The 57,671-nt window shown below is 42.8% G+C and carries 43 protein-coding genes, 15 tRNA genes and 4 pseudogenes (2 of these 62 running past the window's edge); 17 read left to right on the top strand and 45 right to left on the bottom strand.

Annotated features, from left to right (window positions below; all coding sequences use genetic code 11):
- The 4 genes from B1L02_RS24930 to B1L02_RS13555 all read right to left on the bottom strand — a co-directional run.
- Positions 1 to 468, bottom strand: the 5' portion of a protein-coding gene (locus tag B1L02_RS24930) for a cobalamin biosynthesis protein (protein ID WP_250644905.1). Its footprint begins 141 nt before the window's first position; only the first 468 of its 609 coding nucleotides appear in the window; it begins with the start codon at positions 466 to 468; its stop codon lies beyond the left edge, outside the window.
- The gene (mtnN, locus tag B1L02_RS13565) at positions 468 to 1,175 is read right to left on the bottom strand and encodes a 5'-methylthioadenosine/S-adenosylhomocysteine nucleosidase (protein WP_017217969.1); all 708 of its coding nucleotides are present in this window, start codon (positions 1,173 to 1,175) and stop codon (positions 468 to 470) included. Before mtnN ends, B1L02_RS24930 begins: the two co-directional genes overlap by 1 nt.
- A 107-nt stretch (positions 1,176 to 1,282) precedes the next feature.
- A complete protein-coding gene (locus B1L02_RS13560) occupies positions 1,283 to 1,873 on the bottom strand; it encodes a DUF2726 domain-containing protein (RefSeq protein ID WP_017217968.1) in 591 nt (196 codons plus the stop codon).
- 211 nt (positions 1,874 to 2,084) lie between these two features.
- Positions 2,085 to 3,989, bottom strand: a complete 1,905-nt coding sequence (locus tag B1L02_RS13555) for an aminotransferase class V-fold PLP-dependent enzyme (protein ID WP_017217967.1) — start codon at positions 3,987 to 3,989, stop codon at positions 2,085 to 2,087.
- 631 nt (positions 3,990 to 4,620) lie between these two features.
- On the opposite strand from B1L02_RS13555, the gene B1L02_RS13550 reads away from it, so the two are divergent.
- Positions 4,621 to 5,616 (top strand): YncE family protein, encoded by a 996-nt coding sequence (locus B1L02_RS13550; RefSeq protein WP_088532286.1) that lies wholly within the window; start codon positions 4,621 to 4,623, stop codon positions 5,614 to 5,616.
- A gap of 149 nt (positions 5,617 to 5,765) precedes the next feature.
- On the opposite strand, the pseudogene B1L02_RS13545 reads toward B1L02_RS13550, so the two are convergent.
- Positions 5,766 to 6,020 (bottom strand): annotated as a pseudogene (locus tag B1L02_RS13545) (endonuclease III); the annotation flags it as partial.
- A gap of 143 nt (positions 6,021 to 6,163) precedes the next feature.
- Between B1L02_RS13545 and B1L02_RS13540 the strand changes: the two are divergent.
- The 4 genes and pseudogenes from B1L02_RS13540 to B1L02_RS13525 form a co-directional block, all read left to right on the top strand.
- Positions 6,164 to 8,368 (top strand): hypothetical protein, encoded by a 2,205-nt coding sequence (locus B1L02_RS13540; RefSeq protein WP_088531441.1) that lies wholly within the window; start codon positions 6,164 to 6,166, stop codon positions 8,366 to 8,368.
- Between the two features lie 179 nt (positions 8,369 to 8,547).
- A pseudogene (locus tag B1L02_RS13535) lies at positions 8,548 to 9,333 on the top strand (helix-turn-helix domain-containing protein); the annotation flags it as partial.
- A 63-nt stretch (positions 9,334 to 9,396) separates the two neighbouring features.
- Positions 9,397 to 10,475, top strand: a protein-coding gene (locus B1L02_RS13530) for an IS3 family transposase (RefSeq protein ID WP_088531440.1) whose coding sequence is annotated in 2 segments (ribosomal slippage) — positions 9,397 to 9,649 and positions 9,649 to 10,475 — 1,080 coding nt in all. Because the reading frame shifts where the segments join, the coding sequence is not laid out codon by codon here.
- A 39-nt stretch (positions 10,476 to 10,514) separates the two neighbouring features.
- Positions 10,515 to 10,779, top strand: a pseudogene (locus tag B1L02_RS13525) (integrase core domain-containing protein); the annotation flags it as partial.
- 58 nt (positions 10,780 to 10,837) lie between these two features.
- Here B1L02_RS13525 and B1L02_RS13520 read toward each other — a convergent pair.
- From B1L02_RS13520 to B1L02_RS13455, 14 genes are all read right to left on the bottom strand, one after another.
- On the bottom strand, positions 10,838 to 15,523 hold the full coding sequence (locus tag B1L02_RS13520; RefSeq protein WP_088531439.1) for a hypothetical protein: 4,686 nt from the start codon (positions 15,521 to 15,523) through the stop codon (positions 10,838 to 10,840).
- A gap of 52 nt (positions 15,524 to 15,575) precedes the next feature.
- Positions 15,576 to 16,082, bottom strand: coding sequence for a hypothetical protein (locus B1L02_RS13515; protein ID WP_088531438.1), 507 nt, complete (start codon positions 16,080 to 16,082; stop codon positions 15,576 to 15,578).
- A gap of 2 nt (positions 16,083 to 16,084) precedes the next feature.
- A complete protein-coding gene (gene nth / locus B1L02_RS13510) occupies positions 16,085 to 16,747 on the bottom strand; it encodes an endonuclease III (protein WP_088531437.1) in 663 nt (220 codons plus the stop codon).
- A 99-nt stretch (positions 16,748 to 16,846) separates the two neighbouring features.
- The gene (locus tag B1L02_RS13505) at positions 16,847 to 17,545 is read right to left on the bottom strand and encodes an electron transport complex subunit E (protein WP_010370368.1); all 699 of its coding nucleotides are present in this window, start codon (positions 17,543 to 17,545) and stop codon (positions 16,847 to 16,849) included.
- On the bottom strand, positions 17,542 to 18,177 hold the full coding sequence (rsxG, locus tag B1L02_RS13500; protein ID WP_088531436.1) for an electron transport complex subunit RsxG: 636 nt from the start codon (positions 18,175 to 18,177) through the stop codon (positions 17,542 to 17,544). The genes B1L02_RS13505 and rsxG overlap by 4 nt, the downstream gene beginning before the upstream one ends.
- Positions 18,174 to 19,235 (bottom strand): electron transport complex subunit RsxD, encoded by a 1,062-nt coding sequence (rsxD, locus tag B1L02_RS13495; protein WP_088531435.1) that lies wholly within the window; start codon positions 19,233 to 19,235, stop codon positions 18,174 to 18,176. Before rsxD ends, rsxG begins: the two co-directional genes overlap by 4 nt.
- On the bottom strand, positions 19,232 to 21,961 hold the full coding sequence (gene rsxC, locus B1L02_RS13490; RefSeq protein WP_088531434.1) for an electron transport complex subunit RsxC: 2,730 nt from the start codon (positions 21,959 to 21,961) through the stop codon (positions 19,232 to 19,234). Before rsxC ends, rsxD begins: the two co-directional genes overlap by 4 nt.
- Positions 21,962 to 21,970: 9 nt before the next feature.
- The gene (rsxB, locus tag B1L02_RS13485) at positions 21,971 to 22,525 is read right to left on the bottom strand and encodes an electron transport complex subunit RsxB (RefSeq protein ID WP_010370380.1); all 555 of its coding nucleotides are present in this window, start codon (positions 22,523 to 22,525) and stop codon (positions 21,971 to 21,973) included.
- A gap of 2 nt (positions 22,526 to 22,527) precedes the next feature.
- Complete coding sequence (gene rsxA, locus B1L02_RS13480; protein WP_010370383.1) at positions 22,528 to 23,109, bottom strand: electron transport complex subunit RsxA; 582 nt, start codon at positions 23,107 to 23,109, stop codon at positions 22,528 to 22,530.
- A 560-nt stretch (positions 23,110 to 23,669) separates the two neighbouring features.
- The gene (locus tag B1L02_RS13475; protein WP_088531433.1) at positions 23,670 to 25,613 is read right to left on the bottom strand and encodes an EAL domain-containing protein; all 1,944 of its coding nucleotides are present in this window, start codon (positions 25,611 to 25,613) and stop codon (positions 23,670 to 23,672) included.
- A gap of 187 nt (positions 25,614 to 25,800) precedes the next feature.
- Positions 25,801 to 25,877: transfer RNA gene (locus tag B1L02_RS13470), tRNA-Asn, on the bottom strand.
- 48 nt (positions 25,878 to 25,925) lie between these two features.
- A tRNA-Asn gene (locus tag B1L02_RS13465) sits at positions 25,926 to 26,002 on the bottom strand.
- A gap of 34 nt (positions 26,003 to 26,036) precedes the next feature.
- A tRNA-Asn gene (locus B1L02_RS13460) sits at positions 26,037 to 26,113 on the bottom strand.
- A 19-nt stretch (positions 26,114 to 26,132) separates the two neighbouring features.
- Positions 26,133 to 26,208, bottom strand: a tRNA-Asn gene (locus B1L02_RS13455).
- 1,181 nt (positions 26,209 to 27,389) lie between these two features.
- On the opposite strand from B1L02_RS13455, the gene B1L02_RS13450 reads away from it, so the two are divergent.
- A complete protein-coding gene (locus B1L02_RS13450) occupies positions 27,390 to 28,766 on the top strand; it encodes an MATE family efflux transporter (protein ID WP_088531432.1) in 1,377 nt (458 codons plus the stop codon).
- The gene (gene uvrB / locus B1L02_RS13445; RefSeq protein ID WP_088531431.1) at positions 28,766 to 30,769 is read left to right on the top strand and encodes an excinuclease ABC subunit UvrB; all 2,004 of its coding nucleotides are present in this window, start codon (positions 28,766 to 28,768) and stop codon (positions 30,767 to 30,769) included. The genes B1L02_RS13450 and uvrB overlap by 1 nt, the downstream gene beginning before the upstream one ends.
- A gap of 69 nt (positions 30,770 to 30,838) precedes the next feature.
- On the opposite strand, the gene B1L02_RS13440 is transcribed toward uvrB, so the two are convergent.
- The gene (locus tag B1L02_RS13440) at positions 30,839 to 31,432 is read right to left on the bottom strand and encodes a porin family protein (protein ID WP_088531430.1); all 594 of its coding nucleotides are present in this window, start codon (positions 31,430 to 31,432) and stop codon (positions 30,839 to 30,841) included.
- A gap of 137 nt (positions 31,433 to 31,569) precedes the next feature.
- Positions 31,570 to 31,941, bottom strand: coding sequence for a hypothetical protein (locus B1L02_RS13435; RefSeq protein WP_088531429.1), 372 nt, complete (start codon positions 31,939 to 31,941; stop codon positions 31,570 to 31,572).
- 262 nt (positions 31,942 to 32,203) lie between these two features.
- Here B1L02_RS13435 and B1L02_RS13430 point away from each other — a divergent pair, with 262 nt between their 5' ends.
- Positions 32,204 to 32,722 (top strand): winged helix-turn-helix domain-containing protein, encoded by a 519-nt coding sequence (locus B1L02_RS13430; protein WP_088531428.1) that lies wholly within the window; start codon positions 32,204 to 32,206, stop codon positions 32,720 to 32,722.
- A 32-nt stretch (positions 32,723 to 32,754) separates the two neighbouring features.
- Positions 32,755 to 33,480 carry an SIR2 family NAD-dependent protein deacylase gene (locus tag B1L02_RS13425; protein ID WP_174694577.1) on the top strand — a complete coding sequence of 242 codons (726 nt, stop codon included), beginning with the start codon at positions 32,755 to 32,757 and terminating at the stop codon, positions 33,478 to 33,480.
- 17 nt (positions 33,481 to 33,497) lie between these two features.
- Here B1L02_RS13425 and B1L02_RS13420 read toward each other — a convergent pair whose 3' ends face one another.
- Complete coding sequence (locus tag B1L02_RS13420; RefSeq protein WP_088531426.1) at positions 33,498 to 34,157, bottom strand: hypothetical protein; 660 nt, start codon at positions 34,155 to 34,157, stop codon at positions 33,498 to 33,500.
- Positions 34,158 to 34,258: 101 nt separating this feature from the next.
- On the opposite strand from B1L02_RS13420, the gene B1L02_RS13415 reads away from it, so the two are divergent.
- Complete coding sequence (locus B1L02_RS13415; protein ID WP_088531425.1) at positions 34,259 to 36,415, top strand: tetratricopeptide repeat protein; 2,157 nt, start codon at positions 34,259 to 34,261, stop codon at positions 36,413 to 36,415.
- A 545-nt stretch (positions 36,416 to 36,960) separates the two neighbouring features.
- Here B1L02_RS13415 and lnt read toward each other — a convergent pair.
- The 5 genes and pseudogenes from lnt to miaB form a co-directional block, all read right to left on the bottom strand.
- On the bottom strand, positions 36,961 to 38,538 hold the full coding sequence (gene lnt, locus B1L02_RS13410; protein ID WP_088531424.1) for an apolipoprotein N-acyltransferase: 1,578 nt from the start codon (positions 38,536 to 38,538) through the stop codon (positions 36,961 to 36,963).
- Positions 38,516 to 39,393, bottom strand: a pseudogene (corC, locus tag B1L02_RS13405) (CNNM family magnesium/cobalt transport protein CorC). The gene lnt and the pseudogene corC overlap by 23 nt, the downstream one beginning before the upstream one ends.
- Before the next feature lie 22 nt (positions 39,394 to 39,415).
- Positions 39,416 to 39,874 carry an rRNA maturation RNase YbeY gene (gene ybeY / locus B1L02_RS13400; protein ID WP_088531423.1) on the bottom strand — a complete coding sequence of 153 codons (459 nt, stop codon included), beginning with the start codon at positions 39,872 to 39,874 and terminating at the stop codon, positions 39,416 to 39,418.
- 3 nt (positions 39,875 to 39,877) lie between these two features.
- Complete coding sequence (locus B1L02_RS13395; RefSeq protein ID WP_088531422.1) at positions 39,878 to 40,912, bottom strand: PhoH family protein; 1,035 nt, start codon at positions 40,910 to 40,912, stop codon at positions 39,878 to 39,880.
- A gap of 54 nt (positions 40,913 to 40,966) precedes the next feature.
- A complete protein-coding gene (gene miaB, locus B1L02_RS13390) occupies positions 40,967 to 42,400 on the bottom strand; it encodes a tRNA (N6-isopentenyl adenosine(37)-C2)-methylthiotransferase MiaB (RefSeq protein ID WP_088531421.1) in 1,434 nt (477 codons plus the stop codon).
- 230 nt (positions 42,401 to 42,630) lie between these two features.
- On the opposite strand from miaB, the gene B1L02_RS13385 reads away from it, so the two are divergent.
- Positions 42,631 to 43,797, top strand: a complete 1,167-nt coding sequence (locus B1L02_RS13385; RefSeq protein ID WP_088531420.1) for an FAD-dependent oxidoreductase — start codon at positions 42,631 to 42,633, stop codon at positions 43,795 to 43,797.
- A 131-nt stretch (positions 43,798 to 43,928) separates the two neighbouring features.
- On the opposite strand, the gene B1L02_RS13380 is transcribed toward B1L02_RS13385, so the two are convergent.
- From B1L02_RS13380 to lolB, 18 genes are all read right to left on the bottom strand, one after another.
- Entirely contained in the window at positions 43,929 to 44,483 is a 555-nt protein-coding gene (locus tag B1L02_RS13380) for a hypothetical protein (protein ID WP_088531419.1), read from the bottom strand.
- A gap of 86 nt (positions 44,484 to 44,569) precedes the next feature.
- Positions 44,570 to 44,654 (bottom strand) — tRNA-Leu (locus B1L02_RS13375).
- 39 nt (positions 44,655 to 44,693) lie between these two features.
- A tRNA-Gln gene (locus tag B1L02_RS13370) sits at positions 44,694 to 44,768 on the bottom strand.
- A 217-nt stretch (positions 44,769 to 44,985) separates the two neighbouring features.
- A tRNA-Leu gene (locus tag B1L02_RS13365) sits at positions 44,986 to 45,070 on the bottom strand.
- Between the two features lie 232 nt (positions 45,071 to 45,302).
- A tRNA-Gln gene (locus B1L02_RS13360) sits at positions 45,303 to 45,377 on the bottom strand.
- Positions 45,378 to 45,416: 39 nt separating this feature from the next.
- Positions 45,417 to 45,501, bottom strand: a tRNA-Leu gene (locus tag B1L02_RS13355).
- 85 nt (positions 45,502 to 45,586) lie between these two features.
- Positions 45,587 to 45,663 (bottom strand) — tRNA-Met (locus B1L02_RS13350).
- A gap of 2 nt (positions 45,664 to 45,665) precedes the next feature.
- Positions 45,666 to 45,740: transfer RNA gene (locus B1L02_RS13345), tRNA-Gln, on the bottom strand.
- A 36-nt stretch (positions 45,741 to 45,776) separates the two neighbouring features.
- A tRNA-Leu gene (locus tag B1L02_RS13340) sits at positions 45,777 to 45,861 on the bottom strand.
- An 80-nt stretch (positions 45,862 to 45,941) separates the two neighbouring features.
- A tRNA-Gln gene (locus B1L02_RS13335) sits at positions 45,942 to 46,016 on the bottom strand.
- 36 nt (positions 46,017 to 46,052) lie between these two features.
- Positions 46,053 to 46,137 (bottom strand) — tRNA-Leu (locus tag B1L02_RS13330).
- A 118-nt stretch (positions 46,138 to 46,255) separates the two neighbouring features.
- Positions 46,256 to 46,332: transfer RNA gene (locus B1L02_RS13325), tRNA-Met, on the bottom strand.
- Positions 46,333 to 46,642: 310 nt separating this feature from the next.
- Entirely contained in the window at positions 46,643 to 47,734 is a 1,092-nt protein-coding gene (gene ychF, locus B1L02_RS13320) for a redox-regulated ATPase YchF (RefSeq protein WP_088531418.1), read from the bottom strand.
- A gap of 96 nt (positions 47,735 to 47,830) precedes the next feature.
- Positions 47,831 to 48,415 carry an aminoacyl-tRNA hydrolase gene (pth, locus tag B1L02_RS13315; RefSeq protein WP_088531417.1) on the bottom strand — a complete coding sequence of 195 codons (585 nt, stop codon included), beginning with the start codon at positions 48,413 to 48,415 and terminating at the stop codon, positions 47,831 to 47,833.
- 19 nt (positions 48,416 to 48,434) lie between these two features.
- On the bottom strand, positions 48,435 to 49,043 hold the full coding sequence (locus B1L02_RS13310; RefSeq protein ID WP_010607355.1) for a 50S ribosomal protein L25/general stress protein Ctc: 609 nt from the start codon (positions 49,041 to 49,043) through the stop codon (positions 48,435 to 48,437).
- A 161-nt stretch (positions 49,044 to 49,204) separates the two neighbouring features.
- Positions 49,205 to 50,152: a ribose-phosphate pyrophosphokinase gene (locus B1L02_RS13305; protein WP_010370444.1), complete on the bottom strand. Its 948-nt coding sequence runs from the start codon at positions 50,150 to 50,152 to the stop codon at positions 49,205 to 49,207.
- 92 nt (positions 50,153 to 50,244) lie between these two features.
- Positions 50,245 to 51,093, bottom strand: coding sequence for a 4-(cytidine 5'-diphospho)-2-C-methyl-D-erythritol kinase (gene ispE, locus B1L02_RS13300; RefSeq protein WP_088531416.1), 849 nt, complete (start codon positions 51,091 to 51,093; stop codon positions 50,245 to 50,247).
- On the bottom strand, positions 51,090 to 51,674 hold the full coding sequence (gene lolB, locus B1L02_RS13295) for a lipoprotein insertase outer membrane protein LolB (protein ID WP_157757244.1): 585 nt from the start codon (positions 51,672 to 51,674) through the stop codon (positions 51,090 to 51,092). Before lolB ends, ispE begins: the two co-directional genes overlap by 4 nt.
- A gap of 83 nt (positions 51,675 to 51,757) precedes the next feature.
- On the opposite strand from lolB, the gene hemA reads away from it, so the two are divergent.
- From hemA to B1L02_RS13265, 6 genes are all read left to right on the top strand, one after another.
- Complete coding sequence (gene hemA / locus B1L02_RS13290) at positions 51,758 to 53,014, top strand: glutamyl-tRNA reductase (RefSeq protein ID WP_088531414.1); 1,257 nt, start codon at positions 51,758 to 51,760, stop codon at positions 53,012 to 53,014.
- 7 nt (positions 53,015 to 53,021) lie between these two features.
- The gene (gene prfA / locus B1L02_RS13285; protein WP_010607352.1) at positions 53,022 to 54,110 is read left to right on the top strand and encodes a peptide chain release factor 1; all 1,089 of its coding nucleotides are present in this window, start codon (positions 53,022 to 53,024) and stop codon (positions 54,108 to 54,110) included.
- A complete protein-coding gene (prmC, locus tag B1L02_RS13280; protein ID WP_088531413.1) occupies positions 54,110 to 54,952 on the top strand; it encodes a peptide chain release factor N(5)-glutamine methyltransferase in 843 nt (280 codons plus the stop codon). The genes prfA and prmC overlap by 1 nt, the downstream gene beginning before the upstream one ends.
- A gap of 47 nt (positions 54,953 to 54,999) precedes the next feature.
- Positions 55,000 to 56,541 (top strand): response regulator, encoded by a 1,542-nt coding sequence (locus tag B1L02_RS13275; protein WP_088531412.1) that lies wholly within the window; start codon positions 55,000 to 55,002, stop codon positions 56,539 to 56,541.
- Between the two features lie 8 nt (positions 56,542 to 56,549).
- On the top strand, positions 56,550 to 56,924 hold the full coding sequence (locus B1L02_RS13270; RefSeq protein ID WP_029215915.1) for a SirB2 family protein: 375 nt from the start codon (positions 56,550 to 56,552) through the stop codon (positions 56,922 to 56,924).
- Between the two features lie 179 nt (positions 56,925 to 57,103).
- Positions 57,104 to 57,671: the 5' portion of a tetratricopeptide repeat protein gene (locus B1L02_RS13265; protein ID WP_223192005.1), read on the top strand. 263 nt of this gene lie beyond the right edge of the window; 568 of the gene's 831 nt are visible here — the first part of the coding sequence; the start codon lies at positions 57,104 to 57,106; the stop codon falls past the right edge of the window.

Raw genomic sequence — 57,671 nt, 5'->3', positions numbered from 1 at the left:
GCGCAGGGTATTTAGTGCGGCGCTATCTATGGCGGCTTTACAAATACCAAGCTCTGTTAGCTTTTCTACATCTCTTGCTACCATTCCCTGCAACACGGCTCTTGCCGTGACTTTTTGTTTTGATTTTATCAGCGTGGAAATACGTTTCGCGCGGCTTTCATGACTAATGTCCAAGCATAAAAACAATACCAGCCCGCCGAGCCAATTGGGATAAAAAGCAAAGCTAATGATTGCGTGAGTTAAAACAGTGATAGTCAATATTGGCAGGAGGAAGCCGAGTGTGCCGGATAAAAGCTGATAACTAGAAGCGGCTTTAGGGCGATAGACTCTTTCTGCAATCGCTTTAAAAATCAGGCTAAGAATAAGATTAGGGTGATAAAGCGTAGATAACCTTACCCCAAGGCTGGCAAAGACTGCCAGTAAGAAGATGATCAGGCCCTCATGGGCCTGAAGCAAGCTGTCGAGCACTAAAGCGTAACCTTATCCAGCTTATTAAGTAGTGCCATTACCATCTTAGAAGAGTTAACAGAAGCGACTTCTAGATACTCTTCGAATGATTGCGGTGATTCTTTGCCGGCGATATCAGATAGCGAGCGGATCACAACAAATGGCGTGTTTAAAGAATGACAAGCTTGCGCAATTGCCGCGCCTTCCATTTCTACTGCTAACATCGTAGGGAAGTCTGCGCGTGCCTTATCGATGCGTACCGGATCGCACATAAACGAGTCACCCGTACAGATCAAACCAACCATAGTTTGGATGCCCTCAAGCTCATGTACGCTTTGCTCTGCTGCTTCAACTAATTTTGCATGCGAAGTGAACGCAGCAGGCATTTGCGGAACTTGACCAATTTCATAGCCAAACGCAGTAACATCAACGTCATGATGACGTACTTCATTTGAAATAACCACATCGCCGACGTTTAGTGATGGTTCAAAACCACCAGCTGAACCCGTGTTGATCACGCAATCTGGCGCAAAGTTGTCGATAAGCAAAGTTGTCGCAACCGTCGCTGCTACTTTACCAATGCCAGACTGTACAAGCGTTACGTCAAGACCAGCCAGTTTACCGGTATAAAAAGTAAAGCCACCTTTGGTCAATGTTTGCGGGTTTTCCATGGTGTTACGCAAAATGGTAACTTCTTGCTCCATTGCGCCGATAATGCCTACTTTCATCAAAGATTCCTAATTTGTGGTGGGGAAAGCCCCAGTGTCAAAATTACTCTTATTATACGAAAGGGGTTTTGATAGGTAAAACAAAAAACGGGCTGGCGCCCGCTTTGCTAGATTTCTGCCAACTGAGTTGACTGTGCTTTTGCCTGTGAAGGAGACAGTACCGCAGGTTTGTAGGTGCGGTTTCTGGTTTTCTTTGGCATCTCCACTTTTTGGCCAAGCTTGAATAAGATTGCTGCGCGAACCTCGGCGCTTTGGTAGCCACTTTTGATTTTCATGCGAATATGTGGAATCCCCGCAGACTCCAGTGCGCCACTGACAAACCAATCTTTTTGCGCCTTATGGCCATTTTTGTTGGAGTTATTGACTAAATCAACAGCGGCAACAATTTTCAGTGTCTCTTTGTCTACCAAAACATAATCTAATTGCTTATTCTTAGCTTTAGTTACCGCTGCACGACGTGCTTTTGGAGATATACCCGGTTTGCACTCAATCACATCAATGAGCTTAATGCGACTTACGATTTTATATCTATCGCCAACGGCACGTTCTAGTAAATGTAGAAACGATGCTTCAACGGTGGTAAAAACAGACTCTTTACGATTAAATGGATAAGGATTGCCACCCACATCGGTGTACTTAGAAGCGACAATGGAAGCAACGACCACTAAAGCCAAAATAGCAAGTAACGCAAATTCCATACAAAACTCCAAATCAAAAAAATGACATCTGTGGTTTTATAAGCAATAGATGTGCCAGAAGAGAGCTTAAATAAGTAGGAGATAAAAATTAGAGCAGTGAGTTAGCCATTGGGGATATGGTAAGAAAAATAAAGCGCTTTAAGTTGTTTATACTAGGCTGCGATATCTTACAACATGGCTGCCTAGTACTGGACAATGATATTAGCTCGCGTTATTTGTCTTCTTTAAGCACGTAGATCTCACCATCGAAACTACCTTGAATGGTCAACCCTTGGCCTGCCAGTTCCTTGAGATATTCAATATGCTCTTGGGTAATATGTTGACCCGGCACCAAAAGCGGAATACCCGGAGGATACGGGGTGACTAAACCTGCACAAATACGGTTGTTGCTCTTGCTAATAGGTACAGATTCACGCTCGCCGTAGAAGGCATCGCTAGGGATACAAGCAAGGTCAATAGCGGGTAAATTCTCTGGTAAGCGCGAGCGTCGCGTTGACTTCGATAGTTTTACCTTGCCGCCATCAAGTTTCTTTAAGGCATTGTATAAACGAATGATCTTTGAGCGTGTACCACCCAACGTCAGTAAGACTAAGATGGTACTATGGGTGTATTTCTCAATCTCCAGCCCAATTTCGTCCAGCAGGAACTTATGAATATCCTTTAATGAGTATGGCAGCTCACTAATATCGATGAGGATTTTAAGCGGATCATGCCCCATATTATCGCCACTGAAATGTGGGAATATGTTCATAAAGTCTTGCTTATCAAGCACTTTAATATGTTTGAGCGAGGCCATCTGCTGTTTAAACTCTGCAACATGGTTCAGCAGCGCATTGAGTAACTTATAGCCTTCCATCTCTAACTGCTTTTGGCACACATCCAAAGACGCAATAAGCTGGTATTTGGGCGAGGTGCTGGCGTAGATACTGTAAATCTCACGGAAGAAATCAGCATCAAAATCAGGGTCATTAATATGGATATAAGACGCCTGCGAAAATGCCGATACGACTTTATGCGCCGAATGAGTGACATAATCGGCACCTGCATGAATGGCGGAGTAATGGCGCAAGCTAGGGTGAAATAGCGAGTAAGCAAACCAAGCTTCATCAATAAAGACTTTGATGCCATGCTGATGGGCAAATTCTACGACTTGTTTCAGGTCGCTCAGCAAACCATCATAGGTACAGCCTGTGAGCACCAGTAGTTTTGCATCGGTATTTTGTTCAATCGCTTGCTTAATATCGGCCAGTGAAGGCGGTGCGAATATGCCATATTTTGGATTTAAGATACTCGATAAATAGATAGGGAAACTGGCCGATTGCAAAATGCCATAGTGCACAGACTTATGACAGTTGCGGTCGATGATCACCTTATCGCCCTTGCGAAGGAGGGTTTGCAAAATGATTTTATTCGAGGTGGACGAACCGTTGGTCACGAAGTAGGTGCGTTTAACCTCAAACGTTGCCGCTGCGGATTCCTGAGCGCGGCCAATGGTATTGGTGCTGTCTGACAATGAACCTAACGAATCAACCGATACAGACAAGTCTCCGACAAATACATTACGGCCATAGAATTGATAAAAATCTTTGATATAAGGAGAGTTTCTAAAGCTCGAACCACCGCTGTGACCTGGAGTATGCCAAGAGTCGTTCGCTTCGCCGACATAGCTGCGATACGCCGTCCAAAATGGCGTCTCGGCTCTGTCATCAAAGTCGTTGATCATATATCCTAAAATGGCTTCAGGATCTGAGATAACTTCATCTTTAAAGAAGAAAGACTCGATTTCCTCAGATTCGTTGACTATCTCAAGCCCTTTAGTATCATCGCCAATAACGTAAACTGGTAATTCTAGACGAATACTTTTTAATTGCTCGATAAAGCGACTATAGGTTTGTTCGCCACTTTTGTTGTGCACATCCCAACTCAGCACGACAGCTTGAATATCACCATCTTCAGTGACATGCTCCAAGGCTTTTGAAAGTTCGAGGCATTCAATAATATCGATTTGAACATCCTCTCGCTCAAAATTAGGGATCGTTTTTGACAGATTGCTTGAGAGTGCTTGCAATACGGCTGGTTCTTGTTCTATTAACAAGATACGAAGGACAGGTAGCATAATGATATTCGCATTAAAATTTAAAGACTTTCATTAGCATAAAGAAAGCGCAGTGATTTGTGAAATCAATACTTTGAAAATGTTCCAGAAATTGTAAAACGGATGTGGGCGAGGAAGTTGTTGCGAGTGATGGAAAGTGTGCTATTCAACATAGGAAACAGGAAGGTTTCGAGTATCAGGCGTGTCTGAGTTAAATTTGGGATAGGGTGTTTTTGAAGGCTGTATTACGATTGCTTTTCAATGATAAATACAGTCGGTAGTTATAAAAACAACAGTACTAGGGCCTGTTGATCTTTCAAGTTTGTTTTTGCAGCAGTTTGATTGGTATTTATACAAGGCAGAGCCAGCGTAGCGTAGTCATTCTACGTAAGTCTGGCGATAAAGACTTTGTGCTCCTGCAAAGTCACCTTACCCCACATCCTTGTGGGGCAACACAGAAGAAATGCCAATCAAGCGCAGCCCTTTGGGTTCACCTGAGTGCGCTTTGTTCATTGTTGCTCAACTTTTGCCTAGATTACTAGGCGGCAAGTCGAGCGTCGCGACCAAAACACACTCAGAAGAACAAAAATCAAACAGCAAAGGTCAACAGGCCCTAGTAATCATTCAGGCTAACAGATCAATAGGAGTCAAAATGAGATTGGTTAATTATGTTGTGTATGTGTTCTTATTTGGGTGTTTAATCAGCTTCCCTTCATGGGCTGATACAAATAACTTGTCGGGAACATTGGTTGTTGTAAATAAAAAGGGGGACTCGGTTGATTTCATCGATCTTAGCAGCCGAAAAATTAAGCTGACGCTCGCAACCGGCAGAGGACCACATGAATTAGCAATGAGTGCCGACGGGCATACGGCTGTTGTCACTAATTATACACGTGGCAATAGTCTAAGTGTTTTTGACGTTCGGCAAGCAAAAAAAGTAAAAACCATTGATTTGTCTCGTTATCCAAGGCCACATGGCGTGTTGTTTTTAAAAGACCAAAAACGCGTTGCAGTATCGTCTGAAGGCTCCGACAGTGTGGTAATCGTTGATATAGAGTCGGGGAAAATTGATAAAGTAATAGCAACAGAGCAAAGAGGCTCTCATATGGTGGCGCTGCCGGCGTCTAGCGAGCGTGTTTACACCACAAATATGCGCGCAGATTCAGTGTCTGAATTAGATGTAAAGTCAGGTGCCTTACTTCGCAAAATTTCAATGCCAAAAGTACCAGAGGCTATCACCATAAATAAAAGTGGCTCAGAGCTCTGGGTTGGTAGCAACGATGATGGCTTAGTTACCGTGTTTGATGTAGCAAATGAGCGTATAATTAAGCAATGGAAAGGCTATAGCTTTCCATACCGTGTGTTACTTACCCGCGATGAGCAGTTTGCTGTGATTTCAGACTATAGGAATCACACCCTTGATGTGATCGATGCAATGCACAAAGAAAAGCTGCGTCAAATAAAGTTTGAGCCGGGAACAGGACCAAAAGGCGTGATCCTCCATCCAGACGATCGCACTTTATTTTTATCCGCTTACCAAAAAAATAAGGTCCTTGTTATAGATATTGTATCTGGCAAAACCTTATTTGAACTCCCTACTGGTAACGGACCAGATGGAATAGGGTATTCAGCAGTGGTATTGCCTTAGGCTAACCATCACGTCGATACGAATGTGGCGTGAAGTAGGAGCTGCTTTACGCAGCGATCTGTGTTTTCATATCGCTTGAACAATTTTACGAAACAACAAATTCACGGTAACCACCACAAATAAAAGTTGTGCTTATGCTAAAACAAAGATTAGCTATCAGTCTTCTCTTTAAACTCACATAAGTCTTCAATAACACAGCTGCCGCATTTGGGCTTTCTTGCTGTACACACATAGCGGCCATGGAGAATAAGCCAGTGGTGGACATCTACCTTGAACTCTTTTGGTACAACCTTTTCCAGCTTTTGCTCGACTGCCACTACATCTTTACCCATAGCAAATTTGGTGCGGTTGGAGACGCGGAATATATGGGTGTCTACAGTAATAGTCGGCCTGCCGAAGTATAAGGAAAGTAGATAACTAAGTTCGTAATCACCTACTTTAACTGTATGAATATTGTCAATTTTTTTAATAAAAATATACACTAAGCCGCCTTGAAGATATAAACCGGATTTGCACACTATTTACTTACTGTAATGGACTCTTAGATATGAAACTTTTCAAATATATTATATTAATCACCACATTCCTTTTAGTAGCTTGTGGAGGTGGCTCGTCTTCGGATGAACCTAAACTTACAACTAAAATAGAAAAAATTAGCTTAAACTCTGAACTGATCAGAGGCCAAAGTACCAGCGCAATAATAGAGTGTGTTGATTGTTTGAAAGATAAAGCCATTTATCGCTGGGAAATTGATAATGTTGTAGTGAGTCAATCTAGTTCATTTACTCCTGATTTTGAGCATTTGGATAAGGCGGTTGTGATCACGGTTCAAGTACCAAGTATTGATCAGGTGATGAGTGATGAAGTCTCCTTTCAGGCTGAGGTTATTTCACGTAAAACTAAAATAGAAAAAATCAGCTTAAACTCTGAACTGATAAGGGGCCAAAGTACCAGCGCAATAATTGAGTGTGTTGATTGTTTGAAAGATAAAGCCATTTATCGCTGGGAAGTTGATAATGTTATTGTGAGTCAATCGAGTTCATTAACTCCTGATTTTGAGCATTTGGATAAGACGGTTGTGATCACGGTTCAAGTACCAAGTATTGATCAGGTGATGAGTGATGAAATTTCCTATCAGGCTGAGATTATTTCACGCAAAACCAAAGTCGAATCGCTAGAACTTATAGGGAAGCATACTCCAAACACGACAACCCTTGCGGATTTTACCTGTGATAATTGCCTGTCAGAATCAATATCAATGCAATGGTTTATAGGCGAGCAGTTAGTTGCAACTGGAGCGTCGTTTACACCAGACTTAAATAACTTTGATAAGCCAATCACTATAAAAGCAAAGGTGACTAGTATTGATAACATTGTTAGTGAAACGACTTCATTTGACTTTATCAAGCCGACTCCAATAAGTGGAAATATATACCTATCAGATAAATATATTTTGATGTCTAACGGCGAGCTAATTTTTGATAGTAGCCATGGAATACAGCCGGAAGATGGAAAGAGTGACTTCGTTAATGCTTATTATGGAAAACATGTATGGGGGACGGTTTTAGCTCAAGATACTAAAGGGAAATTTTTTAAATATGGTGACGGCAGAGAATTTTATTCTCATGAAAAAGAAAGTAGCTTTGAAGATATAAAAGAAAAAATAAATAACGTGAAAAGCTACTGGCTAGATTTCTACGGTGAGCACGTTTTAACAAGTGATGGAAAAGTTATTACTTGGGATAACACTCTCGATGATTCAGGTAATTTTGAATACAGTAAAGCCCAATTATCCCAAACAGAGCTTAACGATGTAAAACAAGTTTTACATTCACTTTATGACTGTAGCAGCTCTGCAAATACTTCAGCAGTGCTTTACAACTCTGGACTTCTTGTTATCGACGGATTTTGGTGGGATAAAAAAGGCTCGCACCAACATAGTTATAAGCGAGTAGAAAAAACGGGTGTAAGTAAGATTCAAGCTGTTAGCTATGCTGGCGGTGGTGGGTACGATGCTGTCGCAATATTTGATGAACAAGATAATGTAGAAATTTGGACATGTAGTAATGAGCCGTTTTTATCTACACTAGAAAATGGAGAATATGCTACAGGTTTTGGAGATTTACAAAATGTAGCCCGTATTATCAGTCCGTTAGGTTCAAAAGCTATTCTTGCGATAAAAAAAGATGGTAGTTTTTCAATCAGAGGTTCTGGTTTAACCTACCATGTTTCGAGTCTAAACACTGAGATTAAGGTAAAAGACTTACTTAAAATTAGTTGGATGTATGTTCTGTTGGATGTTGAAGGTAATATTCATTATTTAGATAGCTATTGGAGCGAATACTTACCTGAACAGTTCCCAGAGTTTTCTTTTGATAACATAGCGTATAGTGTTCCTTCTGATCATTCTAATGGCGTAGTTGTTAAAGAGGACGGTTCGGCTTTACTTATTACACAAAATAATCCACAGACATTACCTTCTGTTAAAGATGTAAACCTCGTAGACAATTTTATGCTAATTACGGACAAAGAAGATAAGCTCATTACCTATTATGAACGTGATAGCGAAAGAGAGTTAGATGCGGATTACTTTTCAAATGGCATTAATCAAATAGAGGGCGTTTCAGAGGTTATAAATTTAGGAAATGGTTATATTATAAAAACAAAGTTAGGTGAGTTTATTTTAGTTCAAACGGGGGGAGGTCTCTTAGTCACTTTCATGAGAAAATTAATCGGCCAATTGAAGCGGTAGATTAATTATTTTTTAAAAAATTAACGTCCCATAAAAAGAGAAGGCTAGAGGCTGTTGATCTTTGAACATAAATTGAATTAGTTCTGACCAGATCTGACAATTCGATTTGAAAAATTGAGAGTTACCCGTTTTGATAAAGGTGTCGAATCTTTGTTCAAAACAACTAAGGAGTAACTCTCATGTTACATACTAACAATCCAATCATTAAACACAAAGCTGGTTTGCTCAATCTAGCTGAAGAGCTTGGAAACGTATCTAAAGCCTGCAAAATGATGGGGGTTTCGCGAGATACGTTTTATCGTTATCAAGAGCTCGTTGATGAAGGCGGTATTGATGCACTCATCGATAAATCGCGTAGAACACCAAACCTGAAGAACCGTGTAGATGAAGAGACTGAAAAAGCAGTTTGCACCTATGCGATTGAATTTCCGGCTCACGGGCAAGTCAGAGCCAGCAATGAGTTAAGAAAACAAGGCGTATTTGTTTCTGCCAGTGGTGTGCGGTCTGTTTGGTTGCGCCATGACTTGGAAAACTTTAAAAAGCGTCTGAAAGCGCTAGAGGCTAAAGTCGCGCAAGAAGGTCTCATTCTCACAGAATCTCAGGTAACAGCCCTTAAGAAGAAAAAACAGGACGATGAAGCCTGCGGCGAAATTGAGACTGAGCACCCAGGATATCTTGGTTCACAGGATACTTTTTATGTTGGAAACCTAAAGGGAGTTGGCCGTATATATCAGCAAACTTTTGTTGATACATATTGCAAAGTTGCGTTTGCAAAGCTCTACACCACTAAAACACCGATCACAGCAGCAGATCTACTGAATGATAGAGTTTTGCCTTACTTTGAGCAGCACGAACTACCTATGCTACGGATCCTCACTGATCGTGGAACTGAGTACTGCGGTAAGGTTGAGCACCATGATTATCAGCTTTATCTAGCGATCAACGACATAGACCATACTGTAACTCCCCCAAAAAATGAAACAGTTTATAAGTAGAATTTTCCATTAACTAAAATAGGAAAATTTACGATGAGAAAAAGCAAGTTCACCGAAACCCAAATTGTCAGCATGATCAAGGAAGCTGAGTCAGGTATTCCTGTGCCAGAAATCTGCCGCAAACATGGTATCGGCCAAAGTACATTTTACAAATGGCGCTCAAAATATGGCGGGATGGAAGCTTCAGACGTTAAGCGACTTAAAGAGCTTGAAGAAGAAAACTGTAAGCTAAAAGATATGTTTGCAACGCTTAGCCTAAAGCACTCGATGCTTGAGGATATCATCGCAAAAAAGCTGTAAAAACAAGTAGGCGCAGAGCTTGGGTAGAGCATTTAAGAGCTCAATTTAACGTCAGCGTCGCATTTGCTTGTGAAGTGGCAGGGCTAAGCCGCTCAGTTTTTTATTACAAACATAAACGGCCGTTAGATGATGAAGTTATCGATGCATTACTTGCGCTGGTAGAGCGCCATCCTAGGTGGGGGCTGCCTAAGCTATTCAAAAGGCTTCGCAATAAAGGTAAGCCGTGGAATAAAAAGCGTGTTGAACGCGTTTACAACATGCTAAAACTAAACTTGAGACGTAAGGGAAAGCGCCGTGTTCCAACAAGAACACCTGAACCATTAAGCGCACCAACACAACATAATGAATCGTGGTCAATGGACTTTATGAGTGACGCATTAAGCTATGGACATCGTTTTAGAACACTGAATGTGCTGGATGATTTCAACCGACAAGCACTGGCGATTGAGGTCGATACAAGCTTAACTTCTGAACGAGTTATTAGAACGCTACAACAAATTATTGCTTGGCGCGGTAAACCAAAGCAGATTAGAGTGGACAATGGCCCAGAATTTACTTCAGCGGCACTCGAAGATTGGGCAATAAAAAATGACATCAAGTTGGAATTTATAGAGCCAGGCAGTCCTTACCAGAATGGTTTTGTGGAAAGGTTTAACCGAAGTTATCGTGAAGAAGTGCTCGATTTATACTTGTTTGAGTCACTGCAAGAAGTACGTGAAATCACTGATGAGTGGTTAGATATTTATAATTATGAGCGACCACATGATTCACTTGGCGATATGACACCAATTGGCTATCTTGAGGCTGCATAAAATTCTACGAAATAGCTGTACTAAATTGGGTGGAGTTACAATACCAAAACCAAGGCAATGTCGCCGCAGACAAACGGTATCTGCGAACGCTTCCACAAAACGATACTTCAAGAGTTTTATCAAGTGACATTTCGCAAAAGTTATACAGTTCTCTGGAAGAGCTCCAAAAGGATCTGGACGAGTGGATAAATTACTACAATAATGACCGAACTCATCAAGGAAAAAATGCTGTGGTAGAACGCCATTTGAAACATTATTAGATGGGAAATCGATCTGGGTTGAAAAGAATTTAACCCAAATCTAGGCTGACAGTCACCGATTGAAAAACGGGTAACTGTCAGGTCAAGTCTGAGCTAGTACATTTAATTTAACATACCTGAATCTATTTTGGCGGTAGCATCTATTGCGGAATAGACTTGAGCTTTCAGTAGGTGATCCCAAATATCTAGGCATTGATTAATCGCCTCATCATCTTCATCATCAGCGGCTTCTTCATACAATCGCTGAAGAACTTTGATTAAATCTGAATCCCTAATATTCATAGCGCGTTGGTTTTTATCAACAGCATCAGAATTTACGATATTTTTAACAAGTTGTAATAACTCGTTAGAGATACCAACAAGATTGACTTTGTTTTCATCTAGATAGTGGAATATTTGCCAAAGGTTATATAGCGCAGCTTTAGAATTTGTTAACACTGAGAAAAATGATTCAGCATCAGTTCTTGTCCAATAATTTTTGTCACTTACACTTCTACCTATTTTTTCCAATATAAGTTTATCATCATCATTTGCCAAAACCTCATATAAGGGAAGTAGCTTTGTTATTGTCGCATTGTAACGAGACTCTGTTAAAAATTGTGATACTACGCTTGTTGCTCCACTCTTTAACGGAGAAGCCCATTCATTAATTGTCGGAATTTCTTCACTGAACAGGTCATAGAAAAACCAACGAGCAGCGATTTGACGACCTGCTTCTTTCTTTACTTCATCAAAAGGCGAGCACTTCATTCTTAAGGTTAAATTTAGATACTGTTGACGAAATGAGCTCTCTTCTGTAAATCCATCGTTAAAAAAGTAATGATTTCCCCTGATACAGGACATTCTCAAATCTTTATTACATAACGCTAAGAATTTTTCGTGCGCCAACTTTCGGTTGTAATTGTACATTGGCAATAGAAGTTCAGAAGCTGAATAATTAACTGCTGGATGAGGATCATTAATTGCGTCATCTAAAGAGGTAGTTAATTCATTTGCTAATTTTTCACTTTTCCAAAACAAGTTACCAATTGCACTAAAAGCAACACCTCTGCAACAATTTATAGCATTGGACTCTATGGTTCTAACAGGAACTTCTTCAACTATATTAGGTTCGTTGTTCACTGTTACATTTAGCTTTTCTGGCTCAGGATCTTTGGCTGTTTTTGACAGCGTTACTAAAAGGTTAATCATGTCATTTGACCAGCCATCGTCGGCTATTCGTCTATCAAAAATTCTAACTATCTGATATTCATATCCTTCATATCCAAAGTGGTTTATAACTTTTTCTATAAGTTCTACAGGGCAAACTTGCCATCCACTTCTATATTGTTCACTTACTCTGTTTTGATCCGTATTAGATAAGCCATAATAAATCCACTCAATATAGTCTGAATCTATATTGGTGGGCAGCGTTAATACTAAACTAGCAAACCTTTCTGGCTCATTGATTACTGCTGTTTCTAAACTTCTGGCAAATTGCTCCACACTTGATTCATGAACAACTTTCTTGCCAGCTTGACGCCAAGTTTTCCGATTAGTTCTCTCTTTGGGAGTTAAAATCAACTTAGTCCATGTAGGGTTTGATAAAACATTTCCTAAAGGAAGTGGTGAAGTTACCATTCCACCGGAGTGCCTTAGATGGAAAGCGCTACAAAAGTCTCTTTCTGTGTATTCAATAAATTTTCTATTTAAAACCCCGATTAACTGATCTGTTTTTTCAGTGCGTCTTGATTGCGATAACTTAGGTAATAAAAAGTATTGAAGTTCACCCCAATATGAATAATAAATACCTTTGCGGCTACACTCTAAGCGCCATTTATAGTCATCAATAGCTCTATTGGGTGTGTAGTTGTATATCCTATCTTCTAACTTTAGAAATAAGTCTTCACTACAGTAGGGAGAAAATTTCTCAATTAACTCACCTGGTAGTACCCATTCCGGTTCAACATATGTATTTCCACAATTTAGCCTTTTTTTCGGCTTAGCGAGCAGCCAACTAAGAACTGTGTCAGCTTCACTCGTAGGGTAATATTTTAAAATTTTTGCTATCAGGTGGTTTAATACAGGGCTGGTAGAGTTGAAGTGAATAGCAATCGCTTCAGCGAGCTTTTCAGGTTGTTCTTGAAGGCTTTCCGCGGAGCGCTCTATCACTGAAAAAACGCAATGAGTAATGCTTTCAACGGCATCGTAGTTTGACTGCCTGTCTTGGCGCAGCCATGCCTCTTGTATTTGCTCATCATCAATATCGCGAACAATAGAATGGACTTTATTAAGTAAGCGGCTTAATGCTTCAAAAGGTATTTTAGTTGCAATTTTTTCAATACCTTCTAGGTCAGACTCGGTAAATGTATCTCGGTTAGATATAGCATCGACTTTATCTCTAGGCATATATTTATTTGAACCTAAAATTTCCTTGTAATGATTAAGAAGCATTTCGAGAAGGTCTAGGGTTCGAATAGGTGTTTTCTTAGCTAATGTTTTCCAGTGTATAAAACGAGCGTTAACGCCTGTCGTTAATAGCTGTTTTCGGATCTCAAACATATCATCAGAATCGCTTTCAATATCCCAGCATAAGGCCTCATAAACTCTATTGTTCCATTCTTGGGATTTACCAATGTATGGAACTACGGTTTTCAATACAACATCAGGCTTTTTATCCGCTACAGATCTTAAAATTCGCAGTAGCTTCCATACAAGATCTTCATCTGTAGGGTTATCCAACCATTTGTTTAGATCGCCGTTTTCTGACAAGTACTCAACTAACTCAGAATTTGAGTAGCATGTTGATGATAATAGGTGGGGTAAAAGTTCAGGTGATTTAACAATGTCATTCACTAAATGTTTTGCTGGAGCTTTAAAACTTTTAATTTCTTTAAGTGAGTTAAATAGTAAATACTTTAAGTGAAACCTTATATACTTACTTTGAAGTAGTGATGACGCTGTATTGCAAAAATCTTTTTGGCTTTCTGTAAGCAACATGCTCATTGCATACTTTAAGTGCTCTCTTCTTGTTAATGTTTGTTGGGAAAAGTCACCAATCTCTTCTAGAAGTTTATCGAATGAATCCTGTGCGGCGCTAAATAACCTGACACCTACCTGGTAATCGAACAGTGCCTGATGGCGAAAACTTATTTGCTTGCTTTGTTTTGTTATCAGGCCGACCGACAGCAATGCACTTAGTGCAGTCAGAGATATATTGTGTAGGGATGCTTCTGATACGGAGAACTTTGATTTACTAATCATTTGGTGTAAAAGTTCATTTATCACCAACAAGTTTTGGTTGGGATCCGTTATTCTGTTCGCCTCTAATACTCTGTTTTCCCAATAGCGTTTAACAAGTTCAAGCTTGTTCGTAAAATCAGGGGCACGGTCTTCCGAAAGAGCTATCGATATGTATATGCCAAGCCAAAGGGGAATTTTAAGTGTATCTTGTTGCTCTGCTGATAAGTTCTCATATTTTTCATAAGGTTGAACTAATTCTTTGACCGTTTCATCTGAAAGACTAGACAGCTTTACTGAGTTTAACTCATCATTTATAGAACCTAACCAGGCATTTAAAGCAACATCTTCGTTGATATCAAAATCTCTTGAGGCAAATACTATACTAATATCTACATCAGAACTCCTGAGGGTTAATACCTGTCTTACGATCTCTTGACACACATGAAGAGCATTGTCGGAATGAGCCGCTGTCCACCTGATAGCATCTAATTGGTCTAACACTAGTACAATTTTATTATTCGCAGCATACTTTGCTAAAGAATACGTAGGGGTATATGAAAAACCTAATGCCTGGCCAAAAGCATCAGCACTAGTTTCTACCTTACATCTGTCTAGCCTAATTGGTGCAACAACTACGCCTTGCGACTCCAGTTCATTCTTTAATTCAAGCAATAGGGCACTTTTACCCATTCCAGCTTCGGCCATTAAAAGAGTTATCGCGTGGCTTTGTGTAGACTGAATTAGCTCATCTAGTTCAGGTCTATGAATTTGAGTATTTGCAATCAAATAAGGGGATATTGACTGTTCGAATTTGGTGTTTAAATTGTTAATTATTGGCGTTATTCTATCGTCAGCTTCAAGTACTTTAGTTTCAAAGCCTGATTTTTGTAGATCTTGAAAAAGGTCGTGAGAGGTTATCTTCGTTCTCAACTTGTCGTCATTGTCAGCGTAGTGTTTTAGAAAGCTGACAAGTTTGGCTGGATTTCCTACGAATAGCTTATTTGCATAGTCGTTGAGTTGTTCATTAGAGTGGGTGTCGATTATGTATGGGAATATATGTAACTTGGCTAGGAATTGACGCGCGCTATCTAAATGCAATTCATTATTAGTATTTAATCCTAACTTGTTGCAAATATAGTCAAAATCTTTTTTACGAGTTTTGCTAGTTGATATTTGGTGCTCGTAATATTGATTGACATCCTCTGGACTATTTCGAGAACTGTCCTTTAAATCTGACATCTGTTTTGATGGGAGTGGTGAAATTACATAAAACTCTCGTTTACCCCTCATAACTTGTTCAAAAGCGTTTTTTAGTATCCCTTTCTCATATAGAAGAGCAGCGCTCCAATGTTCCGCATCACCAGCGCCACCTTTACATTGATGATGCTCAAGGCTTGTATCTACATTTTCAACTATGACATCAGTGCCAACTTCGTCATTACCAAGTGGTTCGACCGTTACAGATACTATTTTTTCGTCCAGCAGACGTAGTAACTGATAAGCAACCCAATTTGCTTCATACCGATTACCTAATTTTTCAGCATATCCACCTGCTTCCATAGCCATAAATAACCTCCTAAACAACTCTTGGTGTGATTCTCGTACAGTTTATTTTCGTTTAATTCTCGAATCTATCAACACACTTATAAGCTTCGACATAAATATTGTATAGAGCGTTTTCAATTGGGGACTGTGGAGTATCAAATTGGATTACTTGTTTCATTGATTCATAAGCAGAAGTAGATAATTTAATTCTTCGCATTTGCTCTTTGCAATACCGGTAGTGGCGCTCTAAAGATGAGTGGTATTGTTCTTTTATGGAAAGCTGCGATTTTGTTAGCTCATCGAAGCTTGTCTTTAACTTTTTATATTCCCAATCTCGCCTTTTTAGTTCTTCATCTTTCGCCACATTCTTAGCTTCTAGTTTAGCTAATGAAATCTCATAGCCAGTCTTAGATTCTCTTAAGGATGATTCATGAAATTTATCTAAAATAAGTAATGTGAGAGAGAAGGTCGTACCTGCACTTAGTAATACTCCAGTCCAGAAGTGTGGAGATTTGAAAAGTTGCATCAGGCTTTTTGTGCTAGCTAATTTTTCGTTATCCGTCGAAATATTACCTACCATTATTAATCTTCCGTCTTTTCTTTATATTCACAAAGGTCTTCAATAATGCAGCTACCACATTTGGGTTTTCTCGCTGTACATACATAACGGCCATGAAGAATGAACCAGTGGTGCAGGTTAAACATAAACTCACGCTTATTGGGGGTCTTCTTAATGATATCTTGCTCAGTTTGCTCAACCGTTTTGCCTTTGGCGTAACCAGTACGGTTTGCAAGGCGTTGGATATGAGTATCAACTGCTAAAAAGTATCTACCTTCGTTATCTTTTAGCCAGCCAAAAGCGCAGTTTAAAACTACGTTTGCGGTTTTTCGGCCGACACCTGGCAGCGCCTCTAGTGCTTCACGGTTTTCAGGAACTTCGGAGCCGTGTTTGTCGACGAGGATCTGACACATTTTATAGACGTTATTAGCTTTTGAATTAAACAAACCAATGGTTTTGATATAGTCTCTTAAGCCCTCAAGGCCAAGCTCAAGGATCTTTTCTGGTGTGTTGGCAACAGGGAATAGTTTGCGTGTCGCTTTGTTTACCCCAACATCGGTGGCTTGTGCTGAGAGGGTAACGGCAACTAAAAGCTCGAATGGTGACGAGTATTCTAGCTCAGTTTCAGGGTGCGGATTTTCGTCCCTGAGTCGCGTGAGTATTTCTATACGTTTTTGTTTATTCATAAGATTTACTTGCTAAATTCAATGACGGTAGCATGCAGTTGTTTTCATTAAGCAGCGATAGTGACGGTATCGCTGCAAATTGGCATTATTATTACCGCACTAGTTTAAGTTAGTGACCCGTGCTCTTGGGCCTTTTACTTCTTCGGCTGTTGGCGCTGCTTTAGCTTTGAGCTGAGCGTCGATAATGTTTTTAGCGGCAATCAAAAAACCAAGGCCCAAAAAGGCGCCCGGTGGCAGGATTGCAACTAAAAATTGATGATCGAATGAGAAGATCTCAATGCGCAATACACTTGCCCAGTTGCCAAGGAGTAGCTCGGCACCATCAAATAGTGTTCCTTGACCAATGAGTTCGCGCATTGCACCCAGTACAAATAGCACCAGTGCAAAACCCAGTCCCATCATTAAACCATCCCAAACGGATAACAGCGGACTATTCTTCGAAGCAAATGCCTCGGCACGACCAATAATGGCGCAATTGGTCACGATCAACGGAATAAATATGCCAAGGGATTGATACAGACCAAAGGTATAAGCGTTCATGAGTAGTTGAATAACCGTAACAAAGGCGGCGATGATCATCACAAACACGGGGATACGAATGTCTTTTGGCACCCAATTTCTCACCACAGATACGGTAAAGTTAGAACCAACCAGTACCAGTAGTGTGGCAATACCAAGCCCTAATGCGTTGGTCACTGTTGAAGTCACCGCGAGGAGCGGACACAGTCCTAAAAGCTGTACCAGTGCTGGGTTATTTTGCCATGTACCTTCTTGAAAGAGCGATTTTAACTGACTCATTGCGACACCTCGCAAGTATTAGGCGCGTTAAATAGCGCATCAAAATGAGTTTTGGCAAACCATGCGGCCTGATTTACCGAGGTTACCACAGCGCGTGGGGTTATGGTTGCGCCGGTAAATGAATCAAATTGACCGCCGTCTTTTTTCACATTCATTTTAGGGTCTGTTTCACCTTCAACTTGAACGCCGTTGAAAGTCGTTACCCAAGCCGATTTTGCCAGTTCTACCTTATCACCAAGTCCTGGGGTTTCTTCATGGCGCGTTACACGCACGCCTGAGATCAGACCTTGTCTATCGATAGCGGTTAAGACATCAATATTGCCACTGTAGCCTTTTGGGGTGATATGTCTCACCAACAGGGCTGAGGGTTCGCCATTGAGTCTGGCTCTGTAAATGGTGTGTGGGCCGCCTGGGCCGAGTTCTAAGGCGTTGCTGGTGGTGCAATCCAAATACAGAGTATTGTCGTACTTATCTGCTGCAATCACCTGAGAAAGTAGTTGCATCAGGTGTTGCTGCTCTTGGCTGGCAATTTTATCTTTGGTGAGGTCATTAATCAGTGCGACCGCTCCTGTTGTTGCCAGTGCAAATGCTGCGAGGATGAGGCCATTTTTCTGCATCGATTGAATTATCATGATTTTGCTCCATGACCATAGGTACGAGGCTGAGTGTAATGATCGATAAGTGGCACTGCCATATTCATGATCACAACTGCAAATGCAACGGCGTCTGGGTAGCCACCAAATTGACGAATAACATAGACAGTAAAGCCGATTGCCGCGCCGTAAATCAGGCGACCTAAGTTAGTGGTGGAGGCCGACACCGGATCGGTGGCAATAAAAAAGGCACCAAGCATAGCGCCGCCACTTAACAAGTGGAATAGGGTGCCTGGCTCTGATTCTGGGGCAATGATATAGCCAACTGCGCTAGCAAGGCCAAGACTGGCAATAAAGGCCGCTGGAATATGCCAGTTGATCACTTTGGCTTTTAGCAGATAAAGACCACCTAGCAAAAAGGCGAGGTTAACATATTGCCAACCAAGTCCCGCAAGCGCTCCAAAACCCTGGTTACTCATCGCCTCATTAATGGTTAAGCCTTGTGATACAGCGGTTTTTACCGAGTCTAATGGCGTTGCACCTGTCGCACCGTCAATCACGCCCGCACGCCATACGTCAAGTGTGACGCCTTGGCTGGTGGACTCGGTAAAGATCATCGCGAGTTGGTCGACAAAGCTGAGCGACTCTAGCGTGAGTGCTTGAATAGGTGACCACGAAGTCATTTGTACAGGGAAGGAGATCAGCAATAATACATAGGCCGCCATGGCCGGGTTGAAAAGATTAAAGCCAAGGCCACCGTATAGCTGTTTTACAATAGCGATGGCAAAAAATGCACCAATGACGGTTATCCACCAAGGGGCTAGCGGCGGAATACTGATGGCCAGCAGCACAGCGGTGAGCCAAGCACTGCCGTCGCTGAGGCTGGGCCATATCGCTCGACCTCTTAGCTTTAGCACTAGCGCTTCAGCAAGGCTTGCGGTAATAAGCGCCAAAGCCAACTGGATCAATACACCAAATCCAAAATAGTAGGTTTGGACTAAGATCCCGGGAATACAGGCTGCCATGACGGTCATCATGATTTTGTTGACCGACTTATGGCTATGATTGTGCGGGGATGAGGCCATGGTTAGTTTCATGACGGTTCATTTCCTTCTTGTTCTTTCGCTTGCTTCTTCGCTTTTGCTCTCGCAATTGCGGCTTTAACGGCGGCTTTTTTACGTGCTTCAGGGCTAAGTGCTTGTTGCTGCTCAGATGTGCCCTCAGCACCTTGCTCTGTACCGCTGGAGTCTGTTTCTGATCCCGCCGTTGGCTCATTTGTTTCTTCGCCTTGATCACTCTCACTTTCGCCAGCTTCTTGTGCCTCTTTAGCGGCTTTTTTGGCCTTAGCTCTGGCAATTGCGGCGGCAACGGCAGCTTTGCGTGGATCTTCCTCGGCGCTTGCCGTTGGAGCGGCTTCTGCTTGTTCGCTCACGCTTGCGCCAGCTTCTTCAGCCTCTTTAGCAGCTTTCTTGGCCTTAGCTCTGGCAATTGCGGCAGCAACGGCGGCTTTGCGTGGATCTTCCTCGGCGCTTGCCGTTGGAGCGGCTTCTGCTTGTTCGCTCACGCTTGCGCCTGCTTCTTCAGCCTCTTTAGCTGCTTTCTTGGCCTTAGCTCTGGCAATTGCGGCGGCAACGGCAGCTTTACGTGGATCTTCGTCAGCACTTTCCGTTGAGGCGGCTTCTGCTTGTTCGCTCACGCTTGCGCCAGCTTCTTCCGCCTCTTTAGCAGCTTTCTTGGCCTTAGCTCTGGCAATTGCGGCAGCAACGGCGGCTTTGCGTGGATCTTCCTCGGCGCTTTCCGTTGGAGCGGCTTCTGCTTGCTCGACTGTGCTCTCGCCAGCTTCTTCCGCCTCTTTAGCAGCTTTCTTAGCCTTAGCTCTGGCGATTGCGGCAGCAACGGCGGCTTTACGTGGATCTTCCTCGGCGCTTTCTGTTGGGGCGGCTTCTGCTTGTTCGCTCACGCTTGCACCAGCTTCTTCCGCCTCTTTAGCAGCTTTCTTGGCTTTAGCTCGGGCGATTGCAGCAGCTACGGCGGCCTTTTTATCACCTGTTGCTGCTGGCTCAGGCTCAGATGACGCTTGGGCTGCGGCCTTTTTCGCCTTTGCACGGGCAATGGCGGCAGCTACTGCATCTTTTTTATCTGTGCTTTCAGGCTGGTCAGTTTTTTCTTCTTTATATTTACGCGCCTGCGCTTTGCGTTTTGCACGCTCTTCAGCAATGGCGCTGTTATCCGGCTCTAACTCGCCGTTCTCACCTCGTTTGGCTTTGGCACGTGCAATCGCAGCTTGGACCGCGGATTTATCTGACTGCTTATCTTTAACGCGTGAGAGTGCTTCTTGCACTTTTTCTTTATCTGCGGCTTTTGGTGCAGCGCCCGCCGAACGGCGTTTATGTTTATTTTGGCGTTCTTCTTGTTCGCGCTCTAAGCGCTCTTTTCTTGCCTCAAAACGCTCTTTCGCACGCTCTGCTTTGACTTGTTCGAGCTTTTGTTCGCGAATATCGGCTTTGGCTACACGATAGTATTGCACCAAAGGGATTTCGCTTGGACAAACATAAGAGCACGCACCACATTCGATACAGTCAAAGAGGTTGTATTCCTCTAACTTTTGGTACTCTTTGCCTTTAGCAAACCATTGTAACTGCTGCGGTAACAAGCTTTGCGGACAGGCATCTGCACAGGCACTACAGCGAATACATGCCTTTTCATCACCCGGGATCGCAAGTTCTTGGTTGTCTGGCGCGAGTATACAGTTGGTGGTTTTGACCACAGGGATCCTAACCGATGGCAAGGTAAAGCCCATCATTGGACCACCCATGACGACGCGCTGCGCCTCTACTGGCGAAAAGCCTTGTGAGTCTAGCAGGTGCTTTATTTCAGTGCCGAGTAAAGCCCACACGTTGCTTGGCTGAGTAATGGTATTACCGGTCACGGTAACTACGCGCTCAATAAGGGGTTTACCCTCAAAAATAGCTTGCCAAATTGCGAACAGTGTTCCGACGTTCTGCACCAGTACGCCGATATCCGCAGGTATTCCAGCACTTGGTACTTCTTTGGAGGTTAATAGCTTGACCAGTTGCTTTTCACCACCAGAAGGGTATTTGGTTGGCACACTACGGACTAAGATATCCTGATTATGCTGAGCCGCAGCGGTGATAGCTGCAATGGCTTCAGGTTTATTATCTTCAATGCCAAATAACACTTTTTGTGGCTTCAATATCCCTTGTAGCACTTCGATGCCCGCGATGATTTCTTTGGCGTGCTCACGCATCAAACGATCATCGGCTGTAATATATGGTTCGCACTCAATGCCATTGACGACTAAAAACTCAATGGGCTTTGGGCTGTCTGCTTTAACATAGGTTGGGAATCCCGCACCGCCCATACCGGCAATACCAGCTTGGTGGATAATATCGATAAGCTGTTTGTTATCAAGCGTGCTAATGTCGCTAATTGGATTCAGTGGTGTCCACTTATCTTCACCGTCTGGGCGCAAAATAATACTGAGCTCAGGTAGCGCGGATGGATGCGCCGACGGCATCGGCTTTATCGCTTCAATGGTGCCAGATGTGGGGGCATGAATTGGCAGCGACCAGTTCGTGCCGGGAGCCGTCAATGCTTGCCCTTTAAGCACGTGATCGCCAGAGTTAACTAACAGGCTACCATTGGCACCAATGTGCTGCTTTAGGGGCAGGATTAGTTTGTCAGGCAAAGGTAAACGAGCAATCGGTTGTTGGTTAGATAATGTCTTTTGTTCTGGTGGATGGATGCCACCTGGGAACTGCCACAGTTTTCCGCTTTCTATTTGTTCAAGTAATGTTTCCACTTAAACCTCTTAATCAATCTGTGTCACAGGAATGGCGTCTAGCTGCCACTTCCACGTTTGCTTGGTCTGTGCAACTGGGATCATATCAATACAATCGACCGGGCAGGGCTCGACACACAGATCGCAGCCTGTGCACTCGTCGATGAGCACGGTGTGCATTTGTCTGGTTGCGCCAACGATAGCATCAACGGGGCAAGCTTGAATGCATTTGGTACAGCCAATACATTCGTCTTCACGAATGTAAGCCACCTTTTTGACTGGCTCTGCATCTTCTCCACCAGCAAGTGGCTTCGCTTCAACGCCCATTAAATCCGCCAGTTTTTTCACTGTTGCTTCACCGCCTGGAGGGCACTTATTCACGTCATCGCCATTCGCAATCGCTTCAGCGTATGGTCGACAGCCAGGATAGCCACACTGGCCGCATTGAGTTTGTGGCAGAATGGCGTCTATTTGTTCAACAATAGGGTTGCTTTCAACTCGGTATTTCACTGCGGCATAACCAAGCACAATACCAAAAATAAGTGCCAGCGCACCCAGCGCGAGTAATGCGTAAAGTAATGTCATATCTAAAACTTAACTAATCCAGAGAAGCCCATAAACGCAAGTGACATGAGTCCTGCGGTGATCATCGCTATTGATGCGCCTTTAAACGGTGTTGGCACGTCAGCAACAGCTAAACGCTCACGTAAAGCAGCAAATAGCACCAAAACCATAGAAAAGCCAACCGCAGCGCCAAAACCATAGACTGCAGACTCTAAAAAGGTGTGGTCTTTTTTGATATTAAGTAGTGCAACGCCTAGTACAGCGCAGTTAGTGGTGATCAAAGGCAAGAAAATTCCCAGTAACCGATACAAGGTTGGACTGGTTTTACGTACCACCATCTCTGTAAATTGCACAACCACAGCGATAACCAAAATAAAGCTCATCGTTCTTAAAAAGGTGAGGTCGAGTGGTAATAAGATATATTGATTGACCAAATAGCTGGTGACTGAAGCTAGTGTGAGAACAAAAGTGGTCGCTAATGACATTCCCACTGCGGTATCCAGTTTTCCAGATACCCCCATAAATGGACATAAGCCCAAAAATTGGACTAAAACGAAGTTATTCACCAGCACGGTGCCAATGAGCAACAAAATGTATTCGGTCATTCCTGCCTCTATAACTTATTCACTTTACGCGGGTTTTTCCCGTCAAATCGAGGTGATAGTTAACTGTATTAAAGAACTTACTGGGTGCAAGTTTTGACTGGATTTAATTTTGCTAAAAATACTTTTTAGCAGAATTAAACCGATAGCACCGTTCCGCTTTGAATTTTTTAAGTGAAAACATGCGCCTTGTCATCATTTGAGCTACCGTCTCAAATATTATGAGGGGATAGCTTGTCATGTAATGCTGACAGTTTTCATTCATTTATTAGCAATTAATCTTAATTCAGCGCTCGCTTACTAGCCTAAATACATGAGCTTTTATCAATGAAATCATAATGATATAGCGATTTTTGCTGCTTGACTCTGGATTACTGCTAGCGTCGAAATAATATTCAAGCTTATCTTTGTAAACTTGTTAAATCACATAGATAAGTTTGAATGATAATTCCTGCCAATAGTAACACAGATTGTAACTGGTGTGGCAAATGATAGCGTACGAAAGTCACTGGAGTGAAAGGGGTAAAGGGAAGGGCAAACAAGTCGCCCTTTGGTGTGTTTACCTAGATTTCTTTTGGTTTTTCGATGTAATAGCCTTGTACTCCATCCAAGCAAAGTGTTTCGACTATGTGCTTCTCTTCTTGGCTTTCGATACCTTCGGCAAATACGTTGACGCCAATACGGTGTGCAAGGTCAACCATTAGGCGCATAAAATATTGATTATTCTTGTCTTCTTCAAGACCGCGAGTATAACTAGCATCCATTTTAATATAGTCAGGCTTTAAGTCTCTAAAGAACTTAAATGACGTTAAACCGACACCAAAACGTTCAACGGTGATACGCGCTCCGACACGATGCACCATATCAATAAAGCGCTTACTGGCTTTAATATTTTGCTGTAAGCCAAATTCGCTGACTTCAAATACCAGTTTAGAGGCTAGATTCGCTTCTTTTAATAAGCGACGCTCTAACCAGATCACAAATTGGTCGTTATGGGCACTTGATGCGGTGACATTGATCCCGAAGTATTTCTCATTGAAGTTACGCGTTTTGATAAGTTCTAGCGAGGTGTCGATGATCAGCTGATCAATCTCGATGGCCATTTCCAGCTTTTCCGCCATGGCAAGGAAAGAGGCTGTAGGAAGCATTTGTCCTTCTTCTGTTTTAAAACGAGATTGGATCTCTGCGTAGGCCTTAGAGTTTTTACCAATAGGCATGATGTTTTGCATCATCAAACTAACGCGCTTGCTGTTGATCACATCGCGGATCACTCGACGCCAGTTTTGATTACCAAATCCAGCACTGACATTATTCACTAAATCAGACTCGCGTTGAATATGCCAAGCATTGGCTTGCTTGCTCTGTGCCATACTCATCGCATTATCAACAACCGAGAGTAGTTCTCCAAGTGGCTTACCGTTCTCATAAGGCACGATCCCGGTATTGGCAACCGATGATAGTTCTTGGTTTTGCTGGAATTGGGTAAAGCGCGCTTGCAGTGTTTCACCAAACTCTTCCGCTTCTTTACTTGGCACATTCGGTAAGATCACCGCGAAATCTGAGCTATTTAAACGGAAAACCTGACTGCCAGCATAAGTACCTGTAACATGTTTGATAATGTCAGACACCGACTTAATGTATTCATCACCTTTTTGATAGCCACGAGTTTGGTTAATTACCTGCAACTCAGAGCAGCGGATCATCGCCAACGAGCCAAACGCCTTTTTAGCTGACGACTCGATATACTGCTCGTAGTGTTCCACGAACATATTACGGTTGCCCAGATCTGTGACTACATCTTTGTAAGCTTCTTGCTTGATAGAATGAGCGGCATTTTTAATGTCTTCTTGCTTTGACCTTAAAAAGCTAGCTAATCGCTTAAAAGAGGGGACTAAATCCTGACCAAGCTCTGCGACTTTGCCATCGTTAAAATCAAACTCAATATTGTCGGTTACTTGGTTTTGCGTAATATACGAATCTACGGCACTGGCGACTGTCATACTGACATTGCGATTAAGCTTTTTATAGACGCCTTGCATAAAGAAAACAGGAATAAAAGCAACCAACGCAGAAATAATGATAAGTAGTAGTAGGGCTTGTTGTAGTAATTGCGCCTGACTTTGTGCATTGATCAAAAATTCGATTTTTATGTCTTTAGTATCGTTAACCGCAAATTGGGGGCGAATAGCATTGATGTTTGATTCTATGAACTCGGCAATAAAGGGGAGGTTGCTCGGTGTATTGACTTGCAAAACGGTCTGACCGTCAAAGTCTCGTACGATAAAAGTTGAGAATACATCTCCGCTATTTAAGGCTTGGCGAATATGCTCAGGAGTCACTTCAGTGAGTTTTTTGTCCTTTATGTACTCTGTCACCATGGTATGGGCGCTTTGTTGCGCTTTATTGATTGCAGAGTCAAAACTTGTTGCGAAAAAAAAGCTACCAATCAAAGAGAATAATAGCCAAGAGGTGACTTGGAGTACGATAAGTTTTTTAAAACCGGCCATAGTACGCTTCTTAAAGAGGGTTATTCCATAGTATCGGGTGCATTGCCAATTTCTTTATCAAATTCATCGGTTTGATTGTTGTCTGTTCGATAAATTGCAGAGAAGGTTGTTATTCGAGCAAATGCAGTGAGAATATTGCTTGTAGAGTAGTGTAAACGCTGGAAAAAGTCTAATGCTTTCGTGGAATTGGCTCCCCCTCCCCGACTCGAACGGGGGACCTGCGGATTAACAGTCCGTCGCTCTAACCAACTGAGCTAAGGGGGAACAATTTGGAACTTTCGAAGTGCTCTTTTTGAGCATTATCTTATTGATTGGCTCCCCCTCCCCGACTCGAACGGGGGACCTGCGGATTAACAGTCCGTCGCTCTAACCAACTGAGCTAAGGGGGAACTACAATAAGATTTTGACTTTCCGACTAAGGATTGGCTCCCCCTCCCCGACTCGAACGGGGGACCTGCGGATTAACAGTCCGTCGCTCTAACCAACTGAGCTAAGGGGGAATAGTCAAGTGTGAGAATTTGGCTCCCCTCCCCGACTCGAACGGGGGACCTGCGGATTAACAGTCCGTCGCTCTAACCAACTGAGCTAAGGGGGAAGCGTATCTCTCAACGGGGCGAAATATTAATGACGACATTGCAAGGTGTCAACCACTAAAATCACAGAAACGTAAAAAACTCTACTAAGCGATGAATTAATGCGCTATTTGTTGGCTTTTTGGCTAGTTTAGCATTCTTGATATAGTAAAAAGGTGAGTGATACGTAATTTATTCATCTCTAATATAAGGATTCTTAGCTAGCTTTGGTTTCAAGAGCCCTACATGATGGAGATCTGCAAAATATGAAAATAGAGGGTGTTGTATAAAATTCCTAAATTACCGTGTAGGGATATGTCGAATAAAATTAACATATACAGTGTTTGCTGTTTATCTATACAGTGGTATGTTGTTGTTTAATGTGTTTTTTGAACGTTTTGTTTGAATTATATCCCTAACTGCTCATTTTATGATGTTTTCTTGAGATCTTTAAATCATCGCAATTATCACGTGAATGAGATCAATGAGCATAAATAGTGTGGTATTTATAATCTCTATTTAAACGCGGCGTGGCAAACAGTAAGTAGTTACTATCATTAAAGTGAGAATCAATGACTTATAAAAAAGTTTAATTAAAACAGTTGGATATGTGTTCCTTGTTATTTTTAGTAGCTAAATACTTTTTTCTTCCAGATGCAATGTTAGTCTAGAGATCTAAATTGATCCAGTTGTTGTTTTGAGAATGATCACACTAAACACGCCGTTGATCAAAATTACTCCAAGCTGAAAACCTTTATTTTATTGGCTTGGAGCGACTTATCCACGGAATCTGTGGATAACATTGTTTATTATTATTTGAGAAGTATTGCAAGACTATGAAATTAGGGCGCTGCAGCCGTTTCAAGTAAAATTCGATAAATATTTAATTTTAATAATATCAATGGTTTATATTTGATTGGTTATTTTTGTTTATTTGTTGTTCAGTGTGAAGCTTTTATGAACTTTTCACCATTTTGGCTGTGCAAAAAACATGCTACTTTGCAACTCGGGTTGTAACTTTTTTGTCAAAACTTACTGAATCGTTATTTTCAACACTAAACTTCAATCCCTCGCTGTAATACAGGCTTTTTATAAGTAACTGTTGCTATTTTAGACTTTATAACGACTCTTGACGTTTCCTGCGTAGCGTCAACATCTTGAATAGCATACAATGAGCCGCTTAAAGTATCAGAAATAGGTTGTTATGACTCAAGCTAAGTCAAATTCCACTGGCAACGATATCCTTTTTGGTGATATTGGGGCGACTTTAAAGCGAATGACGATCCCGATGATATTCGGGATGATCACGCTGATGATGTTTAATCTCGTTGATACTTTTTTTATTAGTATGCTTGGTACTGAGCCACTCGCTGCAATCAGCTTCACTTTTCCCGTTACTTTTACTGTTATTAGCTTAGCCATCGGGCTGGGTATTGGCACATCCGCCGTCATTGCTAAGGCTTTGGGTAGCAATTTGCTCGATGAAGCTAAATTTGATGCCGCAGTGGCTATTATTATCTCTGCCATACTCGTTTTACTGCTTTCTATTCTTGGATTTGTTTTTGTCGATGAGATCTTTCTTCTCCTTGGGGCGGGTAAAGCAGTTATGCCATTCATCCACGACTATATGTCGGTGTGGTTTATTGGTTCAATTTTATTGATAACGCCGATGATTGGTAATTCAGTGTTGCGCGCTAGTGGCGATACCAAAACGCCAAGTTTAGTCATGGGACTTGGGGGGTTAGTAAATGCGGTGCTGGACCCGATATTAATCTTCGGTTTTGGACCTATTGATGAGATGGGTGTAAAAGGGGCGGCCGTTGCCAGTGTGTTGTCCTGGAGTCTGGGGGTAACTATTATTTTATATTTATTGATAGTTAAAAAGCGTCTTATTTCACTGTCTGCAAAATACACCAGCTTCACAAATGCGGCGAAAAAAATCCTCACTATAGGCCTGCCTGCAGCGGGAGCAAATATGCTGACGCCTTTAGCTATGGCGGTAATGACAGCACTTATTGCCAGCTATGGACCTGAAGCTGTGGCCGCGTTTGGTGTTGGAAGTCGTATTGAGTCTATTGCAAGTCTTGTGGTTTTAGCGCTTTCTATGACCTTGCCTCCATTTGTCAGTCAGAACTTTGGTGCAAAACACTATCAGCGTGTCTCTGATGCCTATACCCAAACACTTAAATTTGTGCTCGGTTTTCAATTTGCTGTTTATTTATTGCTGGTATTGAGTGCGTACTACATCAGTCATACTTTTGGTAATGAGCCGGCGGTTGTTGAAACCATACAGCTATTCATTTATATCATGCCGCTAGGATACGGCCTTCAAGGCGTGATCATATTAACCAATTCGTCATTTAATGCGTTGCATAAACCGATGAATGCGCTCATTCTAAGTGTGATCCGGTTGTTCATATTTTATGTACCTATTGCTTATATAGGCTCTCAGTTGGCTGGGTTGCCAGGATTATTTGCAGGCGCAGCTTTGGGTAATTTGTTTACCGCAGCCATTGCCTACAATTGGTTTAAGAAAGTGATTAATGAAATTGCAGCAAGCGAGGTCCAAAAGGAGGTGTAATGGAAGATAAGTTTCAGCTAGTTTCTGAGTTTCAGCCAAACGGAGATCAACCAACGGCTATTGCACAGCTGTGTGATGGTTTGGAGTCAGGCCTTGCACATCAAACTTTGCTGGGGGCTACGGGGACGGGCAAAACCTTTACCATGGCCAACATCATAAACAATCTTAACCGCCCAACAATTATCATGGCACACAATAAGACGCTTGCAGCGCAATTATATGGCGAAATGAAAGAGTTCTTTCCTCATAATGCGGTTGAGTATTTTGTTTCTTATTATGACTATTATCAACCTGAAGCCTATGTAGTAGCCAGCGACACTTTTATTGAGAAAGACGCGTCTATTAACGATCACATTGAGCAAATGCGTTTATCCGCAACCAAAGCGTTGCTTGAGCGCAGAGACACTATCATCGTAGCTTCAGTTTCAGCGATTTACGGCCTTGGTGATCCCGACTCCTACATGAAAATGATGTTGTTACTGAAAGTCGGTGAAACAATCGATCAGCGTGACATGTTAAGGCGTTTGGCAGAACTACAATACACGCGTAATGATATGGATTTTAGCCGTGGGACCTATCGAGTTCGCGGTGAAGTTATTGATATTTTTCCTGCGGAATCAGAAACTATCGCGGTACGGGTTGAAATGTTTGACGATGAGATTGAGCGGATTAGTTTGTTTGATCCGTTGACTGGAGCCGTTGAAAAACACCTAGTTCGCGCCACTATTTATCCAAAAACTCACTATGTGACACCAAGAGAAAAGATCCTTGATGCCATTGAGCGTATTAAGGTGGAGCTAAAAGATCGCCGTGCTCAATTATTGGATAAAAACCGTCTCGTCGAAGAGCAGCGCATCGCTCAACGTACACAATACGATATCGAAATGATGACCGAGCTTGGTTATTGCTCTGGTATTGAGAATTACAGTCGATATTTATCGGGACGTGCACCAGGCGAGCCACCACCAACGTTGTTAGATTATTTGCCGGATGATGCGCTTATGATCATCGACGAGTCTCACGTTACCGTTTCGCAGGTGGGGGCGATGTACAAAGGCGATCGCAGTCGTAAAGAAAACTTGGTTGAATATGGTTTTAGATTACCGTCTGCGCTAGATAATAGACCACTAAAGTTTGAAGAGTTCGAAGCGATTTCGCCGCAGACCATTTATGTTTCGGCGACTCCCGGTGATTATGAATTGAATAAATCAGCGGGTGATGTTGCCGAACAAGTGATCCGTCCAACAGGGCTATTAGATCCAGAAGTAGAAGTGCGTCCAGTTGCAACTCAAGTTGACGATTTGCTCTCTGAGATCTATAAACGGGTGGAAGTGAATGAGCGTGTACTGGTTACCACGCTAACAAAACGCATGTCAGAAGATCTGACCGATTATCTTAACGATCATAATGTTAAGGTGCGTTACCTACACTCTGACATCGATACGGTTGAACGAATGGAGATCATTCGAGACCTACGCAAAGGCGTTTTTGATGTACTAGTCGGTATCAACTTGTTACGAGAGGGCTTGGATATGCCTGAGGTGTCTTTGGTTGCCATACTTGATGCAGATAAAGAAGGCTTCTTACGCTCGACGCGCTCTCTTATTCAGACAATTGGCCGCGCGGCACGTCACTTACATGGTAAAGCGATTTTATATGGTGACAGGGTGACGAACTCGATGCGTCAAGCTATAGATGAAACGCAAAGACGCAGAGAAAAGCAAGAGGCGTATAATGAGGCTAATGGTATTACACCAACGGCGCTCAATAAGAAGATCACGGATGTAATGGATCTCGGTGAGGAAGTGGCTGATGACAAAGTGGTTGATATTGATGCCAAGTTTAAACCAGGCATGCCAGCAATGGATGCGAAAGAGATCGCCAAAGAAATAGACCGACTCGAAGCACAAATGATGAAGTTTGCTAAAGAGCTTGAGTTTGAAAAAGCGGCGCAAGCGCGCGATCAAGTTCAGATCTTACAAAAGCGTTTAATTAAAGCTTAGCGTTAAAGCGTAGGATTTTGAGTATAAAAAAAAGCATGTGGCACTCACATGCTTTTTAGTGGCTGGGTATTAGAAACGGTAGCTGACACCTAGAGATAGGCTCGATGTATCCAAGTCACCCATATCAAGGTATTTGTAGCCAAGGTTAACTGCCATGCCGTTATCCCAGTCATATTGCCAACCTGCTTCAGCGACAAAGCCGATACCATCGTCGGTAATTAATTTAGTGCGGCCACGAGTGATTTCGTAATCGTAATAGTTTGCACCTAATTTGCCGTAAAAGTAGCTGTTGTCGGAAATTTGATAGTAGCCCTTTGCCGCAACGACAAAGTTATCAAATTCTAAGTTATCGGCGCCAAGGCCAAACAAAGTTTTGTTGTTTTGCGTACAGGTAAACTTGCGATCATTTTCGTCTTCACACTTCCAATCATCTAAATCTTCACCGCTGTTATAACCTAATTCAAGCGCCAAAATGGGCGTAAAGTGATAGTTGTAATACAGATAGGCTTGGCCTACACCATCGCCATCTTTACTTGAGCTTTTATAAGAAGCACCACCGCCAGCGATGTCTAAACCAACGCGATGTGTCTCGTTATTTTGTTCTGCAAAAGACGATAAACTTGTTGTGAGTAATGCAAGAGATAAAAGTGCTTTAATTTTCATAATCAATGTCCGTTGTGGTTAACTTGAGGACAGTATAAATAGAGGGAGTGTCAAGGTCTGTTGGGGGGCTGTCATAAAGTGTAAGAAGGCGTCGAATTTGGTTTTCTTTATTTTACAAATATAAATAGTTGCACTTGTTAAGTGCTTTTTGTCGTCTTGGGTTTTGCAATGAATGTTTGATATTTTTGTATGGTTGTAAATGTCAAAATTGCAGCAATAAGTCCACTCCATAGGTGATGCATGACCAAGTGACTTGCAATGAACATAGGCACGTCTTGCCAGCCACCAATTAACAAAAGTTTACTGAATAGCAGCAAGTATCCGAGTAAGTGTGCAAAGAGCACAAGTTTAAATGATTTAACGAATTTGCTTTTCGCATTGACTGATAGAGCGGGTATGTTGAAGCGTAGCGCGAGGATAAAGACAGATGAGAGCACAATACTGACAATACCTAATCCTAATAATGAGGTTTTTATCAAGACGATGGAGTAGATAAAAGCAAGTAACATGAGTCTGCCTAACAATCGCGGAATACGCAGTTTATATATGCTTAGGTTTTGAGTCTATTCGAATTATTCTAAGGATTAGGTAGTGATTTTCTGAGTGATCGCTCTATACTAAAAGCCGATTTTTTCAATAGTTTGTAAACCGATGTAACATTACCCTATATTTTCGCGACATGTTTCGCTATAAATGCAATGTTATGTCGTAGTAAATTTGAATAAAACAATAACTATTACACTAATTAAGACCAAGTTGGGAACTAGGGAAATGAAATTCGCTTTTAAGGATTTTTTGTTTGATAGCAAAGAGCTAAAGCTTTATAAAGATGACAGAAAGCTAAATTTAAAACAAAAACCTGCTCAGATATTGGAGTTATTTTTATCCGCTCCTCAAACCATCCACAGTAAAGAAGACATCTTAGAGAAGGTATGGCCAGATAGAAAAGTAACAGATCAGGTCGTATTTCAAAACATTGGGCATTTACGAGCTTTGTTTGGTGATGATGCCATCAAAACCTTTTCACGAAAAGGGTATCAATGGCAGATCCCTTGTACGGCTTTTGAAGGGACTGCAGCACCCCAGACTTCATCGCAGGCTTCACCCGAGACAGCTACCCATGAGTCGACTAAGCCGGATGTAAAACCGGTGGAAGAAGAAACGGTAGTGACTGAAACACCTTCTGAAGTGTTCGAAAGGCCTGGATCGAGTAGCAGCAAGCTGCCGATGTTTGGGCTTGCGGGTGTACTTGTGTTGTTAGCTTTAGGTATCTACTTTACGTTATCGTGAGTCAAATTTACTAGAGTTGAGGTTGTGTCATGTTGCAAACGTTGTATATCACGGGGGCTGGGGTGAGTGCCGAAAGTGGTATTCCGACTTTTCGAGGAGAGGATGGGTTTTGGACGATAGGTTCGGCTAATTACACTCCTCAAGAAATGGCAACGCGAGCAATGTATAAATCGCAACCGGTGGAATTCTTAAAGTGGTATTACCATCGTTTTGTGAGTTATCGTAACCATGGCCCCAACCAAGTTCATCAATGGCTTAGTGATAAAAACCTGATCACACAAAATATCGACGGTTTAGACGGTAAAGCGGGCAATAAGCACTTTATTGCTATCCATGGACGTGTCGATCAGGTGACACCCTTTCATACACAAGGAGAGCCCACCGAGTGTTATACAGCTCCTTGGGATGAGGTAGATGAAAGTCGATTAGCAGAGTCATTGTTAGCGCTGTTTAAGATTGCTCGACGAGGACCTGAAAAAGGCGTGTCACTTAAACCCTATGTATTGTTATTCGACGAGTACTACACTGATCTTTATCGTATTAGCGAAGCTCAGTCACGAATGTATGCCGCGGATAGAATAATTTTTATGGGCACCTCCTTTAGTGTCAATATCACTCAAATGGCTTTGGAAATTGCAAGGCACAAAGCAATCCCGATAGAAGTGGTTGACCCAAACCCTGCGCATTTACTCTACGGTCAAGTCACTTATCACCGTATGACGGCAAGTGAATACATCGCTAGATTGCAAGCCTCTTAACCAAAAGTTTGGAAAAGTTAGCCTGCGTTGCCTTGATAGTAAGTGGCTAGCAGGAATTGTTTATATTCACTGAGTCGGCTTTGCTGTATGAGGTGTGACTCAATCACTTTGGCGTTGTGGTTTTCCATTGTGCTTATATGCTGCCTTTCGATTTCCATCAAGCCAAGTAACGCGCTTAATTCTTGAATGCTAAGTGGCGCAGTATGGCTATTAAAAGCTAAGTAGCATTCTAGAGGTGTTAACTTTTTTGCATTTCTTTGACTCAGCGCATTTTGAAGTAACTCTTTGCTTTCAAAGTGCAATAAGGTTCTAAGGTAATTTAGACCGTTATCTTTCGCGGACATTTGCGATAAAAGAATGTGTAAGACGTTATTCCCTTGTGGGTTGAGATTGTTGATTTGCTCAGTTTGGATCAAAGGTGTTGAGAAAAAGGCAAACTTCTCCAAGGAGTTAATCGCAGCTATCATCGCTTCTGGAAAGCGTGCTGCTTGTAAGCAAACACTCGCTATATCTTGATAGTGACCATAGAGTGCACCATTACTTTGTGCACTTTGAAAAAGAAACTTGAGGACCTCAATCTGCTCCTCTTTGGTCACCCGTGCGTACACGGCTTTTATTTTTTCTATATCCGCGCTTTTTAACGCTAACAAAAACTGAGTTAGACAATTATTCGACATACATAGAACCACAATTTATTATTTAATGCTCACGCAATATGATAGCCTACTTGCCTGCTGTTTTGCTCAATTTATAACGATAATAACAAAGAGACGATGACGTGTTGCACTTTAAGATAATACTGCTTACTTGTTGCCTACTACTAAGCCCACTAGTTCACGCTAATGAGCGTTTATATGATGCTTTTATAAAAGAAGTTCAGCAACAAGAAACACGTGATAGCGCGCTTCAAAAAGTCGACCAAGTATTAGAGTCAGGCTTAACGCCTGAGGAAATCGCTGACGTTCACCATAAGACCACAGTTGCATTAAAAAACGGTTTCCAGCTCGAAGAGGCACATAAATGGGTGGATCGTTTTAAACAGGTATTACTCTCGCATCACTTACCCGAATATGAAGCTAAATACTCTTTAACGTATGGTGACCTCATGCTTAATGAGGGAAGATTTGGTGACGCCGTTAATCATTTACAGGTCGCGGTTACTCAGCTTTCTGAGCTAAAAATGTATCGCTTGCTTAGCCATGCGCATCGCTTTCTAGGTTCTGCATATACTCAAAATGGTGATTATAAAAACGGCGTAAAGAGCTACGAAAGGTCGATTGAAATTGCAAGAAGTCATGAGCTCCCAGAGTTGCAAATATTGGCGATTACTCAGCTTGCAGATACCTATTCAGAGTTATCCTTACCTGACAAAGCCCTTGAGCTATTACAACAATCAATCGCGGTGCTAAAAAGCCAAAAACAGGAAAGTATCGTTTTACTTGGACAGCTTTACTATAACTTGGGGGGCGCGCACCAAGTGATTGGCGACCATGAAAAGTCATTAGCAGCCTATCAAACTGCGTATGACTATGACATTAAAGCGGGCAGTGTGGTTTACTCGGCCTATACCTTGATCCGTATTGGTCGTGAACAAATGCAGTTAACCCAATATAAAAATGCGGAAGCGTCGTTTGAAAAAGCATTTACGATTTTCGAAGAGAGCGGCCACACCAGAAATCAGGGCTGGGCGCTGAGCAATTTGGCTGAAGTTAAATTAAAAGCAGATGAAAAAGCTAAGGCCAAAGAATATGTTGAAAAGGCGTTAGAGTTAATCGATCCGGTACAAAGCAAAGTGCTTTATCAAGAGACGATGACTACCTATGCGCAAATTGTTTTACCTGAGCGAGCCGATTTCTTTATAAAAAATATGGAGCAAATTATTGCTCAAGATGAGGTCCAGCCTGGCCTTGAAGTAAGCGCTTTGCGGGTGTTAACAGACGCCTACAGCGCGAAAGGTGACTTTGAATCTGCACTTAATTATCACCAGCAATATGTGGAATCGAAAGTTTCTCAGCTTAAAAAAGAAGCGAGCCAAAAAGCCTTAGCCTATCAGATGGATACCGAGTATCAGAAAAATCAGTATGAGTTACAAAGTTTAAAAGCACAGCGTGATGTAGAGCTGGCTGAACAGCGCGTCCAACAAATAGTAACGGCAGCAGTGGTGGGAGTTTTGGTAGTTCTACTGAGCGCGTTTTTGTTACTGGCGAGAAACAAACGTCGCGCACTGGAACTTGAAAAACAGCTACTCAACAAAACCTTGGACTTGAAGCAGCAATTACTTGCTGATATTTCTCATGAATTAAGAACGCCGCTTACCGTACTTAAACTACATATTGAATCTCTGGAACATAATTTGGTGGAAAATCCAAAGCAGAGTTACAAAGTGCTTAACCGCCGTCTCGATACTCTTAACACACTAATTAAAGATATCTATGAACTCGCGCAGGCAGATACCGGCAGCCTTAACTTAGCGTTAGAGCGCGTCAATGCCAAACAAGCGTTTATTGGCTTTGTTGAAGATATTGATGATTTTGTAACGGATGAAGGGCTTGAGTTTAATGCCAATATTGAACTACCAGATGAACTGGAGATCGACATTGATGTAACTAGGTTCGCTCAGGTATTTAATAACTTGGCTCGTAATAGCGTGAATTATACCGACAAACCAGGAGAAGTCTCCGTGGATATTTGCTATCAAAACCAGCAGATCCAATGTCTTATTGAAGATTCAAGCCCTGGTGTCGGCGATGAAGCTTTGGGCAGATTGTTTGAACGTTTGTTCAGGTGTGACAAGTCTCGTAGTCGAGACCTTGGTGGCTCCGGCTTAGGTTTATCTATCTGTCAAAAGCTGGTTGAATTGCATGGTGGCAGCATCACTGTTGCGCACAGTGAATTAGGTGGGTTGAAAGTGAGTGTTATTATACCTTGTGAGTAACATCATAAAGCCGCTTCCAGCAGAAGTTATATACTGCATGTAGAAGCGATTTTACATTGTGATACAGTAAAAGCTCGCCGCATAAAGCGGCTCCCACCTATGGTTATGTACTGCGTGTAGGAGCGATTTCACATCGCGATATGGCACAAAAGCTCGCCGCATAAAGCGACTCCCCCTGTGGTTATATATCGCGTGTAGGAGATTTTACATCGCGATATGGCACAAAAGCTCGCCGCATAAAGCGGCTCCCACCTGTGGTTATGTACTGCGAGTCGAAGCGACTTCATATCGCGATATGGCACAAAAGATCGCCGCGTAAAGCGACTCCCACCTATGGTTATGTACTGCGTGTAGGAGCGATTTTACATCGCGATATGGCACAAAAGATCACCGCGTAAAGCGACTCCCCCTGTGGTTATATATCGCGTGTAGGAGATTTTACATCGCGATATGGCACAAAAGATCGCCGCATAAAGCGGCTCCTACCAGAGGTTATATATCGCGTGGAGGAGCGATTTTACATCGCGATAGCTACAACACCGTAACTACAAAAAGTTGCGTTCAAACCGCTTAAGCACTATAGGCTTTACCTTTGCGGCGGCGAGTATCAGCATAATAAAAGCGACAATAAACCAGATGGGGCGATTACCATGCTCTGCATACCAGCTCACTCCACTAATTAGTTTTACATCACTTTTCAGTATATTGGCTTCGAATTGTGGAATGGTATGCTGAACTTTGCTAAGTGGATCGTAAACACCGGTTATACCATTGTTCGTTACGCGGATTAATGGGCGCTGTAATTCTAAGGCACGCATGCGAGCGATCTGCATATGCTGATGCGGGCCGTGGGAATCTCCAAACCAAGCATCGTTGCTCACAGTAAAAAGAATATCTGACTCAGAGGTAAAGTTACCTCTGACAAGCTCGCTAAACGCGATTTCGTAGCAAATAGCGGGTAGCACATGTAAACCATTCGCAAGTAGGTTTGGCTGTACCGCTTCACCTCGGGTAAACGACGACATCGCTAAGTTAAAGAGAGGCGCAATAGGGCGTAATAAGTCTTCGAACGGAACAAACTCACCAATAGGCAACAACTGGTGCTTCTGGTAGCGGTTTTTATGCAGATAGTAATATTGCCCTTCGCTATCTTCTTTTTCTTTTTTACCAAGTGTGATCAGCGTGTTGTACGCGGTTCTGGTATCAAACTGATAGTCAGGAATACCCGTTATTAGTGCAGTGCCATTAAACGCGGCAGCTTTGTCCAGCCCTTCTAAAAATGGGTAGGCGATATCTTCGAATTCCGGAATAGCTGCTTCTGGCCACACCACTAAGTCAACGCCTTGCCAGTTAGGCCTGGTCATATCTCGGTATTTAGACATGGTAGGCCAAAACTGCTCGGGTTCCCAGCGCAAGCTTTGCTTAATATTACCTTGCACAAGTAAGGCAGTGATTTCATCTCCTGAGTATTTCAGCGGGCCTTGAATTATCGGTACACTGTATAGACCAGCAATACCTGCAAAACTGACTATGGTGAGATAAATCGCACGCTGTTTAAACAGATAGTAAAGATTTGCTGTCGCTAAAATAACTAACAATGTTAAGCCAAATTCACCGATCCAAGGGGCTAAACTGCCCAGTGACGAGTCAGTTAAGGTGTAACCAAAGCTAAGCCAAGGGAAGCCAGTAAGCATGTGGCCTCGCAACCACTCGGTAATGGCAAAACCCGCAACGAGTGCCAACACTCGTTGCCACGGTGTGCGAGTAAAGTAGCTGGCAAAAACAAATGCCACTGTCGGGTAGATGGCAAGATAAGCACATAGCAATGCCATCAATAGTACCGAGACAGGTAAGGGTAAACCACCAAATTCAGCGATAGAGACATGCACCCAGCTTATGCCAAGGGCAAACCAGCCAAAGCCAAATAAAAAGCCATATTTAGCCGCGAGCTTTGGACTGGGCTTATCGGTAAGCCAAGTTGCTATAATCAAGCTGACAAAGGCGATAGGCCAAAAGTCAAAAGGGGAATAAGCAAAAGTAAGTGCACAGCCAGAAATGAGTGCTAGCCATGCAAACTTATCTTTTGCGAGATTACTCAGGTTAGATACTAGAGTCTTCAACATGTTCAGATTTAGGTAGACTTACTTGAATTTGTAAGATCCTCCGGTTATCGGAGTTAGTTACCTTAAACTGAAGGGGATCTATGTCTATGGTTTCACCACGACTTGGCATATGGCCAAAGGCATGAAGAATAATACCACCTATGGTATCGGCTTCTTGGGTGTCGTAGTTGGTTTTGAAGAACTCGTTGAATTCATCCAACGGCGTGAGCGCTTGCACGGTATAAACATGTTTAGATAGCTGACGAATATCTTGTTGTTCTTCGTCGTCATCATGTTCATCTTCGATTTCACCAACAATGGTTTCGAGAATATCTTCGATGGTAACCAGTCCAGATACACCGCCATATTCATCAATCACGATAGCCATATGGTAACGTCTTTGACGGAATTCGTTGAGCAGCGTATCGACACGCTTACTTTCAGGCACGACCACTGCTGGGCGAAGATATTCGCGGATACTTGGCAAATCGCTCTCTTCGCGCAAAATCAAAGGTAAGAGATCTTTGGCAAGTAAGATGCCTTCTACGTGGTCTTTGTCTTCACAAATCACAGGAAAACGCGAGTGTGAAGATTCAACCATCATAGGGAGTTGAGCACTGAGCGGCTCATCCACATCAAGTGTAATCATTTGCGAACGCGGGATCATGATGTCACGTACTTTCAGCTCTGAAACGCTGAGTACACCTTCCATCATGTCCTTGGTTTCTGGGTCAATCAGCTGGCGTTCTTGTGCATCAGCGATAACTCCAGCGAGTTCTTCTTTATTTTGGGGTTCCCTTGCAGCATCTGTGTGATGCGTCCCAGCCAGGTCTTGCTAGAAGAACCCTGACTACTTTGCGAGTTATCGTCGCTCATTAGTTGTATCTACTCCGTTAATTTAACAATCGTCTCTGTAAGGATCTGCGATATTCAAAGAAGCGAGAATTTGCTTCTCTATTGTTTCCATTTCTACCGCGTCTTGTTCATTTATATGGTCAAATCCAAGTAAATGCAAGCAACCGTGGATAACCATATGGGTGAAGTGGTCATGGAAGGTCTTTTCTTGCTCTACGGATTCTTGGTATACCACTTGGGGACAGATAATTAAATCACCAATAAGTGGTAACTCAATCCCCGGTGGTGCATCAAATGGGAAAGACAACACGTTGGTTGGCTTGTCTTTGCCCCTGTATTGGCTATTGAGCTCTTGGCTTTCGTGCTCGTCAGCGATGCGAATAGTTAATTCTGCTTCTTCGCGAAATTGCGTTAATGCTTGTTCTGCCCATAATTGAAATTGTGCCTCGGATGGCAAGTTGTCAAACTCACAAGCCAATTGCAAATCTAGCACTAAGTCCATGGTTTATTCCTCAGAAAGTTGCTGTTTCGCTTGTTGCTTTTCAGCTTTAGCGAGGCGTTCTTGTTCTTCTTTCTTCTCGTATGCTTCGACGATACGAGCAACCACAGGGTGTCTAACTACATCGTGAGATTTAAAGAAGTTAAATGAAATTTCTTCTACATCATTGAGTACTTCAATTGCATGACGAAGTCCAGAGCGCGCGCCACGAGGTAAATCGATTTGCGTGATATCACCGGTGATCACCGCTTTTGAATTAAAACCAATCCGCGTTAGAAACATTTTCATTTGTTCAGTGGTGGTATTTTGGCTCTCGTCTAAGATAATAAACGCGTCATTGAGTGTTCGACCACGCATATACGCCAAAGGTGCAACTTCGATTACATTTTTTTCGATTAAGCGCTCAACTTTTTCAAAACCAAGCATCTCGAATAGGGCGTCATAAAGTGGACGAAGGTAAGGGTCGATTTTTTGTGTTAAATCACCTGGTAAGAAGCCCAGCTTTTCACCAGCTTCAACCGCTGGACGAGTGAGTAGGATGCGACGGATCTCTTGACGTTCTAGTGCATCAACCGCTGCTGCAACAGCAAGGTAGGTTTTACCAGTACCCGCAGGACCAACACCAAAGGTAATATCGTGAGTTAAGATATTAGCAACATATTGGCTCTGATTTGGATTACGAGGCTTAACCACACCGCGACGAGTCTTAATATAGACTTCTTTGTCCCACACGGTTGGGGCGTCTTGTTCAAGTACGTTCGCTTCTGTGATGGCGAGATGAACCTGAGCTGGTTCGATTTCTGTCATTTTTCCTTTCACAGGCTGAGTATCAACATATAGAGACTTTAGAATATCCACAGCAGCTTTTGCCGTTACCGCTTGTCCGGTGACTTTAAACCAATTGTCACGGTGCGCGATTTCAACTCCAAGGCGACGTTCTATTTGTTTTAGATTTTCGTCGAACGGACCACAAAGTGAAGAAAGGCGGTGATTATCTGCGGGTTCTAAGTAAATTTCTATATTCTTTATCTGATTACTCAAAATGTCTTCCTATAAAAATGACGCTAGCCGAAGCTAGCGCACAATTTAAAAATGCTAGGGGGTAAAAGTACCAACACCTAATTCATTAATTTCAGGTTCTTGTGGCGCTTTATTTAAGATATCCGACGGTTTTACGTCACGACGTAAATCCATTTCTGCTTCAGTACGGATAAGCTCACCACGTAACGAGTTTGGTAACGCCTCAGTAATACGTACATCGACGAATTGGCCGATCACTGAGTGTGGACCTTCGAAGTTTACAACGCGGTTATTTTCGGTTCTACCACGCAGTTCCATTGGGTTTTTCTTCGATGGGCCTTCAACCAAAATACGCTGCTCGGTATCGTGCATCTTACGGCTGATATCTTGCGCCATTTGGTTGATACGGTTCTGTAGAATATACAGGCGTTCTTTCTTTTCTGATTCTGCAACATCATCAGGTAAGTCGGCTGCTGGTGTGCCAGGGCGCGCCGAGTAGATGAAACTAAAGCTCATATCAAAGCCGATATCATTAATCAGGTTCATCGTTGCTTCAAAGTCTGCGTTTGATTCACCAGGGAAACCAATGATGAAGTCCGAAGACATGCTTAGGTTTGGACGGATCTTACGCAGCTTGCGGATTGTTGACTTGTATTCAAGTGCAGTGTGACCGCGTTTCATTAGGTTTAGAATACGGTCTGAACCACTTTGCACCGGTAGGTGTAAATGGTCAACAAGCTCCGGCACATCCGCATAGGCTTCAATGATATCTGGTGTAAATTCAACCGGGTGCGATGTGGTGTAGCGAATACGGTCAATACCGTCAATTGCTGCAACGTAGCGAATTAAGTCAGAGAAATAGCAAATTTCACCATCGTGCATTTCACCGCGGTAAGCATTTACGTTCTGACCGAGTAAGTTCACTTCACGCACGCCTTGCTCTGCAAGCTGAGCAACTTCAAGGATCACATCATCTAAAGGGCGGCTCACCTCTTCACCACGTGTATAAGGTACAACGCAGAAAGTACAGTATTTAGAGCAACCTTCCATAATCGAAACAAATGCACTCGGGCCTTCAGCCTTTGGCTCAGGGAGACGGTCGAACTTTTCAATTTCAGGGAATGAAATATCAACGACAGCACCTTCTTTGCTTTGCACCTGTTTGATCATTTCAGGTAGGCGGTGCAATGTTTGTGGGCCAAACACGATATCAACAAATGGAGCACGCTGGCGAATGGTGTCGCCTTCTTGTGATGCTACGCAGCCACCAACACCAATAACAAGATCAGGTTTTGTGTCTTTTAGTAGTTTCCAACGACCAAGTTGGTGGAATACTTTTTCCTGTGCCTTCTCACGAATCGAGCAAGTATTGAGTAGGATCACATCAGCTTGCTCAGCTTCTTCTGTAAGCTGATAGCCATTTGTTGAATCCAAAAGATCCGCCATTTTCTGGGAGTCATACTCGTTCATCTGACAACCCCAGGTTTTAATATGCAGTTTTTTACTCATTTAAATATTGCCTCGTTTACAACTCGGTGTTTAGCACTACGCGTTTCTCGTGCAGGCGATGCTGAATTGATATCATTATGCCTAAAGGACGCGTATTTTATATGACCTATCTTGTCTAGCCAAGTATAGATTTTAACTTTCAAAATGTGGATCAATACAGGGTGTTTTAAGCAAACATCTGTTTTTATATGCGTTACAATGTGCAAAGACTCAATTAAGTGGAATATGGCATGAAAAACAAGGCTCTGATAGTCGGTGGTGGCATGGTTGGTGCGGCGTGTGCTGTGAAGCTAGCGAAGCAAGGTGTTGACGTAACTATTATTGAACATTCTCCCATCTCACCTAGTGCAATACTCGCGAGCGATAAGGTAGATATTCGTGTTTCTGCTATCAATCGCTTTTCCGAGCAGCTACTCGATGAACTCGGTGCTATGCCTGTGTTAAGAAGTACCAGAGCCGCGGTTTACAAGCAGTTAGAAGCCTATGAGGATAAGCCAGGACAATTGGTATTTGATTGTGAAGCACTAAACGCCTCGCACTTAGGCCACTTAATTGAGAATAACCTCATTCAAGCTGCACTGTGGCAGCAGTTTAAGGAATTTGATATCAAAGTGGTTTCACCAGAAGGAATTCCAAACCGCATTATTCATGATGACGACTCCGTGACGATTGAGTATCAAGCTGCATCCTTTACCGCAGATCTGTTAATTGCTGCTGATGGTGGCCGTTCTATCGTCAGACAAATGAGTGGCATAGGTGTGACGGGTTGGCAATATGAACAACATTGTATGGGGCTGCTGATTAAACTTGATGCACCGCAACAAGAAAAAACGTGGCAGCAATTTAAGCCATCAGGCCCCATTGCCTTTTTACCTATGCAGTATCCGTATGCCAATCTGATTTGGTATGACAACGGCAATAAACTCAATTTACTTAAGCAACTAGATAAGCAGGCGCTAAAACAAGAAGTAAAAGCTGCATTTTTTGAGCTACCTGGTGACTTTGAGATTGAAGAAGTCGCGGTTTTTCCTTTAGCTAGGCAACATGCTAACCAGTATGTGAGCGAACGAGTGGTATTAGTTGGAGATGCAGCCCATACCATAAATCCATTAGCAGGGCAGGGAGTAAACCTTGGCTTTAAAGACGTAGTCGCGCTTGCTGAAGCGATTGAGTCAAAAGAAGACATAGGTGATAGCATCGCACTACATCATTACGAATCAAAGCGTAGGAAAGACAACCTCTTGATGATGAGTATGATGGATGTGTGTTATTTTGGTTTTTCGAACCAAGTAACACCTTTAAAGCATTTGAGAAATCTGGCACTGAGTGTGGCGAATAAAGCCGGGCCGCTAAAAAAAGAAGTACTTAAGCATGCCATGGGAGGTGTTGGTTTTTAATCTTTGCTCTCTTCACGGAGCGTGTTATACCAATTTACTTATACCAATTCGCTTAATTAAGTGACCTTTTTGAAGGGGCAAGTATTAAGGTAAATTAGTATTACTGCACGCTTCATTATTTAGTGCCGAGATCATCTCATCAGTGTTAGCTTATCGACGACATACATCAAGGTATTAATATCAAATTTGCCATCTAGCCTTAATAACCAATCACTGTTGGGCTGCAAAATGTAAGCAGTTTGAACTCCTAAAGGTCTGATAGAAGAAAAAATATGTTTTGCTCCGTGAGTAGCGGTAAATACATTTGCTTCGTCTATAACACCAAGTTCAGCACTGATTTTCTGCATGTCTTCACTCTGTATATCGAAAGTGCCATTGAAAGCTCGTGTCATAAACTCAAGAGGTGTTAAATCGTATTTGTTAGGTAGACCAGCAAGCGCGGTAGCGCCAGTTATCCAGCTTAACGTTAGTTCAGAAGAGTTGTCGCTAATCACAACCGAGTAGGTATCGCTAGTGAAGGTTTGAAATGAAACTTTTTGTGCCTGCTCTGAGGGCTGACAGTAGCTAAAATGCTTGAGTGCTATTTCTATGTGTGATGGAGAGCAAATTGAGCTAGCCCTTGCTTCTACAAAGCTAGGTATACTGAAAATGATTAATGAAAATAGAAGAAATAAAGACTTTAGCACTTTCTTTCCTAAGATGAAGAAAGTTTGAAAGTAACATTAGAAAAATGAGCTAGGAATGAATAAAGAGGAAAGAAATTGTTACTAAATGGTGCGGAAAGAGAGACTTGAACTCTCACATCCGAAGATACTGGAACCTAAATCCAGCGCGTCTACCAATTCCGCCACTTCCGCACAGTAGATATATTATTTGTAGCCAACACCTCAATGAGATGGCTGGAGTACCAGGATTTGAACCTGGGAATGGCGGGATCAAAACCCGCTGCCTTACCGCTTGGCGATACTCCAGCAATAGAGGTAAGTTCAAACCTTATTTAGCCCAGATTTGAGTTAGGCTATCTTACCGCTTCCACTTCGTGTCGAGACGATACCCAGCAATAGAGGTAAGTTCAAACCTTATTTAGCCCAGATTTGAGTTAGGCTATCTTACCGCTTCCACTTCGTGTCGAGACGATACCCAGCAATAGAGGTAAGTTCAAGAGTTTGAGTTCTACTTGAAAGAACATGGTGCGGAAAGAGAGACTTGAACTCTCACATCCGAAGATACTGGAACCTAAATCCAGCGCGTCTACCAATTCCGCCACTTCCGCACATCTTTTTGCATTAGTTATAGGAACCTAAATCCAGCGTCTATATCAAGACAACTGCCAATTCCGCCACTTCCGCACATCTTTTTGCATTAGTTATAGGAACCTAAATCCAGCGTCTATATTAAGACAACTGCCAATTCCGCCACTTCCGCACATCTTTTTGCATTAGTTATAGGAACCTAAATCCAGCGTCTATATCAAGACAACTGCCAATTCCTCAACTTCAGAAAGTTGGCTGGAGTACCAGGATTTGAACCTGGGAATGGCGGGATCAAAACCCGCTGCCTTACCGCTTGGCGATACTCCAACGAAATAAAATCTTTTTTAGTTCTGATTTAAAAGAACATGGTGCGGAAAGAGAGACTTGAACTCTCACATCCGAAGATACTGGAACCTAAATCCAGCGCGTCTACCAATTCCGCCACTTCCGCACATCTTTTTGCATTGGTTATTGGAACCTAAATCCAGCGTCTATATCAAGAAATCCGCCAATTCCAAAACTTCCGCATTTGTAAATGGTGGCTATGCCCTGATTTGAACAGGGGACCCCATCATTATGAGTGATGTGCTCTAACCAGCTGAGCTACATAGCCATTGGCTGGAGTACCAGGATTTGAACCTGGGAATGGCGGGATCAAAACCCGCTGCCTTACCGCTTGGCGATACTCCAACGAAAATTTGATTGTTTTAGTTCCAATCGAGAACATGGTGCGGAAAGAGAGACTTGAACTCTCACATCCGAAGATACTGGAACCTAAATCCAGCGCGTCTACCAATTCCGCCACTTCCGCACATCTTTTTGCATTAGTTATAGGAACCTAAATCCAGCGTCTATATCAAGACAACTGCCAATTCCTAAACTTCAGAAAGTTGGCTGGAGTACCAGGATTTGAACCTGGGAATGGCGGGATCAAAACCCGCTGCCTTACCGCTTGGCGATACTCCAACGAAAATTTGATTGTTTTAGTTCCAATCGAGAACATGGTGCGGAAAGAGAGACTTGAACTCTCACATCCGAAGATACTGGAACCTAAATCCAGCGCGTCTACCAATTCCGCCACTTCCGCACATCTTTTTGCATTAGTAATTGGAACCTAAATCCAGCGTCTATATCAAGACATCTGCCAATTCCACTACTTCCGCACATTTTTGCTAGCTAGATGAGTTTTGGTAGTAGTTAAAGTATGGTGGCTATGCCCTGATTTGAACAGGGGACCCCATCATTATGAGTGATGTGCTCTAACCAGCTGAGCTACATAGCCATCTCTTTAACTTCTCATCATCGCTGATGCGGGGCGTATTATGCGTATATGCCCCCAAGCCGTCAACACCTTTTTTGCAAAAAATCAGCTAACACAGTTTGTTTGCAGATAAATTAAGCGAAACGGCCTGTTTTTATATCAAATCATGCGGGGCAATTGCAAATTTTTAACAAAACCTGTTAATTTTTATTCCTTTGGTGTCTTTAACTTACTCAGAAAAACAAGGTACTTATTTGATTAAAAAGCAGAGTTGATAAAACTAAAAAGGAGCCGAAGCTCCCTTTATTGAAATAGCGTGTAGTAACTATGGTTACACGTTAAATAAGAAGTTCATCACATCGCCATCTTTTACGATGTATTCTTTACCTTCTTGACGCATTTTACCTGCGTCCTTTGCACCAGACTCACCACGGAATTCGATATAATCATCAAAGCCGATAGTTTGCGCACGAATAAAACCACGCTCAAAGTCAGTGTGGATTTTACCAGCTGCTTGAGGTGCTGTCGCGCCAACCGGAATAGTCCATGCGCGTACTTCCTTTACGCCAGCTGTAAAATAAGTTTGCAGTTTCAACAACTCATAACCACCACGGATCACGCGGTTTAGACCCGGCTCTTCTAAGCCTAAGTCATCCATAAACTCTTTCTTGTCTTCTTCTTCAAGTTCAGAAAGTTCGGCCTCGATAGCTGCACATACAGGGATCACAACTGCGTCTTCTGCAGCTGCAATTTCACGTACTTTGTCTAGGAATGGATTGTTTTCAAAGCCATCTTCATTAACGTTGGCGATGTACATGGTTGGCTTGATAGTTAAAAAGTTTAGGTAGCTTATTGCTGCTGCTTCTTCTTTATTTAGTTCAAGTGAGCGAAGCGTTAAGCCTTCGTCCAAGTGCGCTTTCACTTTTTCAAGTACAACTAGCTCAAATTTCGCGTCTTTATCGCCGCCTTTCGCTTTCTTCGCGTTACGTAAAACCGCGCGATCAGCAGTATCCATGTCTGCAAGTACCAGCTCAGTGTTGATAACATCAATGTCTTCAGCAGGGTCGATTTGACCAGCAACGTGAACGATATTTTCATTTTCAAAACAGCGAACTACGTGACCGATAGCATCCGTTTCACGGATGTTTGCCAAAAATTGGTTACCTAAACCTTCGCCTTTTGATGCACCTTTTACCAAACCGGCAATATCCACAAACTCCATTGAAGTTGGGATAGTACGCTGAGGTTTAACAATTTCAGCTAGCTGGTCAAGACGAGCATCTGGTACTGGTACTACACCGGTATTCGGTTCGATAGTACAGAAAGGAAAGTTTGCGGCCTCAATGCCCGCTTTAGTCAACGCATTAAATAAAGTAGATTTACCTACGTTAGGTAAACCAACAATGCCACATTTAAAACCCATAGTGTTTATTCCTAAATTTCTACCGTATTATCTCAAGCTCGCAGCATGGCGAACGAGAAGCTTAGGTATTACTCAATCAATCGCAGCAGTGAACTGTTACGGTTTAAATGAATGTAGTCGATTTTGCGCTTTTAACACACCGTCTTTTGCGAGTATTTCCATACATCGGACTGCTTCATCCACAGCGGCATCCATTTTTTCTTGGTCTGCTTGTGGTGCTTTGCCTAAAACCCACCCTGTGACTTTGTCTCTGTGTCCTGGGTGACCAATACCAACACGCAATCGCATAAATTCTTTGTTGTTTGCCATTTTAGCGATTATGTCTTTTAAGCCATTGTGACCGCCGTGACCACCACCTTTTTTGAGTTTGGCGATACCGGGTTCTAAATCCATTTCATCGTGAGCAACAAGAATACTCTCGACAGGGATCTTATAAAAATTGGCAAGACTTGCGACCGCTTTACCACTTAAGTTCATATAAGTAGTAGGGATCAGCAATTTAAACTCTTGGTTATTGATGAGCACTTTGCCGGTGAGGCCGTGATGCTTAGCGTCTGGTTTTAGGAGGCAGTTGTATCTTCTGGCTAGTTCTTCTATAAACCAAGCGCCAGCGTTATGACGGGTGTTTGCGTATTCGGGGCCTGGATTTGCCAGGCCCACAAGCATTTGAATATTATTCAAGGTGCTAACACCTGAACAATTACTCAGCTGCGTCTTCAGCAGACTCTTCAGCAGGAGCTGCTTTAGGAGCGTTTACTGAAACAACTGCTTGGTCGTGATCTGCACCTTTAGCAAGTTCAACTGAAACAACGCCAGCTGGAAGCTTGATATCAGATAGGTGTAGAGTTTCGCCAACAGCTAGAGTCGCTACGTCAACTTCGATGAACTCAGGAAGTCTTGCTGGAAGACAAGTGATTTCAATTTCAGTTAGTTGGTGAACGATTGTGTTGCCACCTTTAGTTGCTTTCTCTTCGTTGATGAAGTGAACAGGAACTTTAGTGTGAAGCTTTTGAGAAGCATCAACGCGTTGGAAGTCTAAGTGAGTGATCTTAGGCTTGTACGGGTGACGTTGCATATCTTTAAGAATTGCTTCAACAGACTCACCGCCGATGTTTAGCGTAAGGATGTGAGTGTAGAAACCTTCGTCTTCTTGCGCTTTTAATACTTTGTTGTGGTCAAGAGTTAGTGAAACTGCATCTTTACCAGCACCGTATAGGATTGCAGGAACTTTGTCAGCGCGACGTAGGCGGCGGCTCGCACCAGTACCTAGGTCAGAACGTACTTCAGCGTCTAATTTGTATACAGACATGGATGTCTCCAAAATAATTTAAGTTAATGTGTCAGAGAGCTCGCGACCAAGCTCCCTGCCTAAAAAAGGCGCGCCAATATACCACTAACGCACCTGCAAAGAAACCTATAAAACAAAAAAAGCACCAGAGGTGCTTTTTGGCTAATCAGTTTTGGTGTCGATTAGTGTTGAAACATCGCAGAGATTGACTCTTCGTTGCTGATACGGCGGATAGTTTCAGCCATCATATCTGCAAGTGTTAGTACTTTGATGTTATCAAGCGCTTTCAATTCATCAGAAAGTGGAATTGAATCAGTCACAATAACTTCATCGATAACTGAGTTGCGTAGGTTTTCCGCAGCATTGCCCGAAAGCACTGGGTGGGTTGCGTAAGCGAATACGCGTTTTGCACCGTGCTCTTTAAGTGCAGCAGCAGCCTTACACAAAGTACCGCCTGTATCTATCATGTCATCGACAATGATACAGTCACGACCAGCAACATCACCAATGATGTGCATAACTTGAGAAACGTTAGCCTGTGGACGACGCTTATCAATGATCGCTAGGTCTTTATCATCTAACAGTTTTGCAATCGCACGAGCACGAACCACACCACCGATATCAGGTGAAACTACTACTACATCTTCGAACTTACGCTCTTTCATGTCTTCGATTAGCACTGGGCTACCGAATACATTGTCAACAGGTACGTCGAAGAAGCCTTGGATTTGTTCTGCGTGTAGGTCAACGGTAAGAACACGGTCAACACCTACGCTTGAAAGGAAGTCTGCAACAACTTTAGCAGTAATTGGAACACGAGCAGAGCGCACGCGGCGGTCTTGACGTGCGTAACCGAAATAAGGAATAACGGCTGTGATACGACCAGCAGATGCACGACGTAGCGCATCAACCATGACGATTAACTCCATTAAATTATCATTTGTAGGAGCACATGTTGATTGGATGATGAATACATCTGAACCACGAACGTTTTCGTTGATTTGAACGCTAATTTCACCGTCGCTAAAACGGCCAACAACGGCATCACCTAACTCAATAAATAAACGTTTTGCAACTTTTTGAGCTAGCTCAGGTGTTGCGTTACCAGCGAAGAGCTTCATGTCGGGCACGGTAGGGTTCCTCAGGCACTGAATTTTTTGGACTAACATGCAATGACCATGAAATAAAAAAGTCAAAACAAGCTAACTTAAACAATTTACTTCTAGTTTTGCCAAGCGCGCAATTGTCGATGACAAATTGACTCACTTGTATTTTGGGCAATAAAGCCCAGCCAAGATGAAGGTAGAGTTTCGAGCACACGCAGCGCTGCCTCACGATTTTCAAACTCCGCGAAACAACAAGCTCCAGTACCAGTCATTTTGGTTGGTGCATATTTTAGCAACCACGCGAGGGTCTTTTCAACCTCGGGGTAAAGCTTTTTGACAAGAGTTTGACAGTCGTTGCCCGTATCCGAGAGTTTCCAACCGCTTTTTAGCTTAGGCGTATTGCGTGGTAAATCCGGATGAGTAAAGACTAATGCTGTGCTGACATGAACGGGTGGCGCGACCACTAAATACCATTTCTGAACGATGTCAATTGGCTCTAGTTGCTCTCCAACGCCGTGGGCTACAGCTGTTTTACCTTCAACAAAAACAGGTACATCGGCGCCTAGCTGGAGACCGAGTTTTGCAAGTTCTGGGATAGTAAGCTGACATTGCCACAGCGTATTGAGTGCCAATAAAGTTGTGGCAGCATCAGACGAACCACCACCAACACCCCCACCCATGGGAAGCTGTTTATTTAAGTGAATATCGACACCAGCAGTTATTTTTTTATAGGGTTCAAGAACTTTGGCGGCTTTATAAATGAGGTTATCTTCAAGTGGAATACCTGCGGTGTCACCACAAATGACGATTTCCTGCTGGTTACTGGTTAGCGTAAATGCTAATTCATCACCAAAATCTAAGAAAGTAAATAAAGTTTCTAGTTCATGGTAGCCGTCTTCTCGACGGCCATTGATATGCAAAAAAAGATTTAATTTTGCCGGAGCGCTTAGCGTCAATGTCTTCATTTAAACTGCCATGAAGTGATTAATACTTTGACCTCAATATTGGTCGATGAGAGTTTCATGCGGCTAGGCAGCCACATTCCGTCTTGCATTTTATATTGCTGATAGGTGATTTGCCACACTCGGCCAGATGGGCTTTGCCACTGTGCATTGCGTATTCTGCCAAGGTCATCAAGTTCACTGGCTGGTGCTTCAACTAAGCCCGTTAGCCACTGAGGGGCTTGATTTACCGGAAGGGAGAGGCCGCTCAGACGCTTAACGAGGTCACTACTGTCCATGCCTTTATGGACATTGTCTTCAAAGGTCAGCTCCGAATGTGTGTCTAATTCTTCTAGCTCGAATATGCGGGTGCCAACAAAGCTGGTTAAAATCAGATTTTGTTTATCTTCTTTTAAATACCAATTAAAGTTAGCTGATTGACGATTGTCTGGGGCAATGAATGCAAGTTTACCTCTCGCTTGCCAATTTTTTTGTTGTTTTAGCGTAGATTGCCAGTCTTGTGCTACGTTTTGCTGAGGTAATTGTTGCGCACAACCGGTTAAAATTAATAAAAATATGAGTAAAATCAAATGAAGTTGTCTCAAAGGTCTTTCCTTACTTTCCATATTCGATTGATTTTTGATAAAATTGCCGGCTTTAAAGCAGGGCTCGAGCAATACTGGCATCTATGACCATCATCGCACTTGGTATCAATCACAAAACCGCGTCTGTAGAATTACGTGAAAAAGTGGCGTTTTCTCCAGAACAGCTTACAGAAGCATTGCACCAACTCCAACATTCTTCGCAGTTTAAAGAATCTGTGATTGTGTCGACCTGCAATCGAACCGAGATCTATTGTAGCCTTGAGTCTGCTGATCCCCAAGTACTACTCGGTTGGTTGTCAGATTTTCATAACATAGAGCAACGAGACTTAACAGAAAATGTCTATGTGCATATGAATCAAGATGCGGTGAACCATTTAATGCGAGTTGCCTGTGGTCTCGATTCATTGGTTTTAGGTGAACCACAAATTCTAGGGCAAATTAAACAAGCTTTTAGTACAGCCAAACAACACCATGCAATTCAGCCAACATTCGAGCGCTTGTTCCAAAAGACTTTCTCGGTGGCTAAGCAAGTGCGCACCGAAACCGATATTGGTGCAAGTGCTGTCTCAGTGGCGTATGCCGCTGTTAATTTAGCAAAGCATATTTACGGTCAATTGGATAAAACTCAGGTTTTGTTAATTGGTGCCGGTGAAACAATTGAGTTAGTTGCTAAACATTTATCGCAGCATAATCCAAAGTCAATCACAGTCGCGAACCGCACAATTGAGCGCGCACAAAACCTAGCAAAAGAAGTTGGCGGTAGTGTTATTTCACTGGCACAGTTGCCAGATGCGCTACCAAGTGCAGACATTGTTATTAGTTCAACTGCGAGCACCTTACCAATTATCGGTAAGGGAGTGGTCGAGCAAGCGCTTAAAAAACGTCGCCATAAACCCATGTTATTTATCGATATCGCTGTGCCTCGCGATATCGAAAGTCAAGTGTCGGAGCTGGATGCTGCTTATCTTTATTCAGTTGATGATCTGCAGGCGATAGTCAATGAAAACTTGGCCAGTCGTGAACAAGCAGCCATTGAAGCGCAGCAGATCATTGATGTACGCACGCAAGAGTTTTCCGAGTGGCAACGTTCGCTACATTCAGTGGATGTAATTCGGCAGTATCGACAAAGCGCACAAGAAATTAAAAATGAGCTCGTGGACAAAGCACTAAATCAGCTACAATCGGGCAAAGAAGCAGATAAAATTATTATTGAATTAGCAAATAAGCTGAGTAATCGACTAACACACGCACCAACACGCGCCATTCAAGAGGCCGCGAAAGAAGGCGATATAGATAAGTTAGCGCAACTCAAGCAAACATTAGGTATTGAGCAGGAATAACGTGTAAATGAAAGAGTCTGTATATCGTAAGTTAGAAACCTTAGTAGAGCGCTATGAAGAAGTTCAAGCGATGCTAAGCTCGCCTGAGGTGATTAGCGATCAGAACCGCTTTCGCGCCTTGTCAAAAGAGTTTTCAGAATTGGAAGACGTAGTTAAAGCGTTTACAGCCTACCAACAGGCTCAGGAAGACGTTGCAACTGCTGAAGAAATGCTAAAAGACTCAGATCCTGACATGCGTGAAATGGCACAGGAAGAGTATAAAGAAGCAAAAGCTGCCATTGCTGCGCTTGAAGACGACCTTCAAGTATTGATGTTACCAAAGGATCCAAAAGACAATAACAACGTATTTTTGGAAGTGCGTGCGGGAACGGGCGGTGATGAAGCCGCGATTTTCGCTGGCGATTTATTCCGTATGTATAGCCGCTATGCAGAAACGCAAAAGTGGCGTGTTGAAATCGTGAGCGCGAACGAAGGCGAGCACGGTGGCTATAAAGAAGTTATCGCTAACATTAGTGGCGACGGTGTTTATGGCAAACTTAAGTTTGAATCTGGCGCTCACCGTGTACAGCGTGTGCCTGAAACCGAATCTCAAGGCCGTGTTCACACCTCTGCGTGTACGGTTGCAGTGATGGCAGAGATCCCAGAGGCAGAAGCAATCGAAATTAATCCATCTGACCTAAAAGTGGATACTTTCCGTGCATCAGGTGCTGGTGGTCAGCACGTAAACAAAACCGATTCTGCTATTCGTATCACTCACTTGCCGACAGGCGTTGTGGTTGAATGTCAGGACGAACGTTCACAACATAAAAACAGAGCGAAAGCGTTGTCTGTACTAAGTGCGCGTTTACAGCAAGCAGAAGATGAAAAACGTGCAGCGGCAGAAGCCTCTGAACGTCGTAATCTAGTAGGTAGCGGTGACCGCTCTGAGCGTATTCGTACTTACAACTTTCCACAGGGTCGTATTACCGATCACCGTATCAACCTGACGCTTTATCGCCTTAATGAAGTGATCTCGGGTGAGTTAGGTGCTGTTATCGACCCGCTGGTTATCGAATATCAGGCTGATCTACTAGCAGCAATGAGCGAAAGCGATTAATGCCAACACTTAATATTGCCCAAGCCGTAGCTTGGGCAACCTCTGAGTTGCTACCACACTCCGAATCAGCAAAGCTCGATAGTGAAGTGTTATTACTCCATGTTATCGACAAAACCCGCACTTATCTCTTTACTTGGCCCGAAGCTGAACTTTCTGCACTAGAGCAGCAGCGATTTGAAGCATATATCGCACGCCGTGTTACGGGAGAGCCTGTCGCACACATCACAGGTCAAAGAGAATTCTGGAGCCTGCCTTTAAAAGTCAACAACAGCACACTGATCCCAAGGCCAGATACTGAAACACTGGTTGAGCATGTTTTAACACTCAGCATGTCAAATGACGCTCAGGTGCTAGACTTAGGCACAGGTACTGGCGCGATTGCACTGGCATTAGCGAGTGAATACCCAACTTGGCAAATCACAGCGGTAGATGCTTCAGCAGACGCTGTAGCGCTTGCAAAGTCTAATCAAGCTCAGTTGGGCTTTGATAACGTGACGATTTTGCAAAGTGATTGGTTTAGTGCGGTTGCGGAGCAAAAGTTTGATTTGATTGTGAGTAATCCACCCTATATAGATGAAGCAGATCACCACTTATCACAAGGGGATGTGAGATTTGAGCCGCTCAGTGCGTTGGTTGCGGATGATCATGGCTATGCTGATATTTTCCATATCATTAGGATGGCTAAGCTACATCTGAACTCGGGAGGATATTTGCTACTTGAACATGGTTTTGAGCAAGCAGATAAGATCCAACAGTTTTTTGCAGAAATGGCGTATATTAATATACTTACAATAAAAGATATGACAGGGTGTGATAGAGTGACTTTGGCAATGTTGCCGTAAAGCCATGAACTCACACAAAAGTTAGGCGCTTCAATAGGATCCGCAATATGGATGATTTTTTGTTTTCAGACGAACCCGCTGACGTAGTTGAACCTGAAAAAGTAGGCACTTGGAAGGTCATTATTGTCGATGATGAACCCGAAGTGCATGCAGTGACAAAATTAGCACTGAGTGACTTTGAGTTTCAAAAAAAGCGTCTTGAATTTATTAGCGCTTACTCGGGTGAAGAAGCAAAGAAAATTGTCGATGCCAATCCCGATGCTGCGGTGGTGTTGCTGGATGTTGTCATGGAAACCGACGATGCTGGTTTGCAAGTAGCGAAATATATTCGTGAAACCGCCAAAAACAATCATATCCGTATCATTTTAAGAACTGGTCAGCCGGGTCAAGCGCCAGAGCGCCAAGTTATCGTGAATTACGATATTAACGACTATAAGTCGAAAACAGAACTCACCGCGCAAAAACTCTTTACAGTGGTCATGTCGAGTTTACGTTCATATCGCGACATTCTCGCCATCGATCAATCAAGACAAGGGCTTGAGAAAATCATTAAAGCCTCCCGTGATATTTTTGCTACTCACTCAATTGAGAGTTTTATTGAGGGCGTATTACAGCAACTCACGTCGTTGATAGGCACGGTTGACCAAGCCATGTATGCAACGTCTCTTGCAGCGGGTAAAGAACCCGGCCAAATGAACGATCAATTGGTTGTATTTGCAGGGCGTGGAGAGTTTGAAAGTAGCGAAGGTAAGCCGATTTCTGAAGTGCTCAGCAGCGATCAAATGGATGCCTGCTTAAGAGCACTTCAAGATAAAGATATTGTATATAAAGACAATTATCTATTTGCATATTGCTCCAGTGACTATAACCATGCCTCGATGTTATTTGTGTCTGGTATTCCTGAGTTCTTGACCGAAACCCAGCGTCATTTAATTGATATTTTTGCCCAGAATATGCAATTGGCGTACGAAAATGTACAGTTACAAGCCGAGATTGAAGATACCCAACAAGAACTGGTGATCCGTTTAAGTGAAGCGCTTGAGCTCCATTCAACCAATACCGGTAATCATGTTAAGCGCGTGGCGTACCTTTGTCATACGCTTGCCAAAGAAATGGGCCTCTCTGATAAAGAAGCAGAACTGGTGAAAATGGCGTCGCCACTGCACGACGTGGGGAAAGTAGGTATTCCTGACGCGATTTTAAATAAACCTAGCAAGTTGAATGACGAAGAATGGAAAGTCATGCAAACCCATACCGACAAAGGTTTTGACTTACTAAAAGATTCTCGCCGTGAAATTGTCAGTGCAGGCGCGTTAATCGCTCGAGATCACCATGAGAAATGGGATGGTAGCGGTTATCCGAAAGGTAAAAAAGGCGATGAAATCCACCTTTATGGTCGCATAGTGGCGCTAGCCGATGTGTATGATGCCTTACGCCATAAACGTTGCTACAAAGAGGCATGGAGCCAAGAAGAAGCGCAGAAAGAGATTACTGCGCAAAAGGGAAAACACTTTGATCCTAAACTCGTAGATGTATTCAACCGTTGTATTAATGAGTTAGAATTGATCCTACAACGTTTCCCTGATTAGAGAATGATATGGATTACATGGCGTTAAAACATACGCACTTACTGTTTGTGGTATTGAGCATTGTGCTATTTTACACTCGCGCGTTTTCGCGTTTGGGTTCTGGTAAGTTAGCAACAAACAAAGGCGTGTTTATTACTAGTCACAGTGTAGACACTTTACTGTTAGTGACTGCGGTTATTTTGGCGGTAACGGCGGGGCTCAATCCAGCACAACAACCTTGGCTGCTCCAAAAAATCGTTTTAGTTTTTGGTTATATCGCGTTGGGTTTTGTTATCGCAAAAGCAAGTGTTAAAAAGACCAAATATTTGGCTTTAGGCGCTGCAACATTGGTATTAATGGCCATCGCGCACCTCGCCGTAAGCAAACAAGGCTTCTTCGCTTAACCATTTCAATGGGCGCTTGGCTTATCACCGAGCGCTTCTATATCTCCATAATAAGTAAACATTTTTACTATTTCAGCGAACGATAGATTGGCATTACTAAATTTCCCCCCTTGGGAATATGACAAAAAGTGGTAAACTAGTCGTTCTAAATGAAAGCAATTCAAGAGAAACCGAATTCTATGAAGAATGATATCTGGTTAGATGAGAATGACTTATCTCTCGATGACAATACAGATGCATTTTACTATCCGCCGTTGATCCGTTGTATCAAGGCTGAGCAAAGTTGGGATGCACAAGCTGACACCAATGAAACTTTGTGTCAGTTAGCAGAGCTTGAATTTGCCGTGGATGAAATTCGCCATAAGCATGCGAACAAACATAAATGTTTGGATGAAATCTTAGACGCTTTTTATACCCTGTGGCTATTCAGCGGTAGCAGTCAAAAGGTGCCGGAATATAAGCTCAATAGCGTTTGTTATGCGCTTTCCATGCGCAGTGGTACAAATACCGCGTTGGGGCTTATTTTAGTGCATCTGCTTGAACGAGCGAAGTTAGAAGCCAGCCTCGCCCTAAATCAAGGGGAAATTATCGTACACGTTGCATTTAGCGAAGAAGAAGGTTATGTCATTGAGCCAAGCTCAGGTCACCAGAGCTGGTACATAGTTCCAGAAAACGAAAGCAACCAAGACAAAGAACAAGACCAAGAACCGATGGAGCTTATTTTTAACGAAGAGTCGTTAAAGCTTT

The organism is Pseudoalteromonas piscicida (assembly GCF_002208135.1).
Classification (GTDB): Bacteria; Pseudomonadota; Gammaproteobacteria; order Enterobacterales; family Alteromonadaceae; genus Pseudoalteromonas; species Pseudoalteromonas piscicida_A.
Note: the sequence above shows the minus strand (reverse complement) of the source record. Positions and strands in the feature narration are given on the sequence as shown.

What these genes read in the sequence shown, in the direction of transcription:
- B1L02_RS13385 (WP_088531420.1), top strand. Translation starts at nt 42,631, where the DNA reads ATGAAAAACAAGGCTCTGATAGTCGGTGGTGGCATGGTTGGTGCGGCG.
- ispE (WP_088531416.1), bottom strand. Translation starts at nt 51,093, where the DNA reads ATGAAGACATTGACGCTAAGCGCTCCGGCAAAATTAAATCTTTTTTTG.
- nth (WP_088531437.1), bottom strand. Translation starts at nt 16,747, where the DNA reads ATGAATAAACAAAAACGTATAGAAATACTCACGCGACTCAGGGACGAA.
- B1L02_RS13430 (WP_088531428.1), top strand. Translation starts at nt 32,204, where the DNA reads ATGAAATTCGCTTTTAAGGATTTTTTGTTTGATAGCAAAGAGCTAAAG.
- B1L02_RS13550 (WP_088532286.1), top strand. Translation starts at nt 4,621, where the DNA reads ATGAGATTGGTTAATTATGTTGTGTATGTGTTCTTATTTGGGTGTTTA.
- ychF (WP_088531418.1), bottom strand. Translation starts at nt 47,734, where the DNA reads ATGGGTTTTAAATGTGGCATTGTTGGTTTACCTAACGTAGGTAAATCT.
- B1L02_RS13520 (WP_088531439.1), bottom strand. Translation starts at nt 15,523, where the DNA reads ATGGCTATGGAAGCAGGTGGATATGCTGAAAAATTAGGTAATCGGTAT.
- rsxD (WP_088531435.1), bottom strand. Translation starts at nt 19,235, where the DNA reads ATGAAACTAACCATGGCCTCATCCCCGCACAATCATAGCCATAAGTCG.
- B1L02_RS13420 (WP_088531426.1), bottom strand. Translation starts at nt 34,157, where the DNA reads ATGTCGAATAATTGTCTAACTCAGTTTTTGTTAGCGTTAAAAAGCGCG.
- B1L02_RS13560 (WP_017217968.1), bottom strand. Translation starts at nt 1,873, where the DNA reads ATGGAATTTGCGTTACTTGCTATTTTGGCTTTAGTGGTCGTTGCTTCC.
- rsxG (WP_088531436.1), bottom strand. Translation starts at nt 18,177, where the DNA reads ATGATAATTCAATCGATGCAGAAAAATGGCCTCATCCTCGCAGCATTT.
- B1L02_RS13475 (WP_088531433.1), bottom strand. Translation starts at nt 25,613, where the DNA reads ATGGCCGGTTTTAAAAAACTTATCGTACTCCAAGTCACCTCTTGGCTA.
- B1L02_RS13555 (WP_017217967.1), bottom strand. Translation starts at nt 3,989, where the DNA reads ATGCTACCTGTCCTTCGTATCTTGTTAATAGAACAAGAACCAGCCGTA.
- B1L02_RS13540 (WP_088531441.1), top strand. Translation starts at nt 6,164, where the DNA reads ATGAAACTTTTCAAATATATTATATTAATCACCACATTCCTTTTAGTA.
- lnt (WP_088531424.1), bottom strand. Translation starts at nt 38,538, where the DNA reads ATGTTGAAGACTCTAGTATCTAACCTGAGTAATCTCGCAAAAGATAAG.
- B1L02_RS13440 (WP_088531430.1), bottom strand. Translation starts at nt 31,432, where the DNA reads ATGAAAATTAAAGCACTTTTATCTCTTGCATTACTCACAACAAGTTTA.
- B1L02_RS13310 (WP_010607355.1), bottom strand. Translation starts at nt 49,043, where the DNA reads ATGTCTGTATACAAATTAGACGCTGAAGTACGTTCTGACCTAGGTACT.
- B1L02_RS13505 (WP_010370368.1), bottom strand. Translation starts at nt 17,545, where the DNA reads ATGAGTCAGTTAAAATCGCTCTTTCAAGAAGGTACATGGCAAAATAAC.
- ybeY (WP_088531423.1), bottom strand. Translation starts at nt 39,874, where the DNA reads ATGGACTTAGTGCTAGATTTGCAATTGGCTTGTGAGTTTGACAACTTG.
- B1L02_RS13275 (WP_088531412.1), top strand. Translation starts at nt 55,000, where the DNA reads ATGGATGATTTTTTGTTTTCAGACGAACCCGCTGACGTAGTTGAACCT.
- prmC (WP_088531413.1), top strand. Translation starts at nt 54,110, where the DNA reads ATGCCAACACTTAATATTGCCCAAGCCGTAGCTTGGGCAACCTCTGAG.
- mtnN (WP_017217969.1), bottom strand. Translation starts at nt 1,175, where the DNA reads ATGAAAGTAGGCATTATCGGCGCAATGGAGCAAGAAGTTACCATTTTG.
- rsxB (WP_010370380.1), bottom strand. Translation starts at nt 22,525, where the DNA reads ATGACATTACTTTACGCATTACTCGCGCTGGGTGCGCTGGCACTTATT.
- B1L02_RS13450 (WP_088531432.1), top strand. Translation starts at nt 27,390, where the DNA reads ATGACTCAAGCTAAGTCAAATTCCACTGGCAACGATATCCTTTTTGGT.
- prfA (WP_010607352.1), top strand. Translation starts at nt 53,022, where the DNA reads ATGAAAGAGTCTGTATATCGTAAGTTAGAAACCTTAGTAGAGCGCTAT.
- B1L02_RS13515 (WP_088531438.1), bottom strand. Translation starts at nt 16,082, where the DNA reads ATGGTAGGTAATATTTCGACGGATAACGAAAAATTAGCTAGCACAAAA.
- uvrB (WP_088531431.1), top strand. Translation starts at nt 28,766, where the DNA reads ATGGAAGATAAGTTTCAGCTAGTTTCTGAGTTTCAGCCAAACGGAGAT.
- hemA (WP_088531414.1), top strand. Translation starts at nt 51,758, where the DNA reads ATGACCATCATCGCACTTGGTATCAATCACAAAACCGCGTCTGTAGAA.
- rsxA (WP_010370383.1), bottom strand. Translation starts at nt 23,109, where the DNA reads ATGACCGAATACATTTTGTTGCTCATTGGCACCGTGCTGGTGAATAAC.
- miaB (WP_088531421.1), bottom strand. Translation starts at nt 42,400, where the DNA reads ATGAGTAAAAAACTGCATATTAAAACCTGGGGTTGTCAGATGAACGAG.
- B1L02_RS13435 (WP_088531429.1), bottom strand. Translation starts at nt 31,941, where the DNA reads ATGTTACTTGCTTTTATCTACTCCATCGTCTTGATAAAAACCTCATTA.
- B1L02_RS13270 (WP_029215915.1), top strand. Translation starts at nt 56,550, where the DNA reads ATGGATTACATGGCGTTAAAACATACGCACTTACTGTTTGTGGTATTG.